The sequence below is a fragment of the bacterium genome (assembly GCA_036504735.1).
GTDB lineage: Bacteria > Electryoneota > RPQS01 > RPQS01 > RPQS01 > DASXUQ01.
This window is the reverse complement of the sequence record DASXUQ010000005.1, coordinates 115,343-173,013: the sequence shown is the minus strand read 5'-3', so window position 1 is coordinate 173,013 and position 57,671 is coordinate 115,343. Positions and strand designations below refer to the sequence as shown.

The 57,671-nt window shown below is 58.0% G+C and carries 51 protein-coding genes and 3 tRNA genes (2 of these 54 running past the window's edge); 36 read left to right on the top strand and 18 right to left on the bottom strand.

Annotated elements, in window-relative coordinates:
* From VGL38_02590 to VGL38_02415, 36 genes are all read left to right on the top strand, one after another.
* A protein-coding gene (locus VGL38_02590) for an AMP-binding protein (protein ID HEY3294303.1) crosses the window boundary here: on the top strand, nucleotides 1–815 show its 3' portion. Its footprint begins 694 nt before the window's first position; the window shows 815 of its 1,509 coding nt (coding positions 695–1,509); its start codon lies beyond the left edge, outside the window; the stop codon is at nucleotides 813–815.
* Nucleotides 816–1,003: 188 nt separating this feature from the next.
* A complete protein-coding gene (locus tag VGL38_02585) occupies nucleotides 1,004–1,579 on the top strand; it encodes a bifunctional nuclease domain-containing protein (GenBank protein HEY3294302.1) in 576 nt (191 codons plus the stop codon).
* A 294-nt stretch (nucleotides 1,580–1,873) separates the two neighbouring features.
* A complete protein-coding gene (locus VGL38_02580; GenBank protein ID HEY3294301.1) occupies nucleotides 1,874–2,326 on the top strand; it encodes a DUF177 domain-containing protein in 453 nt (150 codons plus the stop codon).
* 43 nt (nucleotides 2,327–2,369) lie between these two features.
* Nucleotides 2,370–2,552: a 50S ribosomal protein L32 gene (rpmF, locus tag VGL38_02575; protein HEY3294300.1), complete on the top strand. Its 183-nt coding sequence runs from the start codon at nucleotides 2,370–2,372 to the stop codon at nucleotides 2,550–2,552.
* A 33-nt stretch (nucleotides 2,553–2,585) separates the two neighbouring features.
* On the top strand, nucleotides 2,586–3,656 hold the full coding sequence (gene plsX / locus VGL38_02570; GenBank protein HEY3294299.1) for a phosphate acyltransferase PlsX: 1,071 nt from the start codon (nucleotides 2,586–2,588) through the stop codon (nucleotides 3,654–3,656).
* Entirely contained in the window at nucleotides 3,649–4,653 is a 1,005-nt protein-coding gene (locus VGL38_02565; protein HEY3294298.1) for a beta-ketoacyl-ACP synthase III, read from the top strand. Before plsX ends, VGL38_02565 begins: the two co-directional genes overlap by 8 nt.
* 152 nt (nucleotides 4,654–4,805) lie before the next feature.
* Nucleotides 4,806–5,741, top strand: coding sequence for an ACP S-malonyltransferase (fabD, locus tag VGL38_02560; protein ID HEY3294297.1), 936 nt, complete (start codon nucleotides 4,806–4,808; stop codon nucleotides 5,739–5,741).
* The gene (gene fabG, locus VGL38_02555) at nucleotides 5,738–6,487 is read left to right on the top strand and encodes a 3-oxoacyl-[acyl-carrier-protein] reductase (GenBank protein HEY3294296.1); all 750 of its coding nucleotides are present in this window, start codon (nucleotides 5,738–5,740) and stop codon (nucleotides 6,485–6,487) included. Before fabD ends, fabG begins: the two co-directional genes overlap by 4 nt.
* 57 nt (nucleotides 6,488–6,544) lie before the next feature.
* Nucleotides 6,545–6,793, top strand: coding sequence for an acyl carrier protein (gene acpP, locus VGL38_02550; GenBank protein HEY3294295.1), 249 nt, complete (start codon nucleotides 6,545–6,547; stop codon nucleotides 6,791–6,793).
* A 19-nt stretch (nucleotides 6,794–6,812) separates the two neighbouring features.
* Nucleotides 6,813–8,069 carry a beta-ketoacyl-ACP synthase II gene (fabF, locus tag VGL38_02545; protein ID HEY3294294.1) on the top strand — a complete coding sequence of 419 codons (1,257 nt, stop codon included), beginning with the start codon at nucleotides 6,813–6,815 and terminating at the stop codon, nucleotides 8,067–8,069.
* A gap of 13 nt (nucleotides 8,070–8,082) precedes the next feature.
* Nucleotides 8,083–8,868 carry a ribonuclease III gene (rnc, locus tag VGL38_02540; protein HEY3294293.1) on the top strand — a complete coding sequence of 262 codons (786 nt, stop codon included), beginning with the start codon at nucleotides 8,083–8,085 and terminating at the stop codon, nucleotides 8,866–8,868.
* 41 nt (nucleotides 8,869–8,909) lie between these two features.
* Nucleotides 8,910–9,425, top strand: a complete 516-nt coding sequence (locus VGL38_02535; protein ID HEY3294292.1) for an NUDIX domain-containing protein — start codon at nucleotides 8,910–8,912, stop codon at nucleotides 9,423–9,425.
* Nucleotides 9,426–9,459: 34 nt separating this feature from the next.
* On the top strand, nucleotides 9,460–10,950 hold the full coding sequence (locus VGL38_02530) for a TlpA disulfide reductase family protein (GenBank protein HEY3294291.1): 1,491 nt from the start codon (nucleotides 9,460–9,462) through the stop codon (nucleotides 10,948–10,950).
* Between the two features lie 20 nt (nucleotides 10,951–10,970).
* The gene (locus VGL38_02525) at nucleotides 10,971–11,468 is read left to right on the top strand and encodes a TlpA disulfide reductase family protein (protein HEY3294290.1); all 498 of its coding nucleotides are present in this window, start codon (nucleotides 10,971–10,973) and stop codon (nucleotides 11,466–11,468) included.
* Nucleotides 11,461–12,978, top strand: coding sequence for a DUF6029 family protein (locus VGL38_02520; GenBank protein ID HEY3294289.1), 1,518 nt, complete (start codon nucleotides 11,461–11,463; stop codon nucleotides 12,976–12,978). Before VGL38_02525 ends, VGL38_02520 begins: the two co-directional genes overlap by 8 nt.
* Before the next feature lie 2 nt (nucleotides 12,979–12,980).
* The gene (selA, locus tag VGL38_02515; GenBank protein HEY3294288.1) at nucleotides 12,981–14,372 is read left to right on the top strand and encodes an L-seryl-tRNA(Sec) selenium transferase; all 1,392 of its coding nucleotides are present in this window, start codon (nucleotides 12,981–12,983) and stop codon (nucleotides 14,370–14,372) included.
* A gap of 3 nt (nucleotides 14,373–14,375) precedes the next feature.
* Complete coding sequence (locus VGL38_02510; GenBank protein ID HEY3294287.1) at nucleotides 14,376–15,656, top strand: nodulation protein NfeD; 1,281 nt, start codon at nucleotides 14,376–14,378, stop codon at nucleotides 15,654–15,656.
* Between the two features lie 42 nt (nucleotides 15,657–15,698).
* A complete protein-coding gene (locus VGL38_02505) occupies nucleotides 15,699–16,469 on the top strand; it encodes a slipin family protein (GenBank protein ID HEY3294286.1) in 771 nt (256 codons plus the stop codon).
* 23 nt (nucleotides 16,470–16,492) lie between these two features.
* Complete coding sequence (locus VGL38_02500; GenBank protein HEY3294285.1) at nucleotides 16,493–17,884, top strand: PEGA domain-containing protein; 1,392 nt, start codon at nucleotides 16,493–16,495, stop codon at nucleotides 17,882–17,884.
* Nucleotides 17,885–17,899: 15 nt separating this feature from the next.
* Nucleotides 17,900–18,622 (top strand): pseudouridine synthase, encoded by a 723-nt coding sequence (locus tag VGL38_02495; protein ID HEY3294284.1) that lies wholly within the window; start codon nucleotides 17,900–17,902, stop codon nucleotides 18,620–18,622.
* Between the two features lie 25 nt (nucleotides 18,623–18,647).
* Nucleotides 18,648–18,866 (top strand): hypothetical protein, encoded by a 219-nt coding sequence (locus VGL38_02490; GenBank protein HEY3294283.1) that lies wholly within the window; start codon nucleotides 18,648–18,650, stop codon nucleotides 18,864–18,866.
* Nucleotides 18,867–18,871: 5 nt separating this feature from the next.
* The gene (gene selB, locus VGL38_02485; protein ID HEY3294282.1) at nucleotides 18,872–20,752 is read left to right on the top strand and encodes a selenocysteine-specific translation elongation factor; all 1,881 of its coding nucleotides are present in this window, start codon (nucleotides 18,872–18,874) and stop codon (nucleotides 20,750–20,752) included.
* A complete protein-coding gene (locus VGL38_02480; GenBank protein ID HEY3294281.1) occupies nucleotides 20,745–21,938 on the top strand; it encodes a hypothetical protein in 1,194 nt (397 codons plus the stop codon). Before selB ends, VGL38_02480 begins: the two co-directional genes overlap by 8 nt.
* Nucleotides 21,939–23,405: an oligosaccharide flippase family protein gene (locus tag VGL38_02475; protein HEY3294280.1), complete on the top strand. Its 1,467-nt coding sequence runs from the start codon at nucleotides 21,939–21,941 to the stop codon at nucleotides 23,403–23,405. It begins immediately after the preceding gene.
* Entirely contained in the window at nucleotides 23,402–24,487 is a 1,086-nt protein-coding gene (locus tag VGL38_02470; protein HEY3294279.1) for a glycosyltransferase, read from the top strand. Before VGL38_02475 ends, VGL38_02470 begins: the two co-directional genes overlap by 4 nt.
* A complete protein-coding gene (locus tag VGL38_02465; GenBank protein ID HEY3294278.1) occupies nucleotides 24,469–25,425 on the top strand; it encodes a glycosyltransferase in 957 nt (318 codons plus the stop codon). The genes VGL38_02470 and VGL38_02465 overlap by 19 nt, the downstream gene beginning before the upstream one ends.
* A 1-nt stretch (nucleotide 25,426) precedes the next feature.
* Nucleotides 25,427–26,296, top strand: coding sequence for a bifunctional 5,10-methylenetetrahydrofolate dehydrogenase/5,10-methenyltetrahydrofolate cyclohydrolase (locus tag VGL38_02460; GenBank protein HEY3294277.1), 870 nt, complete (start codon nucleotides 25,427–25,429; stop codon nucleotides 26,294–26,296).
* Nucleotides 26,271–28,538 (top strand): hypothetical protein, encoded by a 2,268-nt coding sequence (locus VGL38_02455; protein ID HEY3294276.1) that lies wholly within the window; start codon nucleotides 26,271–26,273, stop codon nucleotides 28,536–28,538. Before VGL38_02460 ends, VGL38_02455 begins: the two co-directional genes overlap by 26 nt.
* On the top strand, nucleotides 28,525–30,405 hold the full coding sequence (locus VGL38_02450) for a DUF2723 domain-containing protein (protein HEY3294275.1): 1,881 nt from the start codon (nucleotides 28,525–28,527) through the stop codon (nucleotides 30,403–30,405). Before VGL38_02455 ends, VGL38_02450 begins: the two co-directional genes overlap by 14 nt.
* Nucleotides 30,398–31,792 (top strand): Mur ligase family protein, encoded by a 1,395-nt coding sequence (locus VGL38_02445; GenBank protein ID HEY3294274.1) that lies wholly within the window; start codon nucleotides 30,398–30,400, stop codon nucleotides 31,790–31,792. The genes VGL38_02450 and VGL38_02445 overlap by 8 nt, the downstream gene beginning before the upstream one ends.
* Before the next feature lie 104 nt (nucleotides 31,793–31,896).
* Nucleotides 31,897–31,994, top strand: a tRNA-Sec gene (locus VGL38_02440).
* 367 nt (nucleotides 31,995–32,361) lie between these two features.
* Nucleotides 32,362–33,573, top strand: coding sequence for an ABC-three component system protein (locus VGL38_02435; protein HEY3294273.1), 1,212 nt, complete (start codon nucleotides 32,362–32,364; stop codon nucleotides 33,571–33,573).
* Nucleotides 33,570–34,058, top strand: coding sequence for a three component ABC system middle component (locus tag VGL38_02430; GenBank protein ID HEY3294272.1), 489 nt, complete (start codon nucleotides 33,570–33,572; stop codon nucleotides 34,056–34,058). Before VGL38_02435 ends, VGL38_02430 begins: the two co-directional genes overlap by 4 nt.
* Nucleotides 34,055–36,010 carry a DUF3732 domain-containing protein gene (locus VGL38_02425; GenBank protein ID HEY3294271.1) on the top strand — a complete coding sequence of 652 codons (1,956 nt, stop codon included), beginning with the start codon at nucleotides 34,055–34,057 and terminating at the stop codon, nucleotides 36,008–36,010. Before VGL38_02430 ends, VGL38_02425 begins: the two co-directional genes overlap by 4 nt.
* 121 nt (nucleotides 36,011–36,131) lie before the next feature.
* Nucleotides 36,132–36,983 (top strand): hypothetical protein, encoded by an 852-nt coding sequence (locus VGL38_02420; GenBank protein HEY3294270.1) that lies wholly within the window; start codon nucleotides 36,132–36,134, stop codon nucleotides 36,981–36,983.
* A gap of 334 nt (nucleotides 36,984–37,317) precedes the next feature.
* On the top strand, nucleotides 37,318–39,618 hold the full coding sequence (locus tag VGL38_02415) for a cbb3-type cytochrome c oxidase subunit I (protein HEY3294269.1): 2,301 nt from the start codon (nucleotides 37,318–37,320) through the stop codon (nucleotides 39,616–39,618).
* A 189-nt stretch (nucleotides 39,619–39,807) separates the two neighbouring features.
* On the opposite strand, the gene leuS is transcribed toward VGL38_02415, so the two are convergent.
* The 18 genes from leuS to VGL38_02325 all read right to left on the bottom strand — a co-directional run.
* Nucleotides 39,808–42,330: a leucine--tRNA ligase gene (gene leuS / locus VGL38_02410; GenBank protein ID HEY3294268.1), complete on the bottom strand. Its 2,523-nt coding sequence runs from the start codon at nucleotides 42,328–42,330 to the stop codon at nucleotides 39,808–39,810.
* Nucleotides 42,331–42,910: 580 nt separating this feature from the next.
* The gene (locus VGL38_02405; GenBank protein ID HEY3294267.1) at nucleotides 42,911–44,008 is read right to left on the bottom strand and encodes a hypothetical protein; all 1,098 of its coding nucleotides are present in this window, start codon (nucleotides 44,006–44,008) and stop codon (nucleotides 42,911–42,913) included.
* Nucleotides 44,009–44,869: 861 nt separating this feature from the next.
* Complete coding sequence (locus VGL38_02400; GenBank protein HEY3294266.1) at nucleotides 44,870–45,238, bottom strand: GIY-YIG nuclease family protein; 369 nt, start codon at nucleotides 45,236–45,238, stop codon at nucleotides 44,870–44,872.
* Between the two features lie 136 nt (nucleotides 45,239–45,374).
* Nucleotides 45,375–45,812, bottom strand: a complete 438-nt coding sequence (locus tag VGL38_02395; protein HEY3294265.1) for a DUF488 domain-containing protein — start codon at nucleotides 45,810–45,812, stop codon at nucleotides 45,375–45,377.
* An 88-nt stretch (nucleotides 45,813–45,900) separates the two neighbouring features.
* On the bottom strand, nucleotides 45,901–46,539 hold the full coding sequence (locus tag VGL38_02390; GenBank protein HEY3294264.1) for a DedA family protein: 639 nt from the start codon (nucleotides 46,537–46,539) through the stop codon (nucleotides 45,901–45,903).
* A gap of 155 nt (nucleotides 46,540–46,694) precedes the next feature.
* Nucleotides 46,695–46,768, bottom strand: a tRNA-Pro gene (locus VGL38_02385).
* Between the two features lie 14 nt (nucleotides 46,769–46,782).
* Entirely contained in the window at nucleotides 46,783–47,433 is a 651-nt protein-coding gene (locus VGL38_02380) for a protein-L-isoaspartate(D-aspartate) O-methyltransferase (GenBank protein HEY3294263.1), read from the bottom strand.
* Between the two features lie 103 nt (nucleotides 47,434–47,536).
* The gene (locus tag VGL38_02375) at nucleotides 47,537–48,328 is read right to left on the bottom strand and encodes a hypothetical protein (protein HEY3294262.1); all 792 of its coding nucleotides are present in this window, start codon (nucleotides 48,326–48,328) and stop codon (nucleotides 47,537–47,539) included.
* Between the two features lie 222 nt (nucleotides 48,329–48,550).
* Entirely contained in the window at nucleotides 48,551–50,320 is a 1,770-nt protein-coding gene (locus VGL38_02370; GenBank protein HEY3294261.1) for a PAS domain S-box protein, read from the bottom strand.
* Between the two features lie 296 nt (nucleotides 50,321–50,616).
* Nucleotides 50,617–50,690 (bottom strand) — tRNA-Pro (locus VGL38_02365).
* Between the two features lie 2 nt (nucleotides 50,691–50,692).
* Nucleotides 50,693–51,040 (bottom strand): MerR family transcriptional regulator, encoded by a 348-nt coding sequence (locus tag VGL38_02360; GenBank protein HEY3294260.1) that lies wholly within the window; start codon nucleotides 51,038–51,040, stop codon nucleotides 50,693–50,695.
* Nucleotides 51,041–51,171: 131 nt separating this feature from the next.
* The gene (gene dut, locus VGL38_02355) at nucleotides 51,172–51,624 is read right to left on the bottom strand and encodes a dUTP diphosphatase (GenBank protein HEY3294259.1); all 453 of its coding nucleotides are present in this window, start codon (nucleotides 51,622–51,624) and stop codon (nucleotides 51,172–51,174) included.
* A 3-nt stretch (nucleotides 51,625–51,627) separates the two neighbouring features.
* The gene (locus VGL38_02350) at nucleotides 51,628–53,001 is read right to left on the bottom strand and encodes a pitrilysin family protein (protein ID HEY3294258.1); all 1,374 of its coding nucleotides are present in this window, start codon (nucleotides 52,999–53,001) and stop codon (nucleotides 51,628–51,630) included.
* 6 nt (nucleotides 53,002–53,007) lie between these two features.
* Nucleotides 53,008–55,215, bottom strand: coding sequence for a polyribonucleotide nucleotidyltransferase (locus tag VGL38_02345; protein HEY3294257.1), 2,208 nt, complete (start codon nucleotides 55,213–55,215; stop codon nucleotides 53,008–53,010).
* 37 nt (nucleotides 55,216–55,252) lie between these two features.
* Nucleotides 55,253–55,522 carry a 30S ribosomal protein S15 gene (rpsO, locus tag VGL38_02340; protein ID HEY3294256.1) on the bottom strand — a complete coding sequence of 90 codons (270 nt, stop codon included), beginning with the start codon at nucleotides 55,520–55,522 and terminating at the stop codon, nucleotides 55,253–55,255.
* Nucleotides 55,523–55,588: 66 nt separating this feature from the next.
* Nucleotides 55,589–56,545 carry a bifunctional riboflavin kinase/FAD synthetase gene (locus VGL38_02335; GenBank protein HEY3294255.1) on the bottom strand — a complete coding sequence of 319 codons (957 nt, stop codon included), beginning with the start codon at nucleotides 56,543–56,545 and terminating at the stop codon, nucleotides 55,589–55,591.
* A 3-nt stretch (nucleotides 56,546–56,548) separates the two neighbouring features.
* Nucleotides 56,549–57,220 (bottom strand): tRNA pseudouridine(55) synthase TruB, encoded by a 672-nt coding sequence (truB, locus tag VGL38_02330; protein HEY3294254.1) that lies wholly within the window; start codon nucleotides 57,218–57,220, stop codon nucleotides 56,549–56,551.
* A protein-coding gene (locus VGL38_02325; protein HEY3294253.1) for a bifunctional oligoribonuclease/PAP phosphatase NrnA crosses the window boundary here: on the bottom strand, nucleotides 57,217–57,671 show its final stretch. The gene runs 538 nt beyond the window's last position; only the last 455 of its 993 coding nucleotides appear in the window; its start codon lies beyond the right edge, outside the window; it ends in the stop codon at nucleotides 57,217–57,219. The genes truB and VGL38_02325 overlap by 4 nt, the downstream gene beginning before the upstream one ends.

The window sequence follows — 57,671 nt, the reverse complement described above, 5'->3', positions numbered from 1 at the left end:
GTTTCCATCCCGGGGACGCGTTGAAGTCGCTGCACGAGAAACAGATCACGGTTCTTGTCGCCAGCCCGTCCGGCTACGCGTTTATGGCAGGTTTCCCGTCGCCGGAAAAATATGATTTGAGCCAGGTGCGTTACGCCATCTGCTGCGATGCCAAACTGACCGACAGCGTCGCGCGGGATGTGGAGGAGAAGCTCAAACTGCGCGTCATGGAGGCTTATGGGAGCACCGAGACGTGCGGTGTGATTGCGCTTAATCTTTTCCCATCTCTTTTGCCGCGCGGTTCCGTCGGTCAGCCCATCGGCGATCATGAAATTCAAATCACCGACGAATCCGGCGAGCCTGCTCCGGCGGAGTCTATCGGCCAGATCAGTGTTCGCGGTCCCGCTGTGATGCGGGGCTACCGCAATCGTCCTGACCGCACGAGGCAGGCGCTGCGCGATGGTTGGTTTTACACCGGCGACCGTGGCAGCCTCGATTACCAGTCCAATCTCTTTGTATGCGGTCATTCCAGCGAACTCATCGTTAAAGGCGGGTTCACGATCTGCTGCCGTGAAGTCGAGGAGATTGTCGAAGGATTGCCACATGTGCAGGAAGTTGCCGTAGTCGGTATCCCCGATCCGGTCTATGGTGAAGAGATCAAAGCCTGCGTCGTGCTCAAAGAGGGTGCCAGCATCGGACCCAGCGAAGTCATTGAGTATGTCAAAGAGCGCGCTGCCGTGTATAAATGCCCCAAAGTCGTGAAACTCTACAAGGAACTTCCACGCACTCCGGGAGGTAAGATCATCAGAAGCCAATTGAAGGACGAAAAACCTTAGCTATTGTGGGCTTACAGTGCTTCAAAGGGCCACTTGGACAACTTTTTGCCGTGCTTCTGCGTTACACATTTGAAAGAGGCGGCTTCTGGCTTGAATCTTGCCCGTGCTCACTTGGCTGAGGGCTTGCGTGCAAGCGGCCAACAGCGGGACATGCATCCAGACTGCTTCATTGTCTTGGGAGGAATAAGGTGATACCTGTTGATGTTATCGGGATCTCCGTATGCCCGCCCTATCAGGGCTACGTGGTTATCCTCAAAGAAAAGGACGGGGAACGGTGGTTGCCGATCTTCATCGGTGCCGCCGAAGCCCAGAGCATTTCGTTCTTGCTGCAAGGGCTGGAATATGCCCGGCCAATGACGTATGACCTTTTCGCCAGTATTCTCGAATCCGGCAGCGTGACCATCGTCTCCTCGACGGTCAATGACCTTAAGGATAACACATTTTACGCGGTCGTCGAACTTCGTACCGCCAAAGGGGAACTCAAGCAGATTGATGCTCGTCCCTCGGATGCCATTGCCCTCGCTCTCAAGATGAAGGCCCCCATTCAGGTCGCCGAAAAAGTCATGGAAGGCGCCGCTGTCTCCAATGAGCCGGTCAACCGGTCGGCTGTGGAGCAAATCGCCTACCTGCACCAGAAGCTCAAAGAGTGCGTCGAAACGGAAGCGTATGAAGAAGCGGCAAAAATTCGCGACCACATACGGTCCCTTGAATCAAAACTCGGCGAACCACGTAACCCCGGGGAAAAAAGCGAAAAAGGCGATTGAACTCGCGGCTCACAAGATCGAAATGCTTGGGATAAATTCTGCGGACTCTCAACTCGGGAGTCCGCCTTCATTTTCTGCCACCTTCGCCCCAAGCGTTGGCTGACCCTCAAAAAGCCTCGCGGGCTGTTTGGGCTATTCCGGACCCGTCGTGTCATAGATCTGCTTAGCTATTAATTAACATACTGTAATGGGGTGAGAAGGAATCTCAGTGAAAAGTGATTGTCCCAGTGAATGAAAAAAGAGACTTGATCTTTTGGCAAGGTCTTGTTATATTTGTTGTTTGAGCTTAGTAACGTGAAAATACATCTCTCCACATATCCGCAAGGCGTTCACAAGATCGCCGAGACGGTAACGGCGCAGGACTTGAACCTCGATCCCGAGGTCTTCACAGCCCCAATTCATACGCTGCTCATGCTGGATCGGCACGATCCGTATCTGCAGTTTGACTTTGGCGTGGATACCGAGGTTCAGTTGGAATGCGACCGCTGCCTGACTACGTTTGCTCATCCCTTGTCCGTACATTCTCCCATGCTCTATGTCATGGGAAGGGTCGCCGCGGCCGATGAACCCGATGATTCGGATATCTCCTACATCCCGAACAACATCGTGGATCTCGACATCACCGGCGACCTGCGGGACATCATCATCCTGGCCATGCCCGATAAGCATCTGTGCCGGGAAGATTGTAAAGGTCTCTGCCCCCAATGCGGCGCCGATCTCAACGTCGAGACCTGCCCGCACTGTTAACGTCATTTCATTCGTTCCATATATCACCTAACCCCCCTCGGACATGCCTGTACCTAAACGACGAACCGGCAAATCCCGTCGCGATCGCAGACGGGCCAACTTCAAACTGGCCAAGCCCACGGTGAGCACCTGTTCCAATTGCGGCGCGGTCGTCGCCCCGCACCACATGTGCTCCAGTTGCGGCTATTACGGTGGCCGTTTTGTCACACCTGTTAAGGCTTCATAACTTCCCTTTCCCTCTGCTGAATCGCACTCGTTGATGAAAATTGCGTTGGATGCTATGGGTGGCGATCACGCCCCCGGCAGTCCTGTGGACGGCGCATTGCTCGCGCTCGAAGAATTGGATGCTGACCTTGAAGTCATCCTTGTCGGTCCCGAGCAGCTTCTCCGCCAGGAACTCGCACAGCGCGGACGGGATACGGAGTCGCGCATCCATATCGCGGATGCGCCCGAAGTTATCTCTATGTCCGATAAGGCCAGCCGTGCTGTGCGCGAAAAACGCAATAGCTCGCTGATGCGTGCCGTCGCCCTGCACCAATCGGGCGACGCCGATGCCATTGTGTCCGCCGGTCACACCGGAGCCCAGATGGCCGCCAGCTACATGATGCTGGGGCTCATTGAAGGTGTCCGTCGGCCTACCATCGGCAGCCTGTTTCCCATCGGCGGCGGACGGTTCACGGTGCTCGTCGATGTCGGCGCCAACACGGACTGCAAACCGGCCAATCTTCTCCAGTTCGCCATCATGGGTTCGGTCTTCGTGGAGATTCTCACCGGGAACGCCAGCCCCAGGGTCGGACTGCTCTCTATTGGAGAAGAGAAGACCAAGGGCAATGAACTCGTGATGGCCTCGCATTATCTGCTCGAGCAGAGCGGCCTGAATTTCATCGGCAATGTCGAAGGCGGCGACGTGATGAACGGCAAGGCCGACGTGCTCGTCTGTGACGGCTTCGTCGGCAATATCATTCTCAAGTTCGCCGAATCCGTGGGCAGCATGGTCCTGAATCGCCTCGGCGCCAAAGCGACGTCCAGCTCACAGATTGCCGACAATCTGAAACAAATGCAGAAGGACTTCGACTATGCCGAGATCGGCGGCGTGCCGTTGCTCGGAATCAACGGGATCTCCGTGATCTGCCATGGCCGCTCCTCTGCCAAAGCCATCAAGAATGCTATCCGGGAAGCTGTCACGCTCCGCAAAGCCGACCTTCCCGGGGCCCTCAATCGCGGCGTCGCCAAATACGACGTGGGCGTCTTTACCCGAGGCATGGCCCGGCTCAAAAGCTTCCATGACCGGCGCGATGAGTTGGAAATGAATAAAGGTGACGATGACTGATTGGAATAAGCGAGGCAAGCCGTTTGCGCGGATCGCCGGCACCGGCAAAGCGGTTCCGGAAACCGTGATCACCAATGCGGACCTCGAACAGATCGTGGATACGACCGACGAGTGGATTACCACCCGCAGCGGTATCAAGGAACGCCACATTGCCAAACGCGGCGAACGTACCTCTGAATATTGTATCAAGGCTGCCCGGATCGCCCTCGATGATGCCGGCGTGACCGCCGAAGAGCTGGACTTTATCATTATCGGAACGATCTCCCCGGATATGCGCTTTCCGGCAACCGCGATCTTTGTCCAGGAAGCGCTGCACGCCAAAAACGCGACGTGCTGGGATATCAGCGCCACCTGCTCGGGCTTTCTCTATTGCCTGTATCAGGCCGAAGCCTTAATCGCTCTCGGGCGCGCCAAGAAAGGTCTCGTGATCGGCGCGGAATTGCTCAGCCTGATTACCGACTGGACCGACCGCGGCACGTGCGTGCTCTTCGGTGATGGTGCCGGTGCCGTCGTGCTGACTGAAGCCACCGATGAGCGCGGGATTCTGTCCACCTACATCGGGTCGGGCGGTGATGCATCGAATCTGCTTTACTGCATCGGCCACGGCAGCGCGGGCTCCAACAGTTCCTGCAAGGAAGTCCCCGGCCAGCAACTGCTCTACATGAATGGCAACGAAGTTTTCCGCCATGCCGTTCGCATTATGGAAAAGTGCGCCGTGACCGCTCTCGAGCGCGCCGGTGTACACAAAGGCGAAATCGACTGGCTGGTTCCCCATCAGGCCAATGCGCGCATCATCAAGGCCACCGCTGAGCGCGTCGGTCTGCCTATGGAACGCGTCATCGTCACCATTCAGAAATACGGCAACAATTCCTCCGCGTCCATTCCGTTTGCCCTCGACGATGGCCGCCGGGAAGGTCTGATCAAAGACGGCCACACCGCCCTCTGCGTCGCCTTCGGTGGCGGCTTCACCTGGGGCGGTTCCGTCATCCGCTTCTAAGGTTCGACTTCTCTTCTTTCTCCCCTTTCTCCATTTCATGGGGAAAGGGCCGGGGGATGGGGGTCTGCCGGCACGATCGTAAAGAGTAAGCACAGCCGCTCTAAGCAAGACAATCTCGATCCAAATCAAATTTACCGACACCTGACATACCTTTGAAAACCGTTTTCCTCTTCCCCGGACAGGGTTCGCAAATCGTCGGCATGGGCAAAGACCTCGCCGCGCAGTTCGATTCCGCGCGTGCGCGTTTCGCAGAAGCCGCCGACATCCTCGGGTTCGATCTGGCCGCGACCTGCTTTGAAGGCCCCGAAGATGCCCTCAAACAAACCCGCATCACTCAGCCCGCGCTTTACGTCCATTCCTGCATCCTTACTGAACTCCTCGCTCAGCGTGGTGTGAAGCCGGATGCCGCCGCCGGGCATAGCCTCGGCGAATATTCGGCTCTCTACGCCGCCGGCGCGTTCAGCTTTGCCGACGGTCTGCGTCTTGTGAAAGCCCGCGCCGAAGCCATGCAGAAGGCCGGAACCACCAATCCCGGCACCATGGCCGCCGTGGTCGGACTCGATGAAGATGCCGTGCGCGACATCTGCTATGAACTCGAATCGGAAGGCGTCGTCGTCCCCGCGAACTACAATTCGCCCGGTCAACTGGTCATCTCCGGTGAAGTCAACGCCGTGCGCAAAGCCGTCGACATGGCCAAGTCTCAAGGTGCAAAGCTGGCGAAGGAATTGCCCGTCTCCGGCGCGTTCCATTCTCCGCTGATGCGGCCCGCTGCCGAAGCCCTCGCGCAGGCGCTTGCCGCCGCGCCGCTCTCGCAGCCTGCCGCCATCGTGGTGTCGAATGTGACCGCCAAACCGCACACAGATGTCGAATCGCTGCGCCGGTCGCTCGCCCAGCAGTTGCTGTCTCCCGTCCGCTGGACGGAGAGTATGAATGAACTGGCAACCCTCGGCGAGGTGCGCTGGTTCGAAGTCGGCAGCGGCAGTGTGCTTTCGGGATTGCTGAAGCGCATCGTCAAGGGCGCGGCAGCTACCGGCATCGGCACCGCCGGAGATTTGTCCAAACTGGATCAAACCGCGAGCGTTCAATGACTCAGGAGTTGCAGGGCAAGGTGGTTTGGATTACGGGTGCATCCCGCGGTATCGGCAAGTCCATCGCTGTGGAACTCGCCAATCGCGGCGCCAGTCTTGGTTTGACCGATATTCTTGAACCCGAACTGGTGGCCACCGCCGAAGAAATTCGTACAGCAACCGGCGCTCGCGTCATTCACGCGAAACTGGATGTCACCGACTTTGCCGGCGCGGAACAGTTTGCACAGCGCTGCGTCGCTGAACTCGGCGCGCTGACCGCCATCGTAAACAATGCGGGTATTACCCGTGACGGACTGATGATCCGCATGAGTGAGGACGACTGGGATCGCGTCATCAGCGTGAATCTCAAAGGTACGTTTGTCTGCACCAAGGCGGCCGTCAAACTGATGATGAAGGCCCGCTACGGCAAGGTTGTCAATATCGCTTCGGTCGTCGGCGTCAGTGGGAATGCCGGACAGGCCAACTATTCCGCCTCCAAGGCCGGAGTAATCGCCTTGACCAAGTCGGTAGCTAAGGAATTTGGCGCGCGCGGTATCCGCGCCAATGCGGTGGCCCCCGGTTTCATCGCCACCGAGATGACTCATCAGCTTTCACCGGAAACCCAGGCGGCCTATCTGAAGTCCATCCCATTGAACTATCTGGGAAACCCCGACGATGTGGCGCGTGTCTGCGCGTTTCTCATTTCCCCGGACTCGGACTACATCACGGGCCAGGTTCTGGTGGTTGACGGTGGTATGCACACCTGATCCGCTCTCGTCTGTTTTTCCCTTATCCACGAAACCAAAATCGGAGACTGCATTCTCATGGACAACACTGAACTCGAATCCAAAGTTCGCAAGATCATCGCCGACCGCCTCCAGGTTGATGAGGCCAGCGTGACCCCCACCGCGAGCTATGTGGAAGATCTCGGCGCGGATTCCCTCGATCTGGTCGAACTCGTGATGGCGTTTGAAGAGGAATTCAAGCTGGAGATCCCCGATCAGGACGCGGAGACCATGAAGACCGTGGGAGCCTCGATGGACTATTTGAAACTTAAGATGGACGGCAAGTAATAACTTGAGGCACTTCGAGATGAAACGACGGGTGGTTATCACCGGTATGGGTGTCGTATCCCCCGTAGGTACCGGTATTGACGCGTTCTGGGCTGCCCTCTGCGCGGGCCAGAGCGGTGCCGGTCCCATCACGCAGTTCAACCCCGAGGGTTTCGCAACTACCTTCGCCTGCGAAGTCAAAGACTTCAACTCCAGCGCCGTGCTCGATCCCAAAGAAGCGCGCCGCATGGAGCGCTTTACCCAATTCGGGTTGGTGGCGGCCCATCAGGCCCTGCACGATTCCGGCCTGATGAACGGTACCCCCAGCGAAGAGCTGAAGGGCACCGGGGTCATCGTCGGCAGCGGTATTGGTGGCATGCAGGTCTTCGAAGAACAGTGCAAGATCTATCTGGAAAAAGGTCCAAAGCGGGTCAGCCCGTTCTTTGTGCCGATGATGATTCCCGACATTACCTCGGGACAAATCTCCATCCAGTGGGGACTGCAAGGTCCCAATTTCGCTGTGGTGTCGGCTTGCGCCACCGCCGGTCATTCCATCCACATCGCGATGCGCCTGATTCAGGCGGGCGAGGCGGATGTCATGGTTACCGGTGGCACGGAAGCCCCGATCAATCACATGGGCGTTGCCGGCTTCAATGCACTGAAAGCCCTCTCCACTCGCAATGATGAACCCCAGCGCGCCAGCCGTCCTTTCGACCGCGACCGCGATGGTTTCGTCATCGGTGAAGGCGCGGGCATTCTGATCCTTGAAGAACGGGAGCATGCCCTCGCTCGCGGCGCTCACATTTATGCCGAACTTCTCGGTACCGGCGCCGGCGGCGATGCCTACCACATCACGGCTCCCCATCCGGAAGGCGCGGGCGCTACGCGTTCGATGCAGGCCGCGCTTAAGGACAGCGGCATCCGGCCCGATGACGTCAATTACGTCAATGCCCACGGCACGTCCACCGATGTCGGCGATCCCACCGAAACCAAAGCGATTCGCGAGGTCTTCGGAGCCCATGCCGACAAGCTCGCCGTGTCGTCGACCAAATCCATGACCGGCCACTGCCTCGGAGCGGCCGGTGCGATAGAGGCCATTGCCTGCATCCTCGCCACCCGGGATAATATCGTCCCCCCGACGATCAATCTCGAGAATCAGGATCCGGCCTGTGACCTCTACTACGTGCCCAACAAGTCGGAAAAACGGCAAGTCAATGTCGCCGTCTCCAACTCGTTCGGCTTCGGCGGTCACAATTCCACTCTGGTCTTTGCAAAGCCCGATTACCGCAACTCCTAATCCTTAAAACCCCATGTCTTGGATCAGCAGATTCTTTCGCCGCGCTGAGCCCCGCGTTCCAGCGGAAGTTCTCCAGCGGGTCTCCGGTCTGCAGGCCAACATCGGGTATCGCTTTAAGGATAAGACGCTGCTCGTCGGCGCTCTCAAACACCGCTCTGTGTTGCCGATCTTGGGCGAGGAGCGTTCCAAGTCCAATGAGCGGCTCGAATTCCTCGGCGATGCCGTCCTCGACTTCATCATTGCCGAGTATTTCTACACTCTCTTTCCGTCTCTGGCCGAAGGAGAATTGACCAAACTGCGCTCGGTGATCGCCAGCGGCTCGGTCCTTGTCCGCGCCGCTCAGAAAATCGACCTCGGGCAATTCATCCTGCTCAGCCCGAATGAAGAACGCACCGGAGGCCGCGACCGCGCTTCGATCCTCGAAGATGCGTTCGAAGCCATCATCGGTGCCATCTATCTGGACGGCGGACACGGAGCGGCGGTGGACTTCGTCGAGACTCATCTCCTCGGCAACTGGAAGGAAGTTGTCCACCAGAAAGAGTTCGTCAACTACAAGAGCCTGATTCTGGAACACGTTCAATCGCGCCAGTGGTCGGCCCCGGTGTATGCCCTTCGGGAGGAATCCGGGCCCGATCATCTGAAGCGGTTCGTCGTGGAAGTCCTGATCAATGGCGTGGTTCACGGCAGGGGAGAGGGCCGCTCCAAAAAAGCCGCCGAACAACAGGCCGCTTACAGTACGGCCATGCAACTGGGGCTGGTGGCTCGCACGGAGTCCAGCGATCAACCTGTGCCGGAATAGCTCACCCGCCTCTTCTGTCGAAAAGGACGTGTTTTGTACGCATGGATTGGCAGCCCAGATTCTGTTCCCGCTGCGGTGGATCGTTGGTTCAGCAGCAACGTGACGGACGCTCGCGGCCCGTTTGCCCGGACTGCGGCCATGTTGTCTATCTGAATCCTGTTCCCTCTGTCGCGGCCATTCTGTTTCGGGAAGGCCGCGTTCTGCTCGTAAAACGTAATATCGAGCCCGGCATCGGCCTCTGGTGTCTCCCCGGCGGATTCATCGAAACCGGAGAAACCACCGAGCAGGCCGTCGTCCGCGAAGTTCAGGAAGAGACCGGACTGCTCTGCAAGACCCTTGATCTGGTCGCCGCGCGGTCCATCACCGCCGGATACTACGGCAACATTATCGTGCTCTGTTACAGGGCGGAAATTCTCGAAGGCGAGCTGTGCGCGGGAGAAGACGCGGCGGACGCTCAGTATTTTGACATCACGCAAACCCCGGTGCTTGCTTTCGGCGTTCATCGGCGGTTTCTGGAATTGGCTTTGGGTCACAAACTCCCGGCATCACATGATTAGAAGCTCAATCGGTTTGTTGGCGTTGCGCGTCACGATGGTTCTCCTTGCTGCCTTGACACTGGTTCTCGCCGGCTGCAGTATTCAGAAAACCGAGCCGCAACGCACTGGCTCCCTCTATGTGACTCTGAACTCCGGCGACACTCTGCTCACCGGCGCGCGCATCCGCGTGGATGGCAATCAGACCACACGCCTGACTCCCGCCCTGATCACCGGACTTTCGGTAGGCACGCATCATATCGCGGCCTTCCGCCCCGGCTATGTGGATTCCACCTTCTCCGTGGATGTGGTCTTCAACGCCACCGACACCCTTGCCTTGCAAACCGTTCCCGCATCCGATGGCTCGATCCGCCTCGATGGCGATGCCGCCTTCCTTGCGGGAACCGTGCTGCTGGTAAACAACATTCCTGTGGACACCATCCCGGTTTCGCTCGAAGACCCAACTCTCTTCCCGAATATCGGCATCGGCACGTTTGAGGTCTCCGCCTACAAACCCGGTTATGCAACCGAACTTCCGTCACGGTGGACCGTGCAGCTCGCTTCCGGCAGCACCGTAACTCTTTCCCCGGTGTTTACGGCCGTGGCCGAAGGCCCCAATGTCGGCGATCTTGCGCCATCCTTCAAACTGCGCAGCGACTGGGGTACCACCCAATACGGCTTGCAGGATTTTCGCGGACAGGTTTGTCTCGTGTCGTTCTTCTTCTATGAATGTTCGGCGTGCGCAGAGGAATTTCCCTACATCGCGTCCATGTATCGCGATGTGCGCTATGCCGGCAAACTGCAGTTCTTCGGCATTGACTTCACCGACCCGTACAGCAGGTTCGTCCAGTACCGCGATGATCACGATGCTTTTGGAATTACCTTTCCCCTGGTGCATGATCCCCGAATGACGGTGAAGAATGCATACAACGTCTTCAATTGCCCGGCCAACTATATCGTCGATCCCACGGGGCGCATCCATCTTATCCAAGGAAGCATTCCAGAACCGGTGCTTCACCAATCTGTGGATGAACTGCTGCGCCTTGCCGATGCGCCAACCTATTCTTTCGGCATTCGGGACACGCTCCAGTCCTATGCCGTGGACACTGTAGACTTCCGCTTCGGCGGCGCAACCATGACCAATCTGCTCGCTGCGTCGCGCACATTCTTGTACACGATTACCCCGCTGTCGTTTGTAGATGCTGACACTGGACGATACATCAGTCTGTGCACATGGCACACCTGTTATCAGACCCGAACTGGAGTGTATTTACAACCCGAAAGTTACTCGCCGCTCCAGGTGGACACCGCCGTCGCCGTCACTGTCAGCCGTTGGGTAAAAACGTGGGTGGACGGAACCCCTGTGGATTCGATAATCGGCTTCCATGGCGATTATACATTCGATTTGTCAGTGCATCCTTCTGACAACCCGCGCGAAGTGACAACTTACCGTCTGCGCCTGCATGATGCAGCCGGTAGTCCGTTATTGGTTGCTGAACCCCGGCCGGGCCATACACCCGCGCCCTTCGATCATCCTGTTAGCCGCTGAATTTTGGAAAGGAACTCGAATTGAAACTCGCACACTCCCTCAGTTTGTCAGCGGCGATTCTGCTGCTCTCGTTTGCGGCTTCCGCTTTTGCCGGCAGCCAGGATTGGTCTCTCATCGATACCAAGGGTGAATCCTTTAAAATCGCCGACGCGAATACCGCCCCCACTATGCTCATCTTCTGGGCCACGTGGTGCGCTCCATGCAAGAAGGAACTCGGCGAAAACAAGGATCTGTTCCAGTCCTTCGCCGATAAGGGCGTTCGCGTCCTGCTCATCGCGGAAGACAATCAGAAGACTCAGGCCAAAGTGAAGCCCTACGTCGAATCCAAGGGCTACAAGTTCCGCGTGCTGATGGATCCGGACGGCGAAGTGCTCAAGCGCTACGGAGGAACCTCGATTCCCTACACCGTGCTGCTCGATAAGGACGGCAAAGCCGTTCAAAAATATCGCGGCGAAGTGCGCAACACCGCCGAATTGACCCGGCAACTGGATACGCTGCTCGGAGGAAAGGGTGAGTAAACTCCTTACGGCTTTGGTCTTCGGGTTGCTGCTGGTTGCGGTTGGTGTGTATGCGGAAGAGCCCATCCCCGGTGTCACCGTGGAAGGTTCCAATGTGCTGCGTTACGACGAAGGTCCTGAGGTGGACATCCGCCTGCAGGAAGCCGACTATCCAAACAACACCGTCGCTCGCCATTTCTTTGAAGATCGCATGCGTCTCGATGTCTATCGCGGTAATCTCCGCGTCGGCGCTCGCTTTCTCTATTTCCGTCCTTCCACGGAAGACGCTCTGAAAGACGGTCTGCTCGCCGAGAGCCGCATCGACAAGCGCTACCTCGAAGCCACCCTCGCGCCGTTCAAGATTCGCGCCGGTAACTTCAGCGATGTCTGGGGCAGCGGTCTTGCCTTCAGTTCTTTCGAGAACCGTGACATCTATTTCGATTCCGAACTCGACGGCGCCCGCGTCGAACTTGACGCCGAGCCTTTCTTCGTCACCGTGTTGCGTGGTACGACCCAGCCGGGCCGTCTCGTGCAGCAGGCCGACGTCACCGCCGCCCGTTTCAATCCCCGTTTCGGCGGCGAGAGCGTCGCCTTCAATTACGTGCGCGTCGACAGCGGCGCCTATCCCGAGACCCACGTCGCCTCCGTGGACTGGCGTCTCACCGGCGGCCCGGTCACCCTCTATGGTGAACGCGCCTGGAATCGCACTCTGCCGACAGTCAGCTCGCGCAACAGCGGCCATGCCACGTACGCAGGCGGTATTCTCAGCAAGTGGGGTTACTCCTGGTTGCTGGAGTACAAAGATTACGACTACAAAGCGGTGACTCCCTTCCAGAATCCCGCCGTAGTCTACCGCGATCTTGGCCCTCGTTTGCTGCAAGCGCGTGATCCGCACGTGCTGAACATTCCCAATGAAGTCGGTTTCCAGACGGAACTCTCCGGCAACATCGTCGAAGGCACCTACGCCACGCTGCATTACAATCTCGCCAGCCGCCATGCGGCAGATCAGAAGGGCATTCCCCTGCCGACGCTGCATCAGGTCGACGCTCCCTATTGGGAAGCCTTCGCCAACGTAGATCAGGATCTCCCCGGCAACCGCAAGGTAACCGCGGAACTCGGTGCCAATGAAGAAGCGTCTACCGTGTGGGAAAAACGCCAGTGGGTATGGCTCACCTACACCACGCCGTTCAAGACCACGCAGCAGCTTGAGTTCGAAAGCCAGACCCTGCTGATCAACGATCAGGTTCACACCGGCACCAAGAACACCGACCAGTTATTTTCCGTTTCCTGGAATAACGGCAAAGGTATATCGCTCACGGTAGAAGACCAGTTCAGCAACGACAAGGAACTCAAGAAGCGCGAAGGCAGCAACTGGCCTTCCGTCGAAGCCGCCTTTGTGCTCAGCGGCGGCAAGAACCGCATGAGTTTCTTCTACGGTCGTGATCGCGGCGGCCTGCGCTGTTCCAACGGCGTCTGCCGTCAGGTCCAGGCCTTCAAAGGCTTCCGGCTTACTCTCGAGACCACACTCTAAACGTGGCGCAAACGGATGACCCCAGGCGGCAATTGCCCGGCGTCGATACCCTGCTCGCACACCCTGCGCTGAGCGGTCTTGCCGACACCGTGTCACCCGTTTTGCTGACCGGTGTCGTGCGCGGCGTGCTCAGTGAGGCCCGTCGCCGCATCACCGGAAGTGGCCCCGCGCCAACACCGGACTCCCTCGCAAGCTCCGTGCTTGCCAAAGTGCGCGAACTGGAGCAGCCGTCTCCGCGCCGCGTCATCAACGCCACCGGAGTCATTCTTCACACCGGCCTTGGCCGCGCTCCCATGGGCGAGTGGGCCATCGACGCGGTACGGAAATCCGCTGGGTACTGTGATCTGGAGTTCGATCTCCCCTCGGGTGAACGCGGTGACCGTCAGGAGCATGTCGAAGAATTGCTTTGCACGATCACGGGCGCCGAAGCCGCGCTGGTGGTCAACAACAATGCGGCTGCGCTGTATCTTGTCCTGAATGCTCTTGGCTATCACCGCGAGGTCATCGTCTCCCGCGGTCAGCTCATTGAAATCGGCGGCAGCTTTCGCCTGCCCGACATCATGGTGCGCTCCGGTGTGCGTCTTGTCGAAGTCGGTGCCACCAATCGCACCCGTGTGGAAGATTACCGCGATGCCATCACAGCCAGGACCGCGCTCCTCCTCAGCGCGCATCCCAGCAACTACCGCATCATGGGCTTCACCGAATCCGTGGCCATCGAGGATCTCTGCGCCCTCGGCAAAGAGCAGGGCGTTCCCGTCGTCGATGACATCGGTAACGGCCTTCTTTGGGATTGGACCTCCATGGGACTTCCACCCGAGCCCAATGTCGCGGCGAGTCTCAAAGCGGGATCGGACCTCGCGTTGGTCTCCGGCGACAAAGCTCTCGGCGGTCCGCAGTCCGGTATTATTCTGGGTAAGCGCGACCTCGTGCGCCGCGTCAAGAAGAGCCCCCTTGCCCGAGTCGTGCGCGCCGAAAAGATGACGCTGTCCGCGCTGAACTCTACCTTGCGCGCCTATCTGAACCGCGCGACGGTGCCGTCCCGCATTCCCTTCTGGGCGATGCTCTCGGCGACCCCCGAACAACTGCGCGAGCGTGCACAACACGTGCTCCCTCAGCTTCAATCGCTCGCCGCCTGGAAAGTGCTCGAAGTTCGCGACACCGCCTCCGAAGCCGGTTCGGGCACCCTGCCCGCCGTCTCGTTGCCCAGTGTCGGTATTGCCATGCTGCCCGAAGGGATGACCGCCGCCGCCTGGGCAAAGATGTTGCGCCTCGCATCCGTGCCTGTAGTGGCCACCGTTCGTCAGGACCTCCTCTGGCTGAATATGCGCACCATCTCCCCGTCCGATGAGGCCATGCTTGTGACAATGATTACCGAAGCTTTGCGCGGAAGGTAAGAGATGTTCAACACATTGCGGACGTGCTTTTTCCTGTTGCTGCTCTCCGCCGGCGCTGCCGTTGCAACGCAGGTGGACTGGGTAACCATTGACGGCGCCATCGGTCCCGTGTCCTATCAAATGATCCATCAAGGCATCGCTGATGCGGAGAAGGATCACGCACAGGCGCTGATCATTCAGTTGGATACTCCCGGCGGTCTGCTCTCCACGACTCGCCTGATTGCCAAGGATATGCTCGCGTCCAAGGTGCCCATCGTCGTCTTCGTTGCGCCTCCCGGAGCCCGCGCGGGTTCCGCCGGCGTCTTCGTTACCCTTGCGGCAAACATCGCGGCTATGGCTCCCGGCACCAACATCGGCGCGGCGCATCCCGTCGGCATCGGCGGCATGGGCGGTTCGGATACGTCCAGCACCATGACCGAAAAAGTGGTCAACGACGCCGCGGCGTTCGCCCGTTCGCTGGCCTCACAGCGCCATCGCAATGCCGAATGGGCCGAGAAGGCTGTGCGCCAGAGCGTCTCCGTTACCGATTCGGAAGCTCTCGCACTCGGCATGATCGATTTCGTCACCACGCGCGACAGCCTTCTGCTTCGGTTGGACGGACGCACCGTGGAACTCGAGTCGGGCGCGGTCACGCTTCACACCGCAGGCGCGCAAGTCCGTGAAGCGCCGCTGACCATGCGCTTGAAAATCCTCGCGCTGCTCTCCGAACCGAACATCGTCTACATTTTCCTCTTGCTGGGAATCTACGGCCTGTTCTTCGAGTTGTATAATCCCGGGGCCATTCTCCCCGGCGTGGTGGGAGCGCTATCCTTGATTATCGCGTTCTATAGCCTGCAACTTCTGCCGGTGAACTGGGCGGGACTCTTGCTCATCTTCCTGGGTGTGCTGCTCTTCCTGCTCGAAATCAAGATTGTCAGTCACGGCCTGCTCAGCGTCGGAGGAGTGGTCTCCCTGATTCTGGGTTCGCTCATGTTGTTCGACCCAGCCCGGACAGGAATTCGTGTGGATATCGGCTTGATTATTCCGGCGTCGCTCATCACTGCCGCCTTCTTCATTTTCGTTGTGGGCATGGGCCTGAAGGCGCAGAAGAGCCGCGTGAAGACCGGAAAAGAAGGAATGATTGGCGAGGTGGGCACCGTTACGGTGGCTCTGACTCCTCGCGGCAAGGTTCAGGTGCACGGAGAGTGGTGGGACGCCGAAAGCAACTCCGACCTGCAGGCCGGAGCACATGTGCGCGTCACGGCTGTCAGCGGAATGACTCTGAAGGTCGAACCGGTTCAGTGATCCGGCCCGATCACGCCCATTAACGCAGAGAGGGAAACGATCATGTTTTTACCGTTGTACGCGTTTATTCTCGTCTTCGCTATCTTCATTCTTGCTTCGGCCATCCGTATTCTGAACGAATATGAACGGGGTGTGATCTTCCGCCTCGGCCGCAGCGTTGGCGTGAAGGGCCCCGGCCTCATTCTGCTGATCCCCATCGTCGACCGCATGGTCAAGGTAAGCCTGCGTACCGTCGTGTTCGATGTTCCCACACAGGACATCATCACCCATGACAACGTCTCCATGCAGGTGAATGCCGTCGTCTACTTCCGCGTTATCGACCCCCAGCGTGCCATTATCGAAGTCGAAAACTTCCTCTTTGCCACCAGCCAGCTCTCGCAAACCACCCTCCGCAGCGTGCTCGGCCAGGTTGAGTTGGATGAACTTCTCGCCAAGCGCGATAAGATCAACGATCAACTTCAGACGATCATTGACCAGCAGACCGAGCCTTGGGGTGTCAAGGTGTCACTGGTTGAAATCAAGCATGTGGATCTTCCGCAGGAGATGAAGCGTGCAATGGCTCGTCAGGCTGAAGCGGAACGTGAACGCCGTGCCAAGATCATCGCCGCCGAAGGCGAACGTCAGGCCGCAGATCAGTTGACGGCGGCAGCCGCTGTGATCGAAAAGCACCCGTCCGCGCTGCAGTTGCGCTTCCTTCAGACCCTCGTAGAAGTGGCGTCGGAGAACAACTCCACCACGATCTTCCCGGTTCCGATCGACCTCATAACGCCGCTGCTGAAGAAGTATACTGAACCAAACACGGGGAATGGATGATCGTGAGCCGACATAGACGCAGTATGAGATCGAGTCACCGCGGCCCGGCATCCGCCGTCACTCTGCTCCTCGGCCTGGCGCGTATCGTCCTGCCTCTGCTCGTCATTGCCGCTGCCGCCTATTGGTTCCTCAATTTTTATGGTGTGGGGAAGGGGATGGTGCGTGTCAGCACGTCCATTCCCGGCGCGGAGATTCTCGTCGGTGGAATTCTCACAGGCACCGTCAGCGATACAACGATTGAAGTCCCCGCCGGTAAGCAGATCATTACCGTCCGCAAGGACAGCTATGTCTCCGAGCCTGAGTTTGCCGTGGTCGACGTCAGTCGCCACGAGACCAGCCGCGTCAGGTTCACTCTCAAACCTGCGCAGGAAGCCGTCACGCAGGACAGTGTCGCTCCGCTGCGGCCTGTTCGTCAGGATATTTTCAGCACCGGCGTGCCGTTCCGCTCCGTGTCTCCCGGTTCCTACCACCAGCGCCGGGTGTTGGATGTTACGCAGCACAACTCGGAGCCCGATGATCGTACGGATCCGAATCCGGCCGCATTCCGCACCGAGAGTTCGGGAGTTGCTCCGCTGACCTCAAGCTCTTCGGATCTCCCCGCCGCGCCGCTTTCCAGCACTCAAATTACTGTTTCGTCCAATCCGGATGGCGCGCAGATTCTCGTCAACGGCCAGCCTTCCTCCCACGTGACGCCTTACACGTTCCGTGGTTTGGATCGCGGCGTCTATTCGTTCCGTGTCAAACAGGACGGCTTTGTCGCGCGACCCGAGAGTATCAGCGTTACTCTGACCACGGATTTTCAGCGTGAACTTGCCGCTTTTGAACTGTCCCCGGATCCCACGCTGCCTCAACCTGCCCTGACGATTTCCACCGGTCCCCTTGCTGCCGGCTTTACCGTGGACGGCAAGCCGGGTGGTGTCGGCAAGGCGTCGTTGAATCCCGGCTTCGGCCAGCACCGTATTGAATTCGCCGAAGTACCCGGATTCAAAACTCCCGCGCCGGTCACCGTCAGTCTCACCGCCGAGCAGCCGCACGCCGAAGCCTCCGGAGTCTACGAGCGCCTCACCGGCAACGCTTTTATTGCGGTGCTGCCTTCGGAAGATCTGGAGAAGTTCGATGGCAAACAGCTTCGCATTTATGTGGACAATGAACTGATCCTCGATGGACCCAAGCAGCGTTTCGATGCCACACTTCTCGGCCACCTGCTTTCCGGCAAGCGTCTCATTCGCATTCAGTACGGTGATCTGAGCACCGATACCTTTTTGAATCTCACGGACAATGAGGTCATAGAGATTACGTTCCGCGTCGAGACCTTCTTCAGCAAACGCAAGTTGCGGCTGCGTGATAAGCCCATCGTGCCCATTGAGCAGTGGCAGCAGAATTCCAAGAAGATGAATGTTCTCTCCGTCACCTGAGCCGGTCATCACGGTATGATGGAGCGCCTGCAGAAGATTCTCGCGTCCCGTGGCATTGCGTCTCGCCGTGAAGCTGAGACGTTGATCCTGAAAGGCCGTGTATCGGTCAACGGCGTTAAGGTTACGGAACTCGGTGCGAAGGCGGACCCGGATGCCGATACCATCCTCTTCGATGGCCGGACGCTTCCGAATCATCTTGCGCCGAAGGTTCTGATGTTGAACAAACCTGTGGGCTACCTGTCCACAAGCCGCAAGAGCAGGGAAGAGGGGGAGATCGTCCTCGACCTCGTTCCTTCCGACCGCCGCTACTTTCCCGTTGGACGGCTCGACCGTGACAGCTCCGGTCTCCTCCTCATGACCGACGACGGCGATCTGGCTCTGCGCCTTACGCATCCCCGCTACGGCGCGCATAAGACGTATGTGGTTGAAACCACCGCAACCGTGCCGCCCGAGTCCGTTCGCCTTCTGAAAGAAGGCGTGATGCTCGAAGACGGTATGGCCTATGCCATCGATGCCTTGCAATTGGGCCGTCGCTGTCTTCAGATTACCCTCGGTGAGGGGCGCAAGCGGCAGGTCCGCCGCATGATTGCCGCGCTGGGTCTGCGTGTCTTCAGCCTCGAACGCGTACAGATCGGCGGACTCTCCCTTGGATCGCTCCGGCCCGGCCAATGGCGCGAATTGAACCCTGATGAAATTGAGCGGCTTCTCCAACCCGCCGCGGATAACCACCCGAGATAGACAACCGTTTCGCACGAGGTGAGCCATGTTCCTTGTTGATGAAGAACACCACATTATCCACGATATGTCCTTCGTCAAGTACGAATGCCAGGTGAAAAGCATTCCCGAAGACAAGAAGCGCAAGATTCATACGCTCGAACAGGTCAAGCGCATGATTGACACCAATCATCGCCCGCAGTACAACGGCTGCAAGTATTGCCTTGCCGAGTACCATCTGTTCGACATGCAAAGCATTTTTAAGTAGGACCCATGGCGCGAGTCATTGTTGGTACAGCCGGGCATATCGACCACGGAAAATCCACGCTGGTTCGCGCACTGACGGGCACCGATCCCGACCGCCTTCCCGAAGAAAAAAAACGCGGGATCACCATTGATCTCGGCTATGCCTTCTTCGGCGATGTCGCCGCGATCATCGACGTTCCCGGCCACGAGAAGCTCATCCGTAACATGGTGGCCGGCGCCGCGACCATCGATTTCGCGCTTCTCGTTATCGCCGCCGATGACGGCGTCATGCCGCAGACTACGGAGCATCTGCAGATCCTGCGGTTGCTTGGTGTGCAGCGCGGCGCCATTGTCCTCACCAAGTGCGATGCCGTGGAAGCCGAATGGCTCGACCTCGTCGAAGATCAGGTGCGCACCGCCGTACAAGCGACCTTCCTCGAGAGCAGCCCCATCTTCCGGGTCGATTCCCTCTCCGGTCGCGGAATCGACGACTTGCGCGAGCGGCTGACGCAGATGCTCGTCGCGCTGCCTGCCCGTTCGGCGCATGGCGTGTTCCGCCTTCCCATCGATCGCATTTTCGTGATCAAGGGCCGCGGTTCCGTCGTTACCGGAACCATTCTGTCCGGCTCCATTCAAAAAGACACCCGCCTCGCAGTTCTGCCCGGCGGGTTTGATGTGAGAGTCAAGCGCCTCGAAACTCAGGGCGCCGAGGCCGAGCAGCTTCATGCCGGCCAGCGCGCCGCGCTCAATCTCATGGGCGATACCGACTCCCTCGAGCGTGGCCGCACCCTCACGATTCCCGGCGCTCTGCTGTCATCGCCGCGCGTCAAAGTCGCCATTGAACTCATCGCCAGCGTCGAGCCCCTTAAAGACCGGCAGCGTGTGCGTTTTCTCGTCGGCACTCAGGAGGTCATTGGCCGCGTGCAAATTCTTGAGCGCCCGGATCCCGCGCTGCTGTACGCCAATCTGTTGCTCGAGGAAGAGACCGTCGCCGTGTGGGGAGACCATTTCGTTCTGCGCCGCTATTCGCCGCTGGAGACTCTTGGCGGCGGACGCGTGCTCGAACCTGCCGCTGCCCGGCTCCGTGCCCGCGATCTTGCCGATGAAATCGCCTTTGCCCGCGCCCTCAACACGCCGTCCGTTCATGATGCTCTGTTCGCCTTCCTGCGCTATCGAGCGCGAGCAGGCATCCCTGTGTCGGCTCTGGCGGCCTCCTTCGGCACAACAGCCGCCGATGTGCTCCGGCTCTGCGCAAAAATTCCCAACGCCAAAGCGATTCAGATCGGCGAGTTTCTGATTCTCGACAGCCGCGTGAAGGAATTGCAGTCTGAAGTTCAGGCGCGCCTTTCAGCCCTGCACCGCAAATCGCCCGAGAGTCGCGGCTTTTCCCGCGCCGAAGTCAAGAGCGGCAATCTGGGTGATCTGCCCGACACTATTCTTGATCATGTCATGCAATCCATGATCGCCGAAGGAAGCGTCGTGCAGGAAGGTCCGCTCCTGCGTGAACCCGAACGCCGCATTCTGCTTACTCCTGCTCAGCAGGAACTCAACAGTCTGGTGTTATCCGAACTGCGCAAAGCCGCCTTTGCTCCGCCGTCGTCCACCGTCATCGCCGAGACGTTGCGTCGCACCCGCCCCGAAGTCGAGAAGAGTCTGGTCCTGCTCGAGCGCCTCGGTCATTGCCGCCGTCTCGGTCTCGATCTGTTCTTTGAAACGCAGTCCTTCGACAACGCCGTAGAAATTGTTCGCGCCGCCTTGCAGTCATCTCCCGAACTGACGGTCGCCGAAGCCTCGCGCCTGCTCACCTCGTCGCGCAAATACGTGGTGCCCTTCCTCGAGTATCTCGACAACAAAGGGATCACTCAGCGCGAAGGCAACGTTCGCATCCGGGGCCGCAGCTTTGCCTGACGTGAATGACCGTCTTCCCCTCTGGACCGCCCCCGTTCTCATCGCCATCCTCTGCGGTCTGACGTTGCGGATTGTTCTTGCCCTGCTGACGCCGGTCAGCGGCGCGGCACTCCCCGGAGTGCTGTCCGCATACAATGACGAACTCGCGCACGCCAACTATGCGCTGCACGTTCTGCAAAGCGGATCATTGCCGCCGCAAGTCGAATCCATCCAAGGCACAGGCGCCCTCGAGCGCGGCCGGTTCGAAAACTACCAGCCACCGCTCTATTACATGCTCGTCGCCGGTCTCGGCAAAGCCTTCTCTATCACGCGGCTTGAAGACCTCGTTCTCGTTGGCCGCTTCCTTGGCATTTTCCTTTTCCTCGGCCTGTTGTGGATTGCCGTGCTTATCAGCCGCGCTGCATCGCTCGACAATCGCTTTACCGGTGCCGCGCTCATCTTCGTCGCACTGAGCGGCGTCTTTGTGCGGTACACCTCCCTGCTGGGGAATGAGCCGCTCTTCTGGCTCTTCGCCGGCGGCATGATTCTCATCACCATCCGTATGTGGCAGGACGGCTTCCGGCTTGCCCATTGGATGACTTTCGCCGCCCTGTCGTGCCTCGCCATCTATACCAAACTGACAGCGGTGCTGCTGCTGCCGCTTCCGGTGCTTGCCCTCGCACATCACTGGAAACCGCGTCTCACCGTTTCTTTGGCAGGCTTATACTGCATCATTCTCGTCTGCGTATTTCCGCTGTGGCTGCGCAATTTCTACAGCTTCGGCTCTCTGCTGCCGCTGAACGCCGGCTTCGGCGATCCGTCGTGGCGTATGCCCAATCTGTCGACCGCCATCTATGCGGCCCGTTCCTTCATCTTTCCGTGGAGCGAATTCTGGCACGGCTTGCTTGGGCTGCTGTTTATGCTCCCGTTCTGCATCTTCGCCATCCACGCGCTTATCTATCGTGAAGGATGGCGAACGCTGGTTTCGCAGCCCGTGCTGTTCGCGGTGCTCGTTATCGCCGTCGGTTCATTCCTTTGGCTGAATACCCGCTACGATCAGGCCGAAGGCCGCTATCTCTTCACGGCGTGGCCTGCGCTGCACATTCTACTTCTTGGCCGTCCGCGCGCAACCTCCGATCAGTGGGTGCTGCTCGCCGTGCTGCTCTTACCCTATTCCTTGTTTATTCTTCCGTCTGCAGGTGCCTGATTGCTCGCTCAACTGAAAAGTCTTACCCGGGATTCCGCAATCTATGGCGTCGGGCATATCGCATCCCGGCTCCTCACGTTCCTGCTCCTGCCATATTACAGCTTCCATCTGTCTCCCGCCGAATACGGCGAGATGACGCTCTACTTTCTGTTCACCGCGCTCGTGCAGACCTTCTTCTGGTACGGTCTGGATATTGCCTACTTGCGCTACTTCACGCTCGCCAAAGAGCCCGAGAAACGGCGCATCGTCAGCGGTACGACGCTCCTCACGTCCTTCATCAGCACCGCAGTGCTTTCGTTGCTGATTTTTCTCGCCGCCCGCCCGCTGGGCGCTCTGATCGTGCACTCACCGGCGAATGCGGAGCTGGTTCCCGGATTCGTTCGCCTGTGTGCGGGCATTCTGTTCTTTGATACCCTGTCCACCTACCCGTTCCTCTTTTTGCGCGGAAGCCACCGTCCGAAGCGCTTTACAGCGGTGAAGATCTTCAATGTTTGCGTAAACGTCAGTCTCAATATCTGGTTTGTCGGCCATCTGGACCTCTCCATTGCCGGCATTCTCTGGGCTAATCTCATCGCCAGTGCCCTCACGCTCGTCGTTCTTCTGCCCTCCATGCTCCGCAACATCACCATCAAGGTGGACCGCGAGCTGGTCAAGGAAATGGTTCGCTTCGGCATTCCTAACGTGCCCACCTATCTGTTCGTGATGGTGATCGAGCTGGCCGACAGAAAAGTGATTGAACTCTACCGCGGTCTTGCCGAAGCGGGACTCTACAGCGCGGGCTATAAACTCGGCATGTTCATGGCCGTCGTCACCGGAGCCTTCCGCTTTGCCTGGCAGCCGTTCTTCCTTTCTCATTCGGATCGCCCCGACGCACCTCGCCTCTTCGCTCGCGTCCTGACCTACTATCTGCTGGTGACCACGTCGCTTTTCCTTGTGATGACCTTCTTTGTCGACGCCGTCATCAAAACGAAATGGCCCGGTGTCGGTTACATCATCGCGCCGCAATTCTGGGCGGGGCTCTCGGTCTTTCCCATCATTCTGCTCGCGCATGTCTTCGATGGCGTGTACGCCAATCTGATGGTCGGCATCTATCTCAAAAAGCTGACAGCCAAGCTCCCCGCCGTCACCGGCGTCGCCGCGCTTTTCACTATAGTCTTCTGCATTCTGCTCGTCCCGCCGTACGGCATGATGGCTGCCGCGTGGATCACGCTGGCCGCCTTCTTCCTCGAAGCCGTGATGCTCTGGCTCGTGGTTCGCAAAGCCTATCCGGTCCCCTATGAATGGGCGCGCATCGCCAAACTTGGCGTCGCCTGTACGGTCGTTCTCGCCGCCGGGCTCTTTACGGGAATGAACGCGCCCTGGCAGCGCGCGCTGATTCTGCTTTTCTTCCCGGTGATTCTCTACGTGCTTGGCTTCCTTGATGAGCGCGAGCGCTTTCACCTACGGAAACTGTTGCCGGCAGGATGAAGATCCTCTACATTTCCGCTGAGCATGTCTCAGGCACCCTGTCTCTCTTTCAGGCGGAACACCGGTGGCGCGGCGATGAGTGCCGCTTTGTCACCTTCTGGCACAGCCGCTGGGATTTTCCGGATGACATTTGCCTCGATTTGCCTCTGATGCCCGACAAGTCCTGGGTGCTTCTCGCTCGCAAGGCTGCCCGCCTATTGCGCGGTCCTGCCCACAGCGCCTCACCGTCGGCCACCTGCCCATACTGGACACCTAGCCCGCCGGAGCGCGCACTGTTTGCGTGGCGTGATCGTCTTCTCTGGCCCAAAATGGAAGCGGCGATTCAGGCACATGGGCTTGACCGATTCGACATTGTTCATCTCGATGGCGGTTTGGACTTTACGCGTGATGCCCGCTTCGCTTCAAGCATGCGGTCGCGCGGCAAACACATCGTCTGCTACTATCACGGTTCCGATCTGCGCAACCGCGGCATCGTTCCCGCTGTGGATACGCTCGCCGAATTGCGCCTGACTCCGGAATGGGATCTGCTCGAACTCGATCCCCGTCTGCAGTATCTCTACTTGCCGTTCGAGACAGACCGCTATCCGCGCCGCGACTATCATTTTCACTCGCCTGTCCGCGTCTGCCACGCCACACGCAATCCGTACAAGGGCACCGAGTTTGTCGAGCGGGCAATGGAGGAATTGTCGAAGAAGTATCCTGTGGAACTGGTCCTGCTTCGCGGTCTGCCGCATGCCGAGGCGCTGCGTCGCAAGCAGGAGTGCGACATCTTCGTCGATCAGCTTACCAATGCCGGCGGTTGGGGCTATGGCATGAGTTCCGTCGAGGCCTTCTCCATGGGTATGCCCGTCATAACTAACATTCCCGCTAAGATGGCCGCGCATCTCGGTGAGCATCCGTTTGTTCACGCCGGCACCGATACCGTCCGCGACGCACTCGAAGATCTGATCACGCACGAAGACAAGTGCCGTGCGCTTGCCGTCGCTGGTCGCGAGTGGGTGCAGCGCATGCATGATGTCCGTTCCGTCGGTGATCAGCTTTACCGCTACTATGAGGCCGCCGGATGGCTGAACCGGAGCTGACCCTCAGCGTCGTCGTCATTTCCTTCAACCAGAAGGATTTCCTCCAGCGCCTGGTCGGCCAGCTTCTGGAACAGGATTATGATCCCGCGCGTTATGAAATCATCGTTGTCGATGACGGCTCAACCGACGGTTCGCGGGAATGGCTGAAATCCGTTGGCGATGCGCGAATGAAACCTGTCTTCGGCGAGACGAACCTCGGCCGCTCGGCCTCACGCAATTCCGGAATCCGCGCCGCAGGTGGCCGTATCATCGTCATGATCGACGGCGATCACACCATTCAGCCCGATTTTCTTTCGATCCACGCCGCGCGCCACAGGCGCGAACGCTGTGTGATTGTCGGCAAGTCGGATTTTGTGGAGCATCCCGATTTCCGCGCGCTGAATAGCTATCTGAACGGCAGCGGTGCGAAGAAGCTCCCGCTGGACGCTCGTCTGCCCGGACGCTATTTCCTTACCCGCAACTGTTCTGTGCCGCGCGACCTCCTCATCGAGGTCGGACTCTTCGATGAGACCTTCACCGCGTGGGGCGGGGAGGACCTCGACCTCGGTGTACGCCTCGAAATGAGCGGCGTTCCGATTTACGGCGAACCGCGTGCGCTCGCGATTCACCATCACCTGCGCCCGCTGAATGACCTGCTCCGCAACATGCGTGTTTATGGCCGCGGTGGGATTCCCATTCTGCTCGCCCGCCATCCGCAGCTTTTCACCGAGCTGAATCTCCACCGGGTGTTGCCTGCGCCAAACGGCCCGCAAAGTTCCGTCGGGAGTCGCTGGGGCATGCGTCTCTTGTTGACGCCTGTACCTTACGTCACGGTGCGATGGCTCGCCAATCGTTTGCGCCGGCGCCGACTGCCAAGATCACTTCTCGACTATCTCCATTTTCGCCAATATGTGTGCGGCTATATGGACTACTTGAAATCGCACGAAAGGAATATGTAGCGTGGCAATTCTGATTGATGGACGCGTTATCTCCAAAGAAATCCAGTCCGAAGTTCAGCGTGATGTCGAAAAGCTCAAGGCGGAGAAAGGCGTCACCGCCGGCCTCGCCGTCGTGCTCGTCGGCGATAATCCTGCGTCTAAACTCTATGTCGGCATGAAAGCCAAGACCTGCATCAAGCTCGGCATGAATTCCATTCATGAGGAACTTCCGGCTTCTATTTCCGAAGCCGGACTTCTCGCCGTGATTGACCGTCTCAATAACGATCCCGCCGTGCACGGCATCCTCGTGCAGCTTCCCCTGCCGTCACACATCAACGCGCAGACCGTGCTTAACCGCCTCGATCCTCGCAAGGATGTCGACGGCCTGCATCCGGTCAATGCCGGATTGTTAAGTGCGGGCGAGCCGCGCTTCATCCCCTGCACACCCTACGGCATCTGTCAGTTGCTGGTTCGCTCGAATGTTCAGATCACCGGACGCGAAGTGGTTGTCCTCGGCCGCTCCAATCTGGTCGGTCGGCCCATCTCCATCCTGCTTTCTTCCAAGGGCCGCTATGGCGACGCCACCGTTACCGTCTGCCATTCTCGCAGCAAGAACCTGCCGGAAATCTGCCGCCGCGCCGACATTCTGGTTGTGGCCATCGGCCAGCGCGAATTCGTCTCTGCAGACATGGTGAAACCCGGTGCGGTGGTGATTGACGTCGGCACCCATCCGGCTCGCAACGAAAATGAGAAGCTGCGCGGCGACGTGCAATTCGAGAGCGTTTCCGAAATCGCCTCGATGATCACGCCCGTTCCCGGCGGCGTGGGGCCGATGACTATCGCCATGCTGATGCGCAATGCCGCCGATGCCGCGATCATGCTGTCCGCTTAGTACGGTCGACAAGCGCAGCATGTCCGAGCCGCTCTCCTTCGCTATTCGCGATCTTGTGCCGCATCCCGATCTCTTCGAGCGGCCCGCCGAGCGTGAGTTGCGTTTGCACCATGTCGCAGAGGCCCAGCTTCGCCGGAAGTACAAGACGTTCCATCCGGAGATCACGCTGTCCGCAACTGTCCAGTCCGGCGGACAGGATGTAGTGATCAAGGGCCGCCTCGACGGCTGGCGGCGTACGCCCAAGGGCATCATCCTCTACGAAATCAAGTCCGTTCCCGGTGATCCGCGCCGCTGGGTAGATAGTCCGCTTCTGCAAAATGCGCGCTGGCAGCTTCAGCTTTATGCCGATCTCGCCCGCGCCTGCATCGAGAAGCCGTGGGGTAAGGGAGAGGTGAGTGAGGCCGTGCTCTGTCTCATCAGTGAGACCCAGCGCCAGGCTCTCGAATCTGTGGAGATCCGCAGTTCCGCCGGCCTTCTTCAGGACCGCCTGAAAGTTGTCTTAGCCGCATCCCGTCCGTGGCGCGCAAATGTCGAAGCCGCTCGGCAGGCGCTTGACTCCTTCCTTGCTGTAGACCAGCTCACCGACCGGCCCGAGCAATGCGCAGCTTCGCAGCGAATCGCCGAAGAAAGCACAGAGGACAGAGTACTGCTCTCGATGCCGCCCGGCACTGGAAAGACGCGCGTCGCCCTGCGCCACGCTCTGCGCGAATCCTTTGCGCGCAAGCGCCGCCTCTACTGGATCACCACCAAGGCACGCGGGCGCGATGAAGTCCTCGCCGAACTCGACCGCTACCGCGCTGCCGGTGTTCCCCTGCGCGTACTTTGGAAAACCACCCGCGAGCGCCTGTGCGATTGTGCTCTTCCCGGAACATCCTGTCCCCGCCGCATGGAAACACGCGCCGCCCTTTTTGTGGATCCGCTTCCCGAATTCCATGAGCGTTCGTCCTGGACCTTCGACGATCTTGCCGCATACGCGCGCGAGCACTCCCTGTGCCTGTTCGAATTGTCCACCGCGCTCGAACGCATGGCGGATGTGATAATCGCCGATATCAACTATCTGCTCAATCCGTCGCCGCTGTTTGCCCGCGAGTCTGTCCTTGTGCTGGATGAGGCGCAAAATATCGCGCGCCGCGTCTACGAGAACAGCGAAGTCCGCATTCGCCGCGATGAACTCTATTCGCTTCTCGAGGCGCTTCCACTGCCCGCCCGCCGTCTCGTGCGCGACGTGTTATCCCAGCGCCAGTCTAATGAGGACACGGATGCAGCGGTCGCTGAGTCCCTCATCGCCCTGCGTGAGCAGTTGACCCGTGTCTCCAGCCATCTTCCCGCGGTTCGCGCCATTCGCCGCGCCGCGCGCTTCCGGATGACGTTTGGCGAGGATTACCGTCTGGCCTGGTACCGCCGCTCACCCGATTCCGCGCTGATCGGTACCCTCAATCACGCAAGCACAGCCGTGGATGCAGCCCTCAGCGAGCACCAGTCCATTATCGCTCTCAGTGGTTCTCTGCCCGCTGACTCCGCTTCGCGAGCCGCGCTCTTTCCGCCTGCGCAGTCCTTTCGTGCCATTGAGGTAGAGCAGCAGTCCACGCCACCGGTTTTCATTATCCCGGAACTGATCTTCAAATATCCGCTGACATCGACGGATCACCAATCGACCATCGAGATGCTTCGCCAACTCCGCGAACATTTGTTGCCCACCATCGTCGTCTTCGGGCAGAACCGCGCATCCAATGAGCTGCTCTCGATGGGACTGCGCGTGCGTGGCTTCACTGTCATGCTCGATGAGGATCTGCATGACGATTGGAGCACCGCCGCAGCGGCACGCCCGGATTTCCTGTTCATTGCAATGGGTGGCAGCCTCTCCGAAGCCGTCAATCCCCCGGCAGAGCTTTTCTCAAGCGCAGCCATCTTATCCCCGGCCTTCCGCGCGCCGGATGAATATGATCTGCTCCGCTCCGCGACCCGGCGTGGCGGTTCCGATGGCTGGAATGATGACGTCGATGTAGACATCGCGGAGCGCCGCGCCGAAGCGGCCTCCCGCGTCATTCAAGCCGCCGGCCGCGTGCAGCGGGATCCGGCCTCGCGCAAACCTGTCTTCTTGTTGAACTCTGACTTCGCGGATCCTGCCTTCTTGCGGGCATGGCCGCGCGGTTGGTACGCCAGGTCGCCGGAGGAGATGATCTGCTCATCCATGTCAATGGCCTTCGAAAGGTGGAATGGCGGTGCCTATGTCTCGAACTGACGTCTTCACCTTTCTTTCGACATTTCTGATCTCCTTCGCGGTGTACTTCTCCACGACCGCGCCCACCATCGGTCTGGTGGATGCGGGAGAACTCACCACGGCCGCCTACACCCTGAGCATCGCTCATCCCACGGGCTATCCGTTGTACACCCTCCTCGGCCACGTATGGTTGATGTTGGGGCTGTTCTCTCCCGCCCGCGGCATGGTAGTCTTTTCGGTCCTGATGGCGGCGCTGGGCGTCGGCGTGCTATCATTACTGTGTGCGCGCCTTCTGCAATCTGTTGACGGTCTGAAAGACACGCTCCGTCACGTCTTCGCCATACTGTTGACGCTCGGAGTTGCCCTGTCTCCCACCGTCTGGACCTCCGTGGACTTTGCCGAAGTCTATCCTCTGACGTGGCTGCTCGGCGCGTTGCTGCTCTATCTGTCCTATGTGAGTCTGATCTCCGATGATCGCCGCGCGCTCCACGTGCCGCTTCTGATATGCTACCTCTGGGGCCTTGGCTTCGGCAACCATCTCACCATTCTCTGGTTCGTTCCGCTGGTCGCCTTTGTGGTGCTGCGTTACGTCCTCGCTTCGGCCAAACGCGTCCGTGCCGCGATCATGTGCGCCGCGCACTACCTTCTCGGCACGTCCATTAATCTCTATCTGCCCATCCGCAGCGCCCGCGGTCCGATCCTTGACTGGAGTGCGCCGCACACGATCCCGGGTCTTGTTCGACACCTGACCGGCTGGCAATACCGCGTCTGGATGTTCAAGGGAGATTGGTCCGTCTTCTTTCACAAATTCTTCGGCTACCTCGCCGCCGTTCCCGGTGACATCGGCTGGGGAATCGCCTTGCTGGCGCTCATCGGCCTGGTCATGATTCTGCTGCGGAAGCGCTGGTGGCTGCTTTCGGTGTTCGGTGTATGGCTGCTGGGAAATCTGTACAATGTCAACTATGACATCCCCGACATCTCCACCTATTTCCTTGCCTTCTACGCGCCGCTTTTCATCATCGCCGTTTCCGGCTTTGTGGACGTCGTAAACGCGCTGAAGAGCGCCTTCGAGAGTCCGCGCACTCGTATCGCGATAGCGGGCACCCTCGCCGCGTCTGTCCCACTTATCAGTCTGGCCGCGTCCGGCAACAGTGGCATTCAGAGTTCCAATCGCTTCGCGGTCACCTTGGCCACCGAAGTCCTTGCCACCCTCGCCCCCAACGCGCTCGTGTTTCAGGGCAATTGGGACATCCAAAGCCCCTACATATACCTGCATAATGTCGAGCACCGGCGCTCCGATGTCGTGATGCTCGATCTGAATCTGCTCCAGAGGCCGTGGTACATCCGTCAGGAACAGCGCGCCCATCCCGATGTCTTTGAAGGAGTGCAAAGGGAGATCGACGCGTTCTGCCGCGAGGTCGCGCCCTTCGAGAGCGGCAAGCCCTTCAACGGCCCCCGGATCGAATCGGCCTACGTCGGCATGATCAACGCCATCATCGGCAAGCAGACCGATCACCGCCCGGTCTACGTTCTCGATACCTACCAGACAGGCCACGGCGGCGTCGCCGAGAAACTGAAGATGATTCCCGGCGGATACTTCATGCGGATCACCAACGTCCCGCTGCTTGAACCGGTGATCAACGCCGATAACATTATCGCCGGCAATCCCGACCGCAGTGACACACGCGTAGCCTATTTGCTGCACCTCGTCGCGGCGTCCGCTTCCTATCAGGGCGACTATTCCATGCGCATCGGCGACACTGCGCGCGTGAGCAAAACTCTCGACATCTGCCGTAAATTGGGAAGCGATTACCCGCAGGTACAGGATTACATCAAAGCGGCGGACACCTATCTTACCAACATGCGTAGCCAAGGGGCGAATGAATAAGGTCTTTTTGTCGGGAATCGGCGGCATCGGCATGGCCAATGTTGCCGTGCTTCTCAAGCAGGCGGGCTTCGAAGTTTCGGGGTCCGATGGCAGTATCTACGAACCCGCCGCCACGGTGCTGCGCAACGCCGGCATCACGCCGCGCACGCCTTACAGTGCGGACAACATCCCCCTTGATGGCTCTCCGGTCATCATCGGCAATGCCCAGTCGCGCGGCCATGCTGAAGTGGAAGCCGCGCTCGATGCCGGAGCGCTGCTCTATTCCTTTCCGGATTTTCTGAACCGCTTTGTGCTGGCCGGACGCCATTCCGTGGTTGTCGCCGGAACCCACGGCAAGAGCACTACCACCGCCTGCCTGTCGCACGTGCTGCATGCTGTAGGTGTGGATCCCGGCTTTCTGATCGGTGCCCTGCCCTTGAATTTCCCCCTCGGCGCGGCTCTCGGAAAAAAGAACGCTCCCTTCGTGCTGGAGGGCGATGAATATGACAGCGCGTTCTTCGACAAGCGCTCCAAGTTCCTCCACTATTTCCCCCGCACCTTGCTTTTAGGAACGGTGGAATTTGATCATGCGGATATCTTCGCCTCGCAGGAAGAGATGCTGCTTTCTTTCCGGCGTCTCATCAATCTCCTGCCGCGCACTGGTCGCCTCATCTACCATCATGACTGTGAGACCACACGCGAACTGGTCGCCAAGGCTCCGTGCGAAACGGTATCTGTGGGTGTCGGCGAGGGAGCAGGGTGGAGGCTCCTCGAAAACGCCGCGGGCCTGCACTATGCGACGCCCTCGGGAGAGGTTCGTTCCTGCTCCTTCGACCTTCCCGGCCGCCACAACCGTCTGAATGCTCTCATGTCCTTGGCCGCCGCGAGCAATCTTCACCCCAGTCTCCCGGACATTGAAGCAGCCCTCGGGACTTTCCGGGGAATTCGCCGCCGCTTCGAAAAGCTTTTCGAGCGTGCCGACCTGACCATTTATGATGATTTTGCGCACCATCCAACAGCCATCGCTGCCTCGATTCAGGCTGTCCGGGAGAAGCACCCCGGCCATCGCCTGATTGCCGTCTTTGAGCCGCGTTCCAACACCATGGTTCGGAACATCTTCCAAGCCGAAATCCCCGCCGCCTTTGCCGCTGCCGATCACGCGATCTTCGGCACCATTCACCGCATCGAGCGGATTCCTGTCGACCAGCGCCTCGATCTGGCCGCCGTCCGCCGTGATCTCACCGCTCGCGGTATCCCCTCGGCCCAGATGGCAAATTCGGATATTCCTTCGTATATTTTCTCATTGCTGAACGGCACGCCCACCGTGATCCTCTTCATGAGCAACGGCAGCTTCGACGGTGCCCCGGCGGCACTGGTACAGATGTTTGACGGAAAGGATCGGTCGTAGGGGCACGGTCCGCGAAGCGAGATCTCGGCTTCGCCGGACATGCCGTGCCTGAAAGTTGTTTTCTTTCATACCCCCATCCCCGCGCGAGCAGGGAAGAGGAGTATGGGGACGGATGGGGCACTGGTGGCCCTCGCGGTCTTCAAAACCGTTTGCGTCCGCCTCGCGGCGGATGGCTGGGTTCGATTCCCAGACGTTCCCGCCATATTTCGCTTCTTAAGCACTTAAAAGAAGAAGGACTTGACGTTGTCAGGTCCTTCTTGCATGTAGGGGCAAGGCTCATACCCTTGAAGGATGGATCAGAGGCACTCAAGTTGATCCCGCCGATGTGGACGGTTCTTGGCTCTAAAGTTGTGACACGCAGCCTGAAGACAATGGGCGTCCTGTGACGAGTCACGGTCAAGTCAATCAATTTCCTTGCACGAGGCGTGAAATTGTGAGATTCGGATTTGCCCAAATGCCCAAAAATTACAAAATAACGCGATTCAGATCTTCCATCTTTCATTTTACCTCAAGATATGCTATCTTAACACGATGGAATCATTGCTATCTATAACATGCCGTTTAGACCGATGACAGCCTCAACCACCGACAAGTACTCAGCAAGCGAACAAGGTCTCGGGTACGCCTACCAAGGGCGTCTCGCCCTGCTCCATTTGCTGAAATTGCCCGAGGACACCGCCGTCTTCTTCGAAAAGGACGACGACCTTGATTTCGTGGACAGCAGTGCCGGCAAGTCGCTGGCCTCGCTCAAACACAAAGCAGGTGGCGACAGGCTGACCGACTTGTCGCCCGACTTTTGGAAGTCCGTCAACATCTGGTTGGAGCGGTACAAAAGAGATGGTCGCGCCGCATCGAACCTAAGATTCTTCCTGTTCACCACCGCCACGGTATCGGCCGACTCATTCCTCGCCCGCCTTCTGCACAATCAGCCCGACGCTTCCACTCTCCCCGAGTTGGTCGAGGCAGCACTCGCTAAGTCAAAATCGAAACTCATCAAGCCGATAGCCGCAAGTTTCAACGAATTGAGCGAACCCGAGAAACGGGATTTCCTCGAACGCATCCTGATCCTTGACAGCAGCCCACGCATCGGAGACATCCCGGCGATAATCAGGGACACGCACATGAAAAGCATCCGACGTGAGCACCGCGAGTTCGTCTTCGAAAAGCTGGAGGGTTGGTGGACTGACGCCGTGATCAACCAATTGGAGGGAGCCAGCACGGAAGGAATCTTTGGCCGCGAAGTCTCGGATAGGCTCTCCAAGTTCGCCGAGGAATATAGGGCGGACAACCTGCCGATCGACTACCGCGGAAAAGTGCCTGTCGATATGATCGACACCGATGCCGATGAGCGCCGGTTCGTGGTCCAACTGCGCGAGATCGGCATCTCATCCAACCGGATTAGGAATGCAATCTTGGACTATTACAGGGCGTTCCAGCAACGATCAACTTGGGCGCGGGAGAACCTGCTGGTGTCGGGAGAGGTAGAGGATTACGAAGATCGCATTACCGATGAATGGAGCCGCTACAAGGATGTCGTCTTCGAGACGCTGAATGTCGACAGCGCGGAGGAAGCCCTTCGCGCAGCCGGCGCAGCTCTATACCGCTGGGCGGAATTCGAGACTGAGAAGATCGAATCCCTGCGCATTCGTGCACTCGTGACGGAGCCCTATGTCCTTCGCGGAAGCTTCCACATCTTGGCCGATGTGACGCCTGTACCCAAGATCTACTGGCATCCCAGATTCCTCGTCCGCCTCGGTGCAGTGCTGGAGGTGTCATCATGAAGCGGTGGGATCAGCGTCCCTTCGAGATTCGGAATCTGTTCAATCCCGCATTCTGCGGCCTGATCCTGTTCCGCGCACTGCATGGCTTCGAGGAAAGAGACGCCCGCGGCATGCCCTTCTCGCTGTCATTGCTGGTATTGCCACTGTGCCTGCATAAGGATACGCGTGATGTGATCGCCGACAGCCCGCTCAGCTATCTGCTCAAGACTGTAGAGAAGAACCAGCAGGTCATGGTGGGACTTGCCGATCGAGTCACACAGATGCTGCCCTACACCTTTGAGGGGTTCGGTCTGCTGATGGAAAGAGGCTGCATCGCGGTAACGGACGACGGTCGTTTCCAGACCGTGCCCAAAAAGGTGCTCACGACCGTCGCCGGAACCGACGAGACCATCGCCTGCCAGAAGGTTGCTCGCATCGTGGGCAAGGAATTCGCACGCATCGCTGACCGGGTGACCGTTTACACGACTTTTGGGATCCGTCCATGAAGATTAAATCAATCCACATCTATAGCCACGACGGCCAGCAGCGCGACCTTCGGTTCAATGTGGAAGGGCTCAATATCATAACCGGCCGCTCTTCCACCGGCAAGTCCGCGCTTTCTGAGATCATCGAATACTGCATGGGACAATCCTCGTTCAACGTCCCTGAAGGCATCATTCGTGACAAGGTGGCTTGGTTTGCTGTGATCTATCAGTTCCAGAATGAACGTGTGCTTGTCGCCAAGCCGACTCCGCCCGGCGGTGGCGCCAGTTGCAGCACGGTGATGCTGCGAAGGGGTGCCGACTTGCAGGCACCCGAGTTCAAAGACTTGGCGGTCAACACTGACGACGAGAGCATCGTTGAACTGCTGTCGCGCTTACTGGGCATCCCCGAGAACCGCACAGATGTCGCGCTCGAACACAGCCGTGTTAGCTTCGATGCGAACGTCAAACACACGTACTACTATCTTTTCCAGAAACAGGGGCTGCTTACCAGCAAGTATCAACTTTTCTACCGCCAGAACGAGCCATTTCAGCCGCAGGCGATCCGCGACACGCTACCCATCCTGCTTGGAGTCTCCTCGCACGACCGCTACGAATTAGAATCCAGGTTGCGTAAGGCGCAGAAGGATCTAAAGCTCAACGCTAAGAAGCTTGAGCAGGCGCGTAGCGCCGTTGACACGTCGCACGAGAAGGCCGTTAGTCTCTACTCGGAAGCCAAGACGGTCGGCGTCGTCGGCTCCACCGACGAGAGTCCCAATGCCGACGGGATCATCCGTGCGTTGAGATCGGCATTGTCGTGGATGCCCGAAACCGTGCCGGACGACGATGGCAGCCGAATTTCGCGCTTGGAGGAAGAACTGGGCCAGTTGCGTCAAAATCGTCGCGACGCCCAAGATAGGATCGACGCTGCGAATTTGTTCGCCAAGCGGGCCGGCGGTTACGAAAGCGAAGCCGTCGAACAGGTGGACCGGCTGGCCTCGATCAAGGCGCTGCCGAAGAACCCGGATACTGGCCAGTGGCAATGGCCGTTTAGCGAGCGGAACTTGGCGCTGGATTCTCCCGTCGCCGCCATGCTGCTCAACGAACTGGAATCGCTCGACAGTGAATTGCGCATCGCTGCAGGCCAACGTCCCAAGCTCGACGCCTACCTGATCGATTTGGCCGGCAAAAAGGACGAGATCGCGAGCAACATCAAGCAGAAGGAAGCAGAGCTATCTGCGGCAATCTCAGCCAATGAAGTCATCGCAGAACTGGGCAACCGCAACAACGCTGCTGCCCGCGTCGTAGGTCGCATCAGCTTGTTTCTGGAAACGCTCCTCCCGAACGAAGATCTTGCAAGGTTGGCGGCTGAGAATCGTCGCCTCGGCATAAAGGTTGAGCAGCTTGCGGAACAAATAGGCGTTGACGACAGCAACGAACGCCTGACGTCGCTCCTCAATAACATCTCCGCCCAAGTGTCACGATACATTCAGATGTTCCAGGCCGAATTCGCCCCTTACCCTGTGCGGCTCAATCTACAACAATTGACGATCATCTTCGATTTGCCCGATCATCCGGTACCGCTGGCCCGGACCGGGGGTGCCGCGAATCACCTGGCCTACCATCTGTCGGCACTGCTCGCGCTACACCGATTCGCGGCAGAGAACAACTGCCCGATCCCGCGCTTCCTGATGATCGATCAACCGACCCAAGTCTACTTTCCATCCGAGGCATACAGAGACGCCGACGGCTCGGTGCAGAAGACTGAAGAATCTGACGCCGACCTGAATGCGGTGCGCCGCCTTTTCGCACTGTTGCTGAAGTTTACCCAGCAGGATGTACCCGGCTTCCAGTTGATCGTCACCGAGCATGCGAATCTTCGTGACGAGTGGTTTCAAAATGCATTGGTGGAACGACCTTGGACGAATCCTCCGGCACTCGTTCCTGAAGACTGGCCGGACCAGCATCCCGCGTGATGCATCGAGCGAACCGGTATCTACCTCCCGCAGATTGCCGGAGCAGGGAAGAGGACACTAAAGATAGCACTGATCCTCAATTTGCGTTGGAGCGTATAAGCATCGTGAACAGGAGTCATCCATGAAAACACTATTCGCGGGCCTTGCCCTATTTTGCTTGACCGTCGCAGCTCTCGCGCAGCCGCGCGTACTCATTTTCCCATTCGATCCCATTATGGATTCGCTGTACACGTTTGATGGCAAGCAGTCTATCCTCGATTACCGCAAGGCCTTGCAGGAGATGATCACGGCTGACCTATCCAAATATCCTGCCATCAGGGTTGTTGCACCATCCGACCTATCAGATTACATTAAGGTTCACAAGGTAACCCCGGCCACTTGGAACGACCCGGTCTTAGCCTCCCGCACTTCGAGTGCTTTGGGAGCGGATTACGCTATCATCGGGAGTTACGGGGAGTTCGCCCATCAGATCCGCGTGGACGCTCGCATTGGCCTCGCTGCCTCGACGGACATTCCCCCCGGTTACGCCGTTTCCGCCACCGTGAATTTGTGGGAGGATCTCCCCACAGCAGCGGCTCGTATTGCCGAGCAACTCGTCCCCATCCTTACAGCCGGTGGCAACCTGCATCCGGCCTCCACGGCAATCCTGTTTCCGGAGGGAGACCTGTCTGCTTACAATCCCACAGGATCGACCTCTAACATGGCACGGCTCGTCGTGTGGGTGAATGCTCCTGCGCCGCAGATTACGGCAGGTTCTGTCACTTTCGCCCGCTGTGACCGCATCGACCTCACCGGGGCTTCCACGGAGAAGCAGCGCGCCAACGCTTGCCGGATGGCAGTGCTGCCCGCCGGCCCCGTCGAAATTCGCATTGCCCATCGCGGCTATCTGCCCTATGTCCAGACGCTGACCTTGGCCCCCGGCAAAGCCTACCGGCTTGAAGCGCACCTACAGCCTGTCGAACTATCGCGCTGAAAACGGTGGCCATCCAGAATATGCAACCCGGACCCTTGGTTCGGGTTTTCTTTTTGCCCTGACAATGTTTAGAATTTCAAGAAAGTGAATTTTGCGGGCTCTTTTGAGCGCAACAAAACGTTAATAGGATAACATCATTCTGCGTATTTGCGCCGCACCATATCGAGACGCTATCTAACTATCCACTTGCTGCAACATGCTCGCTGCCCTTTCCTGATCCAAAATATTCATAGTCACATGATCCGGCTACGCGACGGGGCCGAGGCGGCAGTCGCGTTGGAGTCCGGAGCAACCGGAAATCCTCCACATATTTGCTCGCGTCATAGAGGCAACTATGGACAAGAACAATCGAATGGTGGTTTCGCCCCGCTGGCTCAAGGCCGCGGTGATCACGTTCGTGTTTGGTTTTGCCGTTCTTGGATACCTCGCCGCCCGCATCGCAACCGGCTCGCCGCCAGTCCCTCGTGAAGTTCGCACCGATAAGGGAGATGTGCTCTTCAGCGGAGATGAAATCGTCGGTGGGCAACACCTTTTCCAGAAATATGGCCTGATGCAGTTCGGCACCATCTTCGGGCACGGTGCCTATCTCGGGCCGGATTTCACCGCCGAAGCGCTGCATCGCGGTTCCGTCAGCATGCTCGCCTTCTATCGGGCGCAAGGCCATTCCGATGCCGAGGCCCGGGATCGGGTCGAACACGACTGGAAAGAAAACGCCTACAATTCGGTCAGCCAGACGTTAACGCTAACTCCCGCCCAGGCGGATGCGTACCGGAATCTGGTCGCCTACTATACCGACTGGTTTCGGCAGGGGAGAAGCAGCAACGAGTTACAGCGCCCTTCCATCTCGGATAGCGCGGACGTCAAACGCCTCGCGTCTTTCTTCTTCTGGTCCGCGTGGGCGGGCGCCACAGCCCGGCCGGGGGAGTCCTACTCCTACACCAACAATTGGCCCCCCGAGCCCCTCGCCGGAAATCGTCCCACCAGTTCGGCTCTGCTCTGGAGTGTGCTTAGTCTGGTGGCCCTCCTTGGCGGAACCGGAGCCGTGTTCTTCGCCTTTGGCCGCTATGAACAGCTTGGCTGGCATGATGAGGGGGACACCGAACCACGTCTCTTCCGGCCGCCGGAGCAGCTCCGTCTGACACCGTCCCAGCGCGCAGTGCCTTGGTATTTTCTCGTGATCGCGGGGCTGTTTCTCCTTCAAGGCCTGCTGGGCGGCGTCAATGCCCATTATCATGTAGAAATGAAAGGCTTCTACGGCTTTCCCATCGCCGACTGGCTTCCTTACAACCTTTCGCGCATGTGGCACTTGCAGCTCGCCCTGTTCTTTGTCGCGGCCAGTTTTCTCGCCATCGGCATCTTCCTGACACCGATGATCGCCCGCCATGAACCCAAAGGCCAGGACAAACTTGCTCTGCTGCTGTTTGCGGCTCTGGTTCTGGTGGTTGTCGGCAGTCTGGCCGGAGAAGCCGCCAGCCTGCACAATGTCATCACCTCGGCGGGCCCTTGGTTCTGGATCGGATCTCAAGGCTGGGAGTACTTGGACTTGGGGCGGCTATGGCAAATCCTCTTGACCGTGGGTATGATCCTCTGGCTTGTTATTCTCATACGTGGCCTTCGCCGCCGGCTCTCAGGAGAGCATCGCGGCAACATGCCCTGGCTGTATCTCTACAGCGCCATTTCGATTCCGCTCTTCTACGCCGCAGGGATGGTTTTCGGCAAAGATGTCAATTTTGCCCAAATGGATTTCTGGCGCTTTTGGGTCGTTCACCTTTGGGTTGAAGACTTCCTCGAACTCTTCTCAACCATTACGGTGGCCTACATTTTCGTCCTGCTCGGCGTCGTCCGCGTCCGGATGGCCACCACGATCATCTATCTGGACATTGTTCTGTACTCCGTTGGAGGGGTAATCGGCACCATGCACCATCTGTACTTCAGCGGTGCGCCTGCAATCCACATGGCGCTGGGTGCCTTCTTTTCCGCAATGGAAGTCATTCCGTTGCTTCTTCTGACCTATGAGGCCTGGCGCTTCATGCAGCTCGGGGCTCCGCCACACCAGCCATCCATGCTCCGTACCGCAAGCGCAGATTTTCCCCACAAGTGGGCCGTGATGTTTCTGATCGCCGTCGGATTCTGGAACTTCCTCGGTGCCGGCGTCTTTGGATTCCTGATTAATCTTCCCATCGTCAGCTACTATGAGATCGGCACGCAATGGACCGCCAACCACGGCCATGGCGCCATGATGGGAGTCTATGGAATGCTGGCGCTCGGCTTCTTCATGTTCGTTGCGCGCTACTTTATTCCTCGAGATCGCGGCAGCGAACTCGCCATGCGATGGTCTTTTTGGAGCCTGAACCTCGGACTCGCCTGGATGCTCTTCGTAAACCTGTTTCCCATCGGGCTGCTGCAGATCAAGACGGCCCTCGATCAAAGTTACTGGCATGCCCGCCAACCCGAGTTCTTCAACAGCCCGCTCGTCAAAGTTATCGAATGGCTTCGGCTGCCGGGGGATGCCCTGTTCATTGTGGGTGGAATTCTCCCCATTGTCTATCTGGCCGTCCGCATGTGGAAGGGCAGAAACCGCCCGGGTGAACTCGGCACCCAAGAGCCCACCGAAACCTTCACCGATCCCGTCTGATCCGGAGCGGGGTGGACCCCGTTGCCGCCATTCCAGAAGCAGGCCGCTTGGGCCGTCAAAAAGGCTTCAATTCCTATATCTACTCAACATAATATATCTTATGTGTTATTTGGCAGGCCAAGAAGAAAGCCGAACCCTGCGGCCCGGCTTCTTTCTGGTATTGCCATAGCGGGCCATTCGGCCCGTATCTCATTTGACAACGATATTGACAATCTTGTTGGGCACCACAATCGTCTTCACAATCTGCTTCCCTTCGAAGTGCGGCCGGACCTTCTCCAGCGCCATCGCCGCCTCGGTTAGGACATCCTGTGGTGCATTGATCGCCACCGTCACGGTGTCGCGCAGCTTGCCATTCACCTGCACCGCAATCGTCACATTCTCTTCCTTGGCCTTGTCCGCATCGAACTCCGGCCACTGCTCGTCGAAGATGGTCTGCTCGTGGCCGGCGATCTCCCAGACTTCCTCGGCCAAATGCGGCGCCAGCGGGGCCAACAATTTGGCCAGCATCTCCAGCATAGATAAGGATGCCGGACTTTTCCTGACATCCTTCAGTTCCGGGCCGACCCAGGAGTAGATGGCGTTTGTCAATTCCATCAGCCGGGCCAGGCAGGTATTGAAGTGGAAGTCCTGCAGGTCCGTGGAGACGGCCTTAATGGTCTGGTGCAGCTTGCGATCCAACTCGACCGGAACGGCGCTATCTGCCGCTGGCGTGCCACTTTGGATGGCTTGAGCCAGCCGGTAAACCCGGCCCACAAACCGCTCAATTCCGGTAATTCCCGCTTCGCTCCAGTCGCCACCCTGAGTATAGTCACCCGAGAACATCAGGAAGCAGCGCAGCACATCGCTGCCATATTTGTTCAGCACAGGCTCCGGCGCGACCACATTGCCCTTGGACTTGGACATCCGCTCGCCCTTGTTCAGGATAATCCCCTGATGGACGAGCCGCTTAAAGGGTTCTTCATAATTCAGATAGCCGGCATCATGCGCCACCTTGCCAAAGAACCGCGAGTAGATCAAATGTCCCATCGCATGCTCCGGCCCGCCGACATACTGATCCACCGGCAGCATCTTGTTCAGGTGGTTTGTGTCGAAAGCCGCCGTATGTAGCCGTGCGTCGGGGTATCTCATATAATACCATGAGGAATCCACGAAGGTGTCCATGGTATCGGTATCCCGTTTGGCCGGACCGCCGCAGTTGGGACACTTGGTATTCACGAATTCGTCCACCGTCTCAAGTGGTGACTTCCCCTGCGGCTTATACTCTGTCACACCTTCCGGCAGCCGCACCGGCAGATCACTCTCTGGCACGGGGACAATCCCGCACTTCTCGCAATAGAGAATCGGAATCGGCGCACCCCAGAACCTCTGCCGGGAAATCGTCCAGTCCCGCAAGTGCCAGGTAATGGTTGCCTTCCCCTGTCCGAGTTGCTCGAGCCTCTCCCCTACCGCATGGATCCCCTCTTTCGAGGTCAGGCCGTCAAATCCGACCGAGTTTGCCATGATGCCATACTCAGTGTACGCTTGAGTCTCAAGTGTGCTTTCCGAGCCATCGGCGGGTTTGATGACTTCCTTTATCGGCAGTCCGTGTTCCTTGGCAAACTGGTAATCCCGTTCATCGTGGGCCGGAACAGCCATCACCGCGCCCGTGCCGTAGGAGCCGATCACATAGTCCGCGATCCACACCGGCAGCTTTTCGCTCGTGAGAGGATGGATGCAATACGCGCCCGTAAACACCCCTGTCTTGGGCCGATCCGCCATAGCCCGGTCCACATCCGAGATCGACAGTGCGTTCTGAATATAGTCCGCCACAATCCCCTTCCGCTCGTCCGAAGCAATGACCGCCGCCAGCGGATGCTCCGGCGCAATCACCACCCATGTCACCCCAAACAGCGTATCCGCCCGCGTCGTGAACACGCGGATCACGTCTCCATGCTCCTTCCCCGCTTGCGGGGAAGGCCGGGATGGGGTGAGGGCGGTTGCAAGCCGAAATTCGATTTCGGTCCCCTCGCTCTTCCCAATCCAATACCGTTGCATGGCCTTGGTCTTATCCGGCCAGTCGATGGTATCGAGACCGTCCAGCAGCCGCTGATTGTACTTGGTGATGGCAAAGAACCACTGTTTGAGGTTCTTGCGGACCACAATCGAGCCGCAGCGTTCACAGGTATTATCGGACAGCACCTGTTCGTTCGCGAGCACGGTCTGGCAGCTTGGGCACCAGTTGACAAGCGCGTTCTTCTGATAGGCCAGACCGCGCTTGTACATCAGCAGGAACCACCACTGCGTCCACTTGTAGTATTCGGGCGAGGACGTGTCGACCTCGTAATCCCAGTCGTACATCGCGCCGATGCGCTTAAGCTGTTCGCGCATGAACTCGATGTTCCGCCGCGTGGAGATTTCCGGGTGGATCCCCGTCTTGATCGCGTAATTTTCCGCCGGCAGACCGAAGGCGTCGAACCCCATCGGTTCGAACACTTCATAGCCCTGCATGCGTTTGAAGCGCGCAAAGCTGTCCGTCGGTGCATAGCAGTACCAGTGCCCCATATGCAGCTTGTCCCCGCTGGGGTAACTGAACATGGTCAGCACATAAAACTTGGGCTTCTTCGAGTCCCAGTGAAACTTGTATGTCCCCCGCTCTTCCCACCGCTTCTGCCATTTGGCTTCCACCTGTGCGAACGGGTAATGCTTATCGGGTATTGGGGTGTCGGTGATCATGGAGAAAAATATTTTTTACCAAACGAACTGCCTTATTCCTTATCAGCAATGGAATTAGGCACAGATTTTCGACGCATATACTGCAAAAACAGTAGATAGGCGACTGACATTTCCTATTGGAATATAGGACGGGAATAGACTGAAGTCAAGCCAAAAGGCTGTCAAAACACGGGAGTTGAACAAAAGGTCAGGCTCTGGGAGGTGCGCGAGGCGCTGTTTCGATGGTTGCGGCCCCGCCTCAGGTGCCGCGAAAGTTTGTGAACGAGTTTGTGAAGGGGCTTTTTCAGGTCAATTTGGCCCCAAAAACCGCCTGAAAAGTGCGAAATTGGCTTCTTGAAGGTGCCTTATCTGGCCTGAATCCGTGCAGAAACGAGGGTGCAAGGCGTTTCACAAGCCGTTCACAAGGGTGGTAGGGGCTGACTGCGTCGCCCCTCCCCTTTTAGGCCTGCCGAGCCGGGTTGAGCCGAATGGCGCACTGGCCTGAACTGCGAACACAACCCGGCCGAAAGGTAACAACGCCAGCGTACCCCCATGTATGCCAACTCCGGTCGAAGTAAGACTTCGCTTCGGTTCGATAGTCTCAAACGTGATCCAGTAGCGCACTTTCGAGTAGCGGGATCGCATCCTTGAATCCGCATAGGTTATTCGCGAAGACAGGGCTCAGGGCACCTGGACCTAACAGATCACGATAACGTCTTTCGATCTCACCAGACGAATCAGTATCAAAAACCCAAAATCGCTGTAAAGGGTGATCTCCGACTGTCCCAAGAGCGTAGAGGTGATGAAAGAAAACGTCTGATGGTGGAAGCGAATAGCCAATCACGATGATGTTCCTTGCATCAGACAATTCGCGCGCGGCCGCAGACCAGACAGACGCAACGCTCTTGTGATACTCGCCCTTGTTCCAAGTTGGCGGCACAATAACAGGCTCAAATCCCTGTTCGGGGGCATCCGAAAAGAGTCTGTCGAAATATGGATCCATTTTCAAGTGCTGAGTGACATCAACATAATCCGAGTCGAAATGCCACGTGTGATATGGCGCAAAACAGTCCCATAGGCGACATGCCCTGAGCACTCCTGTCTTACCGCATGTCCAATTCAATGAACCGTGCAATTTGAGTAGGCTGACAGGCTCCGTGTCGTTTGTTTCTGGCCCATCACCGATCTCGTAACGGAACGGAATCTTCTTGGCGAACAGTGCGTAATCGCATGCCAAATCATAATTGAATGTGATAATAGAAACGGAATGGGGCGGTATAGAATCGCTCCGCAGTTTGCTTATGAGATTGGCAAGCTTCTCATAATTTCCCGGGATGCGCGCGTTCTGATGCAACACGTGAAACGTCAAAGTGCTCTCTATCGTGCGCGCAATGAGAACTTTCAGTGAGCGAATCAACTCATCGAAATCAACGGCCGGCATTCCCGGAAACTTGTCAATCGTGCGAGCTATCTCGAAACAAGCAAACACCGATTCAATGTTGGTAAGATCGAGTTTTGACTTTGAATGCACGGCTTGAAGGTTACCGATCGCTCGGAACACTCTTTCGAAATGTTCCCTCACGTCGTCGACTCTTCCAGCGGCGAGAAGATATCTTGCCGTGTCCAGAAAGTCTCCCATCAGTGGGCAGCCTGCATCCTTGGATGCACCAGCACCCAGAATGAAAACTGTATCGCTCACGATTTTCTCCTTAAATTCGTCTTCCCCGCCCAAAGCGTCTTTTCATGTGCCCGTGTCCTGGCATTTCAGTATGGCAGGGCGGGCACAGAAGCATCAAATTGGAGATCTCATGGCCACCGCCTTTTGATATTGGCACTATGTGGTGAACGTGTGCGGCGATCAATGACAACGGTCGCCCACACTCCCTGCACCGTTTGTGATCACGTTTCCAAACAACGCGTCGTTTCGCATGCCAATCGTCAGGATATTTGCCTTCGGTTCTACGGTGTCTGCGCTCCCATAACCATATCACGACCGCCACAACTATTCCGATAATTGCCCAAAAGATATATCGTCCGCTTGATGATTCACCCTTGGTGGACGAAGGACGTTCGTCTTTCTGATCTGCATTATTCAAGTTATGCACTCCAGTTGCAACTCTGTCCTGGCCACTACGCGCAGACAATTCCCCACTGTCAGTGTCAGAAGATGTAAGCCCGGCAAGTGGGCTGAGATCCTTCAGCGCTGTGCGCTTCAGGATGACAAGGGGGGTTGGGCTTGCGCTGTCGATGTTGTTTTGTGCTGCTCGTGTATGGCGGATGCATGCCCGGCGGGTGGGCTGAGATCCTTCAGCGCTGCGCGCTTCAGGATGACAAGGGGGTTTGGGGTTGCGCTGTCGATGATACGAAAGTGTGCAGGCTGCATTCACAGATGTGGGCTTGGCAAGTGGGCTGAGATCCTTCAGCGCTGCGCGCTTCAGGATGACAATGGATAGTGTGTGTGTTGGGTATCGAAGTAATTGCTTTAGCGAGATTTTGCTCTATGGCAGGATTTAACATTTGTCATCCTGACGGTACTCCGGAAGGATCTCAGCCCACGTGCTCAGCCCGGACGTTTTTCCGTGGAGTCGCGAGCACGCATTTTCTCCTCGAGCGCCGTCGTCTCTGCCTCAAGTTTCTTGAACTCCCCATACCACTGAGCGCTCAGGTCTTTCCATGCAGGATTCCGGGCTTCGATTAGCGCGACTTTCTTTTCCCGTCGCCAACCTTTCAGTTCTTTCTCGCGGGCGATGGCGCGATGGATGTCGGTGAAGGATTCCCAATAGACGAGGCGGTTCACGTTGTAGCGGCTGGTGAAGCCCTCGTGTACTTTCTCTTTGTGCTGCACGATGCGGCGATCAAGGTTTCCGGTCACACCGATGTAGATCACGCGGGTGAGGCTGGCGGTCATGTAGACGTAGTAATGACGCATGACTTCTCCCGAAATACCTTGAGCGCAGAAGGAAGACACGTGGGCCCGGCAGGTGGGCTGAGATCCTTCAGCGCTGCGCGCTTCAGGATGACAATGGGTTTGGGTTTGCGCTGGAGATGAAGGCTACTTCTGGGCGTTACGTTAAGTGAATGATTTCTACCCCGCCCCACTTCTTTGATAGATACTCGGCAACAAGCCGCCGGTGGCAGTGATCGGGGGTGTCCTCGCTGCATAAGAGGACGGCGTTGTTGAGCACGTCGCGGGAGACGGACTGTTCGACTTTGCGTTTGGACATCAGGCTTAAGAAGTCCTTCTCCCATTGCTGCCAATTGCCTTTGCCGCTCTTGTAGGTGTCGAGGATCTCATGTGACGGGGCCAACTCCGGCATGTGCACGTAATCCATCTTGCAAATGGCCCGCAGGAAATAGCGCAGGTCATCCTTCTTGGAAAAGCCGGCCAGTTGGGAGACGTTGTTCAGCCGCACATCGACGACGCGCACAGCGCCGGATTTCTTCAGCAGGGTGAAGAATTCTTCGGCGGTCTTTTTGGTGAAGCCGATGGTGAAGAGCTTCATGAGGGCATTCTTGCGTTTCGGCCGGGTTGTGATTGTGGTTATGGTTAGCGCGTGATTCGGCCCAACCCGGCTCGGCAGGACGAGAGTCTTACACGGCCTTGGCTGTTTTCCGGTGTTTGATGTACTCGAACACGGCGGGCAGCATGGAAATCAGGATGATCGCCATGATGGCGACGGAGAAATTCTTCTTGACAAAGGGGATGTTGCCGAAGAAGTAGCCGGCCAGGACAAAGCAGGAAATCCAGAGCAGGGTGCCGCCCACACTGTAGGTCAGGAAGCGCAGATAGTTCATGCGGCCAATGCCCGCTACAAACGGGGCAAAGGTGCGGAAGATGGGCATGAAGCGGGCGATGATCACCGCTTTGCCGCCGTGCTTCTCATAAAAGGCGTGGGTCTTCTCCAGATTCTGCTTATTCAGAAACCGCACCCCCTCCTTGGAAAAAACCTTCGGCCCCAGATAGCGGCCAATCCAGTAGTTGCAGGAGTCCCCGAGGATCGGCGCGAGGTAAAGCACAACGAGCAGCAGGCTCAGATCGAGCGATCCCAGCGCGGCAAAGGTCCCCGCGGCAAACAGCAGGGAATCGCCGGGCAGAAACGGCGTCACCACCAGACCGGTCTCACAGAAGACCGTGATAAACAGAATCAGATAGGTCAGCGTGCCGTACTCGGAGATGATCTGCCCGAGATAACGGTCAAGATGCAGGAAAAGGTCCAGCAGAAACGGCATGATGAATTTCCATGAATGAGTTGGAAATAGCTACTATAAGACAAATTTAGATCAAAGTCAAGGTACGGGATCAACTTAGCCGAATGGAACCCAAAGCCGTAGAGACGCAAAACCCCCGCTGACAGACTCAGCGAGGGTCGAGATTTTTGCGTTAGTCGGGGCGACTGGATTTGAACCAGCGACCCCCTGGTCCCGAACCAGGTGCGCTACCGGACTGCGCTACGCCCCGTAGAAAAAACAGCCTTAGAGATTGTTGGCCCAGCCTTCACGGCCAATGAGTGGCACGAAGGATACCTGGCCGGCATCGCGGGTCAGGGCATCTTCACCCTGCCGCTCCACGATCATCAACTGCTGCGTCTTCATCTCCCCCATAGGGAAGATCATTAAGCCGCCGTCCCGAAGCTGGTTGAACAGCGTCTTGGGAAAGACGGGAGCCGCCGCAGAAATTACAATTTTGTCAAAGGGCGCGAATTCGGCCCAGCCGATGGTGCCGTCTCCCTGCTTGAGGATGACGTTGGCGTATCCTTCGGCTTCAAGATTGCGTCGCGCCTTCATCACCAGAGGCATGTGGCGCTCAATCGAATAGACTTTGCGCGCCAATTCGGCGAGAATTGCCGTCTGGTACCCGGAACCTGTACCAATATCCAGCACCTTGTCGGTGGGCCGAATATCCAGCAAACTGGTCATACGGGCGACGACATAGGGCTGACTGATGGTCTGACCCGCCTCAAGGGGCAGCGGGGTATCGTCATACGCGCGGTCACGAAAGGCAGCTTCTACAAAGTGATGGCGTTTGACTTTGCGCATCGCTTCCAGAACCCGGCTATCCGTAATCCCCCGCCGCTCAAGCTGGGTGAGCACCATCTCTTCGCGCGACAACTTATAATTCAACAAGATGACCCTGCAAGCTTGAGTAAGCTAAGAAGCGCCGGGGGGACTCGCGTCCTTGAGCAACTCAGTATAGGAATAAGTTGGCAAAAAGTCAAGCGGAAACTGATTAACGCGCGACTCCGAGAGCTTTGACCAGATAGAAGGCCCGGGGTGAGCCAATGGAATCGATGAGGGTGGTGTCGGTCGTGGTGGCGAAGGAATCGGGAAAGACCGGCGAAGACGCGTCCAGCGACTTGAAGACGGCATAACTGCCGGCACCGCAGACGCTACCCCAAGTCAGGCGAATGTGGGCTGTGTCCGAGGGGTATGCTGTTAAAGCGGCGGGGGCAGGCAGGGCCTGCGGTTCGGAGACGGTAATCGCTCCCTGCATCAGTGTCGGGTGAACCTGACAGATGTAGTGAAGCGTGCTGTCGCCCACGTTGCTGAAGACAAACTGATAGGTCCACGGTGCGGTGGCGGGGGCGGTGCCGAACAGAGAAGGCGTCGCATTGTGGTGGACATTGTGGAAACCGTTGATGGCGCTCCAGATGACCGTATCGCCGCGGGTGATGGTTAAGTTTGCGGGGGTGAACGAAAAGCTCTGGACGGTGACATGCCACGTGCCGCGATCCTGCACGGTGATTGTACCCATCATGTGCGGGTGGACTTCGCAATGGTACCCGTAGGAGCCGATGGGAAGGTTGAAGATGAAAACGTACTGCCACGGTGAAGCCTGCGCCGGAGTACCAAAGAGCGCCGGGTCGCAGTCGGGTGTCACACTATGGAAGCCGAGAGAATTTGTCCAGCGAACGGTGTCGCCCTGGAGGATTGTTAAGGAGGACGGGGTGAATTGGAAATCTGCCACGTCGACGTTCCAAATAGTGGCGTGAGCGGCCAGAGTGGAACCAAACAAAGTCATAAGTAACACCAAAACAAATCTCTTCATGACTGCGTCCATGTTAACTCCATTATTACGTTAGTTGAACAAATGCCGTCCATTTGGAAAAGTTTATCCTGCAATGCTCATAACACGTCCCTAAAGGCGGAAAGTTTCCTGATTCCATCGTATTCTCATGGGCGCAAATGCAAGCGGGGCGAACCGTTGGGTCCGCCCTGCTTACTCTTCTGTTCGAGAATTCCGTTAATCGAGTTGCCGCGCAATGTTCTTAGACGCATCCTCAGCGGACTTTTGCGCGGCGACCGGGATTTCCGGGCCGTTCATCGATGTAATCCGTTTGCCATCGCGAGCCTGAATCTGATCGGTCACGTCGGTGCTGCTTCCGATGAATCCCGTAAATTCTCCGCCAGCGGCAAATCGCGGCGTTCCCATATCCAGCACCCAGTGATACGTTCCATCATTGTGCTTAAGCCGGAATTCCGTGGAGAATGGCCGCCGCGACGTGAAGGCCGCCTGATAGACATTTTCACACTTCTGCCGATCATCCGGATGCACTCCGTCCAGCCAGCCGCGACCATACTCCTGCTGATAGGTGCGTCCGGTAAATGCCAGCCATGTTCGGTTGAAGTAGTGATAATGCCGGTTGAGTCCTGCCATCCACACGAGAACCGGCGCGGAGTCGGCCAGCGTGCGGAAGCGGCTCTCACTCTCGCGCAGAGTCATCTCGGCGCGCATCCGTTCGGTGACATCGCGGAAGCTCCAGACTCGCCCGACAGCCACGCCCCCCATGACCTGTGGCCTCGAATTCCGCTCATAATATCTGCCATCTTCAAACTCGATGATCTCAAGGCTCTCTTCTTCCGGATGAGAATACAGTTCCTGTACGCGTTTGCGGAATTCGTCCGGATCCCTGAGTTGAGCGACGGCATATTTCAGCAGGCGCTCATCTTCGCCGCATTCTGCCATGCCCAGTGGAATCCTCCATAGTTCAAGGAAGCGCTGATTATAGCTGCGGATTCTTCCTTGCATGTCTACGACGAGGAGCCCGTCCGTCGTAGACTCGAGCGTCGCCTGCAACAGAGACAACGATGTTTCCGCTTTCTCATCGGCCTGCCGCCGCTGGGCCATCTCCAGAGTCAATGAATCACGCTGTTCGAAGAAGCTGGTGATCAGCGCACTTATTCTGCCGAACTCAGTCCGATCTCCCCGAAGCTTCCGCAAGTGATCGAGATTGGCCGACTCCAGGGCTGCAGATATCTGGTTCAGCGGAGTGCTGACGAATCGCAGGAGAAAGAAGGCGATCGATCCGGTCATCAGAAGGGCAAAGAGCAAACTCGCAGCGGACATCTGCCATGCCATGGCCTGGGACTCGTGCATGGCCGGATATTCGGCATAAGCGGACACCCACATGACCGTGTCGCCCTTCAAGGACAGAAGCGGCTTGCTGCTCAACACTCCGTAGGAATTGCGCCTGTCAAGCGTGGGTGCCGCGCCAGGCGCTTTGGGTGACGTGAGGCTGATATGGCTTGATGTCAGGAGTGAGATTTCGCGGACGTACTCCGGCGACCAAAGCCTTCCCACTATGAAATACCCTTGGGCCGGTGATACGCGAGTGACGTCGGCGGAAGGTTGGCAGGGAGCCGTGCAGAGTTCCATAAGGCCCGCCGGTGTGCGCGCGTAGAAATGGGAAAATGGGACTTTTGTGAGGATGCGTTGCAGATCTTCTATCGGCACAGGCAACGCCAGCGTGACCGAATCCTCTTTGCCACTCGCCGAATAGACGATGTCCAGATTGGTGTTGTAAAGCCATAGCGCATTCACGGAGAACGTCGTCATGGCGGTCACCAGGTTTTCCTCCGCCCATGTCGAGTCCGGACAGTGGATGAATTCCAACATTTCGTCCCAGCAGGTGTAGTCATAGGTAAGACTGGCCACACTCTTACTGAGTACCGCCACAGCCTTGTCCAACAGCACACCCTTCTCCTGCTGGCGTTCCTGCAGGAGCAAGGCCATCTGCCTATGCTGCGCGAACCAGCCAATGAAGAGCGCGAGGAGGAAAAGCGAAGCAATTATGGTGATCAGAACAACAATCTTTGTCTGGATTCGTCTGAACATGCATCAAGCCCTTGAGCAGTTGGAGATATGCCCGACAACGCCCGCTTCACGCCGAGGAAACAAGGTTGCAGTTTGGTTGAGAGATAAGTGACTTCTCTACCCTTTGCTCTGCAAGAAGAGCGCCATGCATCGCACCCCTCAATCGCGCCTCAGTGCAAAACAAAAACACGAGCCTAAACTCGTGTTTTCTATAGTCGGGGCGACTGGATTTGAACCAGCGACCCCTTGACCCCCAGTCAAGTGCGCTACCGGACTGCGCCACGCCCCGAACTATTTGTGATTACCCATTAAATCGAGAATTTCCTGCAATTCGCGCCGGACATCCTCGATGATGTTTCCGTTTCCATTGCTCTGCTGTGGAGCAGAACTGCCGAGTTGTGTTTTGGCTCCCGCGATCGTAAACCGCTGCTCATAGAGCAGGGCCTTGATCTTGAGCACTACCTCGAGATCCTTTTCCTGGTAGGTGCGGTTTCCAGTCCGACTTTTCTTCGGATGCAATTGCGGAAACTCGCTCTCCCAGTAGCGGAGAACATGTGCTGGAATACCCGTCAGCTCGGAGACTTCACCAATGCTATAGTAAAGTTTCCTGATCGCGGGTCCCTTTCGATCCGTATCCACGTTCGATGGCACCACAACAAACTGACCTGCAAGAAATATAGTGAAAATACGCTAAACGCGCAAGACGGCCTGAAGAAAGGATGAAGGATGAAGGATGAGGGATGAGGAAAGACAGGATCAACAGTGTGATCTTATGATTTCCCGGTGCTGCCAAAGCCTCCGCTGCTGCGATCCGTTTCGGCAAGCCTCTCGACTTCCTGCCATGCGCAGCGGATTACGGGAGCAATCACGAGCTGGGCAATGCGTTCATCCTTGGGAATGCGGACGGGATCCTTGCCGGGATTCATGAGCAGAAGTTTGATTTCACCGCGGTAATCGGAGTCAATCGTGCCGGGTGCGTTCAGCATCAGGAGACCGGTCTGCAAAGCGAAACCCGACCGCAGCCGGACCGTGGCTTCACAGCCTTCCGGAATGGCCACACAGAAGCCTGTAGGCAGGAGTACGCGGCTGCCGGGTTCGAGAGTGGTCTCTTCCCCGGCATGGCGTAAATCCATTCCCGCAGCCCCTGCTGTAGCGTAGGAAGGCAACTGGGCGGGGGCGTGGGGCAAACGCTGGATCTGCACGGTCACCGGCGGCGTCTTCATCCTCTACTTCTTCTTCCCGTTCTTGCCGTTGCTGTCGCCGTTCTTACCGGCGAGCGCGGCCACCTTGACCGCCGCGACCTTGACCTTCGGCAGAACGGCCGCCTTTGGCTTTGCCTTGGCCTTGCTCTTCGTCTTCTTCGTCTGCTCGGGCTGGACAATCGTGGTAATCAGATTGTCCTCGTCGATCAGACGGTTGACCAGATCATAGACGCGCTTGGGAGTGACGGCATCAATCTGCTGACTCACATCCTGCAGAGTCTGATAGCGGCCGAGGTAAACTTCCATCCGCCCGAGACGCATCATGCGACTGGACACACTTTCCAGCCCGAGCATGATGTTGCCCTTAAGTCCGGTCTTCACGCCGTCGATTTCCTCTTTGGGGAGAGGCTTGGAGGCGAGATCCTTGAGTTCGGCAATGACCATTTCCCGCGCGCGTTCCACCCGCTCCGGATCTGTGGCGAGATAAACTCCCCACAGACCGGAGTCGGCGAACATTTCGGTGAAACAATAGATCGAGTAGGCGATGCCATGCTTCTCGCGGATGTTCTGAAACAGACGCGAGGACATGCCGCCGCCGAGGATCGTATTCATGATGGAGAGCGTCAGGCGGTCCGGATGGTTGTACGGAAGTCCGGACGTACCGATGACCATGTGCGCCTGCTGAATCGGACGGCTGATGCGCTCGATGTGATTGTGATGATTCGTGCTGGCAGGATCGCGGCGGATTTTGCTCTTGCCGCTGAGATCGAGCGCCTGCGCCACACGTTTCACGATGGCCGCGTGGTTGACGTGCCCCGCGGCGGCGACCACCATTCTATCCGGCAGATAGTGCTGACTGACAAATTTCAGCACATCGTCCCGGGAGAAACCGCGAATGTTCTCCGGCGGGCCGAGAATCGGCTGGGCAAGCGGGTGCGGGTTGAAAAGGGCCTTTACGAAACGCTCATGAGCCACGTCGTCAGGCATATCCTCGTGATCGCGGATTTCGTCGAGGATCACCTGTTTTTCCTTTTCCATTTCGGCGGGATCACAAACGGAATCCCGCAGAATATCGGCCAGGATGTCGAGCGCGCTCGGGAGTCGCTCATCGAGCACATGCACATGGAAGCAGGTCAGCTCCTTGCTGGTGAAGGCATTGATATAGCCCCCCCCCTGCTCCACCGTGCGGGCAATGTCCAGGGCACTGCGGGTTTCCGTGCCTTTGAACGCCATGTGTTCGATAAAGTGAGAAATGCCGTTCTCAGCCGGGGTCTCATGTCGAGAACCAACCGAGACCCATATGCCCAGGGAGGCGGACCGCACGCCGGGGATCTTTTCCGTCACGACGCGCAGCCCGTTGGGCAACACCGTTTTTTGATAGAATGGAGAGGTCGTCACAATTCCTTAGTCGTCCACCTTAGATGGTTTATGCGGGCGTCTGCCGCCGTGCTCCCCGCCCTCTTCACGCTTGCCGTGATGGGAAGACGACGAACGCTCCGGACGCGGACCTCGCGGCGGCTGTTCCTCCATACCTTCGGGAACAGGCAGCAAGGCGCGGCGAGAAAGATCCAACTTGCCCATAGGATCCACATTCACCAGTTTCACATCGACTTCATCGCCGACATTCAGGTGGTCGCTGACCTTCCGAATGCGATGGTGTTCGATTTCGCTAATGTGGAGCAGACCTTCCCGTCCGGGAAGAATCTCAACAAAGGCGCCAAAGTCGGTAATCTTTTTGACCTTGCCGTGATAAACCTTGCCCACTTCGGGCATCTCGACCATCCCGCGGATAATATCCACGGCCGCCTGCACCTTGGCGGAATTGGAAGAGGAAATACAGATGGTGCCGTCGTCTTCGATGTCGATGGACGCTTCCGAGCGGGCGATGATGTCGCGAATCGTCTTGCCGCCGGGGCCGATGATGAGACCGATCTTGTCCGGGTCGACCTTGATGAACTCGATACGCGGAGCGTATTCGGAGATCTCTTTGCGCGGCTCGGGCATGGCTTCGGCCATCTTGCCGAGGATGAACTGGATGCCGTTGCGGGCCTGCTGAATGGCGGTCTTCATCAGTTCCAGAGAAATCCCCTTGATCTTGATATCCATCTGGCAGGCGGAAATTCCGTCCGCCGTACCGGTGACTTTGAAGTCCATGTCGCCGAGGTGATCTTCATCGCCGAGGATGTCGGAGAGAATCGCGATATCAGATCCTTCCTTGATGAGGCCCATGGCGATACCGGCGACCGGCTTCTTGATGGGAACGCCGGCGGCTTCGAGCGCGACGCAGCCGCCGCAGACCGTGGCCATCGACGAGGACCCGTTGGACTCGAGAACTTCGGAGACCACGCGGATCGTATAAGGGAAATCTTCCCAGGAGGGCAGCACCGAATGCAGCGCGCGCCAGGCAAGGTTGCCGTGGCCGACTTCGCGGCGGGACTGGCCGAGGAACTTGCGAATTTCACCGACGGAAAACGGCGGGAAATTATAGTGCAGCAGATACGGCTTGGTGTAGACGCCGTCGAGGCCGTCCACGCGCTGCTCGTCGAACTTGACGCCGAGGGTCACGGTGGCGAGAGCCTGGGTCTGGCCGCGCGTAAAGAGCGCGCTGCCGTGCGTGCGGGGAAGCAGGTCGACTTCCACGGTGATGGGACGGATTTCGGTGGTCTTGCGGCCATCGAGGCGGCGGCCCTTCACAGTGTTCTTGCGAACGACTTTCTGCGTGGCGTCATGCACCCACTGCTTGACGTATTTTTCGGTGTCGGGAAACTTCTCGATGGTCGCCTCAATGGCGTCCATTTCGATTTCCTTCCACGCGTCGCGGCGTTCCTTCTTCTCGAGGATCGTGCAGGACTCGGTCACGCGCTTGCCGAACGTGCGTTCGAGGATGGCATCCAGATCCGTATTGCGTTCCGGGCCGGAAAACTCGCGCTTCGGCTGGCCGGCTTCGGCCATGAGTTCCTTTTGAAGGGCGACAAGGCGCTTGATCTCAGCGTGGGCGCGGGCGATGCCTTCGAGGAACACGTCCTCGGAGACTTCCTTGGCTTCGCCTTCGATCATGATAATCGAATCTTCGGTGCCGGACACCACGAGGTCGAGCACGGATTCTTCGAGCTGCTTGTACGTGGGATTGACGACATACTCGCCGCCGATGAGACCCATGCGCACGGAACCGACCGGGCCCAGGAAGGGCACTTCGGACAGGCTCAGGGCGGCGGAGGTGGCAAGGGTGCCGAGGACATCGGGATCATGCTCGCCGTCGGAGGAGAGCACGTTGATCATCACCTGCATTTCCTGATGGAAGCCATCGGGAAAGAGGGGGCGGATAGGGCGATCCGTCAAACGGGCGCTGAGAATTTCCTTTTCGGAAGGCCGTCCTTCGCGCTTGAAAAACCCGCCCGGGATGCGGCCCACAGCGTAAAGTTTCTCACGATAGTCCACACTTAAGGGCAAGAAATCCGCATCGGTCTCCGCATCGAGGTTCGCGACCACCGTCGCCATCACCACTGTGTCGCCGTAGGTCAGCCAGCATGAGCCGTCCGCCTGTTTGGCCACACGACCGGTTTCCAGTGTCAGGGTCAGGCCGCCCAGCTCCATGCTTTTTCTGAATACCATTCTCTTCTTCTCCACTTCTTCTTCTGCTTCTTTTTCGTCAGCGGCGCAGTTCGAGGGCCTCGACGAGCTTTCTGTAACGTGTAATGTCTTTTCTTGTGAGGTAAGTGAGCAGGCGTCTGCGCTGCCCCACCATCAGCATCAAGCCTCGGCGGGAGTGCTTGTCCTTCTTGTGGACTTTGAGATGCTCAGTCAGATCGTTGATTCTCTGCGTCAGTAAGGCAACCTGAACCTCGGGGCTTCCCGTGTCACCTTTCTGCTGCGCAAACTTCTCGATAACCGACGTGCGCTCGGTGGCCGTGACGGACATTGTTTCCTCTTGTACGTTGTATGCTTGTAGTTGTGATTTGTTCTGTCGAATTGACCGGCGGAAATCTCAGGAGACGCGGCGGACGAGTCCGCGCGACGTCAGGAGATCGGCGCAGGCTTGAACGTCCGCGGCGATCTGCTTCGAGAGTTCCGTCTCCGAGGAGAATTTTTTCTCGCTGCGGATGCGCTCCACGAATTCCAGTTCCAATTCTTCGTCGTAAATATTCCGGTCGAAGTCGATGAGGTGAGCTTCGAGGGAATGCTTGCCTTCGGTGAAGGTCGGATTGTAGCCGATGGAAATCGCGGCGGGGAAGGTCTCGTCGCGCAAGCGGGCCAGCCCGGCATAAATGCCGTCGCGGGGGCTCAGTTTTCCGGGAGACACGAGGCCGAGATTGGCGGTGGGCCAGTTGAGTCGCTTGCCGCGTCCGTAGCCGTGAATCACCATGCCGCGGATGGAATAGTAGCGGCCAAGCCCCTCCGCCGCCACAGCCACCTGGCCGTCGGCGATCAATTCCCGAAGGTAGGTGGACGAGACGATGGTGTCATTGACGCGAGTGGGGTTGACAACGTCCACCGAGAACCCGAGCTGGCGGGACATGGCGATGAGCGTTTCGCGGTCGCCCATGCGGCCCTTGCCGAAGCCGTGATTGTAGCCGATGACGATTTTCTTCATGCCGATGCGTCCCTTGAGGACGATCTGCACGAAATCCGCCGCGCTCATCTGCGCAAGGGTGGGATCGAAATGGACAACCAACGCCTGATCCACGCCGGTCCGGGAAAGCAGGGCGATCTTCTCTTCGGGAGTCGTCAGCAGGCCAATGGGCGCATTGGTTTCGCGCAGCACATGGCGAGGATGGGTGTCGAACGTGAGCACGACACTCCGCAGACTCTGGGCCTTGGCGTCCGTGATCAGCGCATCGAGAATCGCCCTGTGCCCGACATGCACGCCGTCGAAAAAGCCTACCGTCACCGCCGAATCGCGAACATCAACAAAGTTTGACCAGGGACCGCGAAATATTTCCATCTCTTATCCGGATGCGAACTCAAACGAACGTTTCAAAATCTCCGACAGCGGGAGAGCCTGCTCGATCCGGTAGGGACCGATGGCCAACCGTGTCAATCCTGCCAGCGTGCCGCCCACTTCAAGCCGGGCTCCAAGGTCCCGCGCAATGGAACGAATGTATGTCCCGCGAGAGCAGGAAATCACCACATCGACGTCGGGGTTACAGGCGCCGAGCACGCGCGCTTCATAGACCTGCACCGGACGGGGAGCCAGATCCACCGCCTGTCCGGCACGCGCCAGTTTATAACTGCGGCGACCGGCGACTTTCACCGCGGAAACGGCGGGGGGAACCTGCTCGATATTGCCGACGAACTCCGCGAGCGCGGCGGCAATGCGCGCTTCATTCCAGTCATCAAGGGGCACTGCGGGACTATCCACGCCTTCGAGATCGTCGCTGGGAGTCGTGATGCCGAGACGGATGCGAGCGCGGTACCGCTTGGGCAGATCCATAAACTCGCCGGAGCGGGCCGTGGCTTCGCCGCAGAGCACAATCAGCACACCATCCGCAGCCGGATCGAGGGTCCCCGCGTGTCCGACACTTTTGTAGCGCAGCGCGCCGCGCAGTTTGTTGACGACGTCGAAAGACGTCCATCCCAGCGGCTTGTTCACCGACAGGATGAGGCCGGGTGCTTTCACACCTGTTCGATGGACACGGTGTCCGGAGTCATTTCCAGCGCAGACAGCAAAATGGGAATCAGGCGCTCGCGCACCGATTCGAGGGTGCCGCGCATCCGGAAGCCCGCCGCCTTTTCATGCCCGCCGCCGCCGAGACTCTCGGCAATGACGGCAACATTGACGTGGCTTTTGGAGCGCAGCGAGACGCGGATCTTGCCTTCCCACGTTTCACTCATCAGGACGGCAACCTTTACGCCGCGAATGGAAAGAGCGGTGTCCACCACCGTATCGGGGTCTTCCACGAGATGTTCGAGGCGCGTAAACAGCGTGCTGATGGCGCCGTCGGCGAACAGTTCGAGGGTAGAGTAGATCGCGCCCATGGAGCGCACGTCCGCAGGAGCGATGTCGTAATACATGGCATCGGTGATGCGGAAGATTTCCGCGCCGGCATCGGTCAGGTCCGCCGCCATAC

Excerpts from the sequence above, each read along its gene's own strand:
- selB (HEY3294282.1), top strand. The coding sequence starts at position 18,872 with ATGGCGCGAGTCATTGTTGGTACAGCCGGGCATATCGACCACGGAAAA.
- VGL38_02335 (HEY3294255.1), bottom strand. The coding sequence starts at position 56,545 with ATGGAAATATTTCGCGGTCCCTGGTCAAACTTTGTTGATGTTCGCGAT.
- VGL38_02400 (HEY3294266.1), bottom strand. The coding sequence starts at position 45,238 with ATGCGTCATTACTACGTCTACATGACCGCCAGCCTCACCCGCGTGATC.
- leuS (HEY3294268.1), bottom strand. The coding sequence starts at position 42,330 with ATGATCACCGACACCCCAATACCCGATAAGCATTACCCGTTCGCACAG.
- VGL38_02390 (HEY3294264.1), bottom strand. The coding sequence starts at position 46,539 with ATGCCGTTTCTGCTGGACCTTTTCCTGCATCTTGACCGTTATCTCGGG.
- acpP (HEY3294295.1), top strand. The coding sequence starts at position 6,545 with ATGGACAACACTGAACTCGAATCCAAAGTTCGCAAGATCATCGCCGAC.
- VGL38_02345 (HEY3294257.1), bottom strand. The coding sequence starts at position 55,215 with ATGGTATTCAGAAAAAGCATGGAGCTGGGCGGCCTGACCCTGACACTG.
- VGL38_02470 (HEY3294279.1), top strand. The coding sequence starts at position 23,402 with ATGAAGATCCTCTACATTTCCGCTGAGCATGTCTCAGGCACCCTGTCT.
- VGL38_02450 (HEY3294275.1), top strand. The coding sequence starts at position 28,525 with ATGTCTCGAACTGACGTCTTCACCTTTCTTTCGACATTTCTGATCTCC.
- VGL38_02465 (HEY3294278.1), top strand. The coding sequence starts at position 24,469 with ATGGCTGAACCGGAGCTGACCCTCAGCGTCGTCGTCATTTCCTTCAAC.
- VGL38_02370 (HEY3294261.1), bottom strand. The coding sequence starts at position 50,320 with ATGGCCTTGCTCCTGCAGGAACGCCAGCAGGAGAAGGGTGTGCTGTTG.
- VGL38_02490 (HEY3294283.1), top strand. The coding sequence starts at position 18,648 with ATGTTCCTTGTTGATGAAGAACACCACATTATCCACGATATGTCCTTC.
- VGL38_02535 (HEY3294292.1), top strand. The coding sequence starts at position 8,910 with ATGGATTGGCAGCCCAGATTCTGTTCCCGCTGCGGTGGATCGTTGGTT.
- rnc (HEY3294293.1), top strand. The coding sequence starts at position 8,083 with ATGTCTTGGATCAGCAGATTCTTTCGCCGCGCTGAGCCCCGCGTTCCA.
- VGL38_02505 (HEY3294286.1), top strand. The coding sequence starts at position 15,699 with ATGTTTTTACCGTTGTACGCGTTTATTCTCGTCTTCGCTATCTTCATT.
- VGL38_02430 (HEY3294272.1), top strand. The coding sequence starts at position 33,570 with ATGAAGCGGTGGGATCAGCGTCCCTTCGAGATTCGGAATCTGTTCAAT.
- VGL38_02395 (HEY3294265.1), bottom strand. The coding sequence starts at position 45,812 with ATGAAGCTCTTCACCATCGGCTTCACCAAAAAGACCGCCGAAGAATTC.
- VGL38_02435 (HEY3294273.1), top strand. The coding sequence starts at position 32,362 with ATGACAGCCTCAACCACCGACAAGTACTCAGCAAGCGAACAAGGTCTC.
- VGL38_02500 (HEY3294285.1), top strand. The coding sequence starts at position 16,493 with ATGAGATCGAGTCACCGCGGCCCGGCATCCGCCGTCACTCTGCTCCTC.
- fabF (HEY3294294.1), top strand. The coding sequence starts at position 6,813 with ATGAAACGACGGGTGGTTATCACCGGTATGGGTGTCGTATCCCCCGTA.
- VGL38_02510 (HEY3294287.1), top strand. The coding sequence starts at position 14,376 with ATGTTCAACACATTGCGGACGTGCTTTTTCCTGTTGCTGCTCTCCGCC.
- VGL38_02530 (HEY3294291.1), top strand. The coding sequence starts at position 9,460 with ATGGTTCTCCTTGCTGCCTTGACACTGGTTCTCGCCGGCTGCAGTATT.
- plsX (HEY3294299.1), top strand. The coding sequence starts at position 2,586 with ATGAAAATTGCGTTGGATGCTATGGGTGGCGATCACGCCCCCGGCAGT.
- VGL38_02375 (HEY3294262.1), bottom strand. The coding sequence starts at position 48,328 with ATGACTTTGTTTGGTTCCACTCTGGCCGCTCACGCCACTATTTGGAAC.
- VGL38_02415 (HEY3294269.1), top strand. The coding sequence starts at position 37,318 with ATGGACAAGAACAATCGAATGGTGGTTTCGCCCCGCTGGCTCAAGGCC.
- fabG (HEY3294296.1), top strand. The coding sequence starts at position 5,738 with ATGACTCAGGAGTTGCAGGGCAAGGTGGTTTGGATTACGGGTGCATCC.
- VGL38_02565 (HEY3294298.1), top strand. The coding sequence starts at position 3,649 with ATGACTGATTGGAATAAGCGAGGCAAGCCGTTTGCGCGGATCGCCGGC.
- VGL38_02455 (HEY3294276.1), top strand. The coding sequence starts at position 26,271 with ATGCCGCGATCATGCTGTCCGCTTAGTACGGTCGACAAGCGCAGCATG.
- VGL38_02425 (HEY3294271.1), top strand. The coding sequence starts at position 34,055 with ATGAAGATTAAATCAATCCACATCTATAGCCACGACGGCCAGCAGCGC.
- VGL38_02445 (HEY3294274.1), top strand. The coding sequence starts at position 30,398 with ATGAATAAGGTCTTTTTGTCGGGAATCGGCGGCATCGGCATGGCCAAT.
- dut (HEY3294259.1), bottom strand. The coding sequence starts at position 51,624 with ATGAAGACGCCGCCGGTGACCGTGCAGATCCAGCGTTTGCCCCACGCC.
- rpsO (HEY3294256.1), bottom strand. The coding sequence starts at position 55,522 with ATGTCCGTCACGGCCACCGAGCGCACGTCGGTTATCGAGAAGTTTGCG.
- rpmF (HEY3294300.1), top strand. The coding sequence starts at position 2,370 with ATGCCTGTACCTAAACGACGAACCGGCAAATCCCGTCGCGATCGCAGA.
- VGL38_02420 (HEY3294270.1), top strand. The coding sequence starts at position 36,132 with ATGAAAACACTATTCGCGGGCCTTGCCCTATTTTGCTTGACCGTCGCA.
- VGL38_02495 (HEY3294284.1), top strand. The coding sequence starts at position 17,900 with ATGATGGAGCGCCTGCAGAAGATTCTCGCGTCCCGTGGCATTGCGTCT.